General features: G+C 72.3%; 57 protein-coding genes and 1 riboswitch (2 of these 58 only partly in view). Of the genes, 38 read left to right on the top strand and 19 right to left on the bottom strand.

The genetic code is table 11. The features are described 5' to 3' along the window. From macS to ABH926_RS05970, 4 genes are all read left to right on the top strand, one after another. Positions 1-857, top strand: partial view of a MacS family sensor histidine kinase gene (gene macS, locus ABH926_RS05985; protein ID WP_370364325.1) — the 3' portion only. It extends 556 nt beyond the left edge of the window; 857 of the gene's 1,413 nt are visible here — the last part of the coding sequence; the start codon falls outside the window, past its left edge; it ends in the stop codon at positions 855-857. Positions 858-930: 73 nt separating this feature from the next. Beyond that, positions 931-1,581 (top strand): response regulator, encoded by a 651-nt coding sequence (locus ABH926_RS05980; protein WP_370364572.1) that lies wholly within the window; start codon positions 931-933, stop codon positions 1,579-1,581. Beyond that, positions 1,581-2,009 carry a GNAT family N-acetyltransferase gene (locus ABH926_RS05975; RefSeq protein ID WP_370364324.1) on the top strand — a complete coding sequence of 143 codons (429 nt, stop codon included), beginning with the start codon at positions 1,581-1,583 and terminating at the stop codon, positions 2,007-2,009. Before ABH926_RS05980 ends, ABH926_RS05975 begins: the two co-directional genes overlap by 1 nt. 98 nt (positions 2,010-2,107) lie before the next feature. Further along, positions 2,108-2,821 (top strand): maleylpyruvate isomerase family mycothiol-dependent enzyme, encoded by a 714-nt coding sequence (locus ABH926_RS05970; protein WP_370364323.1) that lies wholly within the window; start codon positions 2,108-2,110, stop codon positions 2,819-2,821. 27 nt (positions 2,822-2,848) lie between these two features. On the opposite strand, the gene ABH926_RS05965 is transcribed toward ABH926_RS05970, so the two are convergent. Next, a complete protein-coding gene (locus ABH926_RS05965) occupies positions 2,849-4,093 on the bottom strand; it encodes an alpha/beta hydrolase family protein (protein WP_370364322.1) in 1,245 nt (414 codons plus the stop codon). Between the two features lie 223 nt (positions 4,094-4,316). Here ABH926_RS05965 and ABH926_RS05960 point away from each other — a divergent pair, with 223 nt between their 5' ends. The 5 genes from ABH926_RS05960 to ABH926_RS05940 all read left to right on the top strand — a co-directional run bounded on the left by ABH926_RS05960 (position 4,317) and on the right by ABH926_RS05940 (position 9,020). Continuing rightward, positions 4,317-5,345, top strand: a complete 1,029-nt coding sequence (locus ABH926_RS05960) for a 6-phosphofructokinase (protein WP_370364321.1) — start codon at positions 4,317-4,319, stop codon at positions 5,343-5,345. A gap of 100 nt (positions 5,346-5,445) precedes the next feature. Beyond that, positions 5,446-6,426 (top strand): SMP-30/gluconolactonase/LRE family protein, encoded by a 981-nt coding sequence (locus ABH926_RS05955; protein ID WP_370364320.1) that lies wholly within the window; start codon positions 5,446-5,448, stop codon positions 6,424-6,426. A gap of 64 nt (positions 6,427-6,490) precedes the next feature. Then, the gene (locus ABH926_RS05950; protein WP_370364319.1) at positions 6,491-7,093 is read left to right on the top strand and encodes a hypothetical protein; all 603 of its coding nucleotides are present in this window, start codon (positions 6,491-6,493) and stop codon (positions 7,091-7,093) included. A 14-nt stretch (positions 7,094-7,107) separates the two neighbouring features. Further along, the gene (locus tag ABH926_RS05945) at positions 7,108-8,349 is read left to right on the top strand and encodes a sensor histidine kinase (protein ID WP_370364318.1); all 1,242 of its coding nucleotides are present in this window, start codon (positions 7,108-7,110) and stop codon (positions 8,347-8,349) included. Beyond that, positions 8,346-9,020 (top strand): response regulator, encoded by a 675-nt coding sequence (locus ABH926_RS05940; protein ID WP_370364317.1) that lies wholly within the window; start codon positions 8,346-8,348, stop codon positions 9,018-9,020. The genes ABH926_RS05945 and ABH926_RS05940 overlap by 4 nt, the downstream gene beginning before the upstream one ends. A 36-nt stretch (positions 9,021-9,056) precedes the next feature. On the opposite strand, the gene ABH926_RS05935 is transcribed toward ABH926_RS05940, so the two are convergent. Beyond that, positions 9,057-9,584 carry a GNAT family N-acetyltransferase gene (locus ABH926_RS05935; protein ID WP_370364316.1) on the bottom strand — a complete coding sequence of 176 codons (528 nt, stop codon included), beginning with the start codon at positions 9,582-9,584 and terminating at the stop codon, positions 9,057-9,059. 169 nt (positions 9,585-9,753) lie between these two features. Here ABH926_RS05935 and ABH926_RS05930 point away from each other — a divergent pair, with 169 nt between their 5' ends. The 6 genes from ABH926_RS05930 (at position 9,754) to ABH926_RS05905 (ending at position 14,940) form a co-directional block, all read left to right on the top strand. Then, the gene (locus tag ABH926_RS05930; RefSeq protein ID WP_370364315.1) at positions 9,754-11,118 is read left to right on the top strand and encodes a class II 3-deoxy-7-phosphoheptulonate synthase; all 1,365 of its coding nucleotides are present in this window, start codon (positions 9,754-9,756) and stop codon (positions 11,116-11,118) included. A 65-nt stretch (positions 11,119-11,183) separates the two neighbouring features. After that, positions 11,184-12,230 carry a low specificity L-threonine aldolase gene (locus tag ABH926_RS05925; RefSeq protein ID WP_370364314.1) on the top strand — a complete coding sequence of 349 codons (1,047 nt, stop codon included), beginning with the start codon at positions 11,184-11,186 and terminating at the stop codon, positions 12,228-12,230. Positions 12,231-12,295: 65 nt separating this feature from the next. Further along, entirely contained in the window at positions 12,296-13,096 is an 801-nt protein-coding gene (locus tag ABH926_RS05920; RefSeq protein WP_370364313.1) for a hypothetical protein, read from the top strand. A 140-nt stretch (positions 13,097-13,236) separates the two neighbouring features. After that, positions 13,237-13,479 carry a hypothetical protein gene (locus tag ABH926_RS05915; protein WP_370364312.1) on the top strand — a complete coding sequence of 81 codons (243 nt, stop codon included), beginning with the start codon at positions 13,237-13,239 and terminating at the stop codon, positions 13,477-13,479. A 60-nt stretch (positions 13,480-13,539) separates the two neighbouring features. Further along, positions 13,540-14,283, top strand: coding sequence for a cyclopropane-fatty-acyl-phospholipid synthase family protein (locus ABH926_RS05910; RefSeq protein WP_370364311.1), 744 nt, complete (start codon positions 13,540-13,542; stop codon positions 14,281-14,283). Positions 14,284-14,376: 93 nt separating this feature from the next. Continuing rightward, positions 14,377-14,940 (top strand): hypothetical protein, encoded by a 564-nt coding sequence (locus ABH926_RS05905; protein WP_370364310.1) that lies wholly within the window; start codon positions 14,377-14,379, stop codon positions 14,938-14,940. A gap of 13 nt (positions 14,941-14,953) precedes the next feature. Here ABH926_RS05905 and ABH926_RS05900 read toward each other — a convergent pair whose 3' ends face one another. The 4 genes from ABH926_RS05900 to ABH926_RS05885 form a co-directional block, all read right to left on the bottom strand. Continuing rightward, positions 14,954-15,622 (bottom strand): LuxR C-terminal-related transcriptional regulator, encoded by a 669-nt coding sequence (locus tag ABH926_RS05900; RefSeq protein ID WP_370364309.1) that lies wholly within the window; start codon positions 15,620-15,622, stop codon positions 14,954-14,956. Next, the gene (locus ABH926_RS05895) at positions 15,615-16,694 is read right to left on the bottom strand and encodes a sensor histidine kinase (protein WP_370364308.1); all 1,080 of its coding nucleotides are present in this window, start codon (positions 16,692-16,694) and stop codon (positions 15,615-15,617) included. The genes ABH926_RS05900 and ABH926_RS05895 overlap by 8 nt, the downstream gene beginning before the upstream one ends. Before the next feature lie 145 nt (positions 16,695-16,839). After that, positions 16,840-17,319: a bacterioferritin gene (gene bfr, locus ABH926_RS05890; protein ID WP_370364307.1), complete on the bottom strand. Its 480-nt coding sequence runs from the start codon at positions 17,317-17,319 to the stop codon at positions 16,840-16,842. A gap of 119 nt (positions 17,320-17,438) precedes the next feature. After that, positions 17,439-17,744, bottom strand: coding sequence for a bacterioferritin-associated ferredoxin (locus ABH926_RS05885; protein ID WP_370364306.1), 306 nt, complete (start codon positions 17,742-17,744; stop codon positions 17,439-17,441). 130 nt (positions 17,745-17,874) lie between these two features. Here ABH926_RS05885 and ABH926_RS05880 point away from each other — a divergent pair, with 130 nt between their 5' ends. Then, entirely contained in the window at positions 17,875-18,522 is a 648-nt protein-coding gene (locus ABH926_RS05880) for a sulfite oxidase-like oxidoreductase (RefSeq protein WP_370364305.1), read from the top strand. Between the two features lie 35 nt (positions 18,523-18,557). Here ABH926_RS05880 and ABH926_RS05875 read toward each other — a convergent pair whose 3' ends face one another. After that, positions 18,558-18,737: a hypothetical protein gene (locus tag ABH926_RS05875; RefSeq protein ID WP_370364304.1), complete on the bottom strand. Its 180-nt coding sequence runs from the start codon at positions 18,735-18,737 to the stop codon at positions 18,558-18,560. Between the two features lie 102 nt (positions 18,738-18,839). Continuing rightward, a riboswitch (cobalamin riboswitch) is annotated at positions 18,840-18,966 on the top strand. Positions 18,967-19,053: 87 nt separating this feature from the next. Here ABH926_RS05875 and ABH926_RS05870 point away from each other — a divergent pair. Genes ABH926_RS05870 through ABH926_RS05805 form a run of 14 tightly spaced genes read left to right on the top strand, consistent with a single transcriptional unit; the run spans position 19,054 to position 34,444 of the window. Next, the gene (locus ABH926_RS05870) at positions 19,054-21,141 is read left to right on the top strand and encodes a putative cobaltochelatase (RefSeq protein ID WP_370364303.1); all 2,088 of its coding nucleotides are present in this window, start codon (positions 19,054-19,056) and stop codon (positions 21,139-21,141) included. After that, positions 21,141-21,761 (top strand): cob(I)yrinic acid a,c-diamide adenosyltransferase, encoded by a 621-nt coding sequence (gene cobO, locus ABH926_RS05865; RefSeq protein ID WP_370364302.1) that lies wholly within the window; start codon positions 21,141-21,143, stop codon positions 21,759-21,761. Before ABH926_RS05870 ends, cobO begins: the two co-directional genes overlap by 1 nt. Then, complete coding sequence (locus tag ABH926_RS05860) at positions 21,758-23,128, top strand: cobyrinate a,c-diamide synthase (RefSeq protein ID WP_370364301.1); 1,371 nt, start codon at positions 21,758-21,760, stop codon at positions 23,126-23,128. The genes cobO and ABH926_RS05860 overlap by 4 nt, the downstream gene beginning before the upstream one ends. After that, positions 23,129-23,875 (top strand): precorrin-2 C(20)-methyltransferase, encoded by a 747-nt coding sequence (cobI, locus tag ABH926_RS05855; protein WP_370364300.1) that lies wholly within the window; start codon positions 23,129-23,131, stop codon positions 23,873-23,875. It abuts the gene before it with no gap. Next, positions 23,872-24,690, top strand: a complete 819-nt coding sequence (gene cobM / locus ABH926_RS05850) for a precorrin-4 C(11)-methyltransferase (protein WP_370364299.1) — start codon at positions 23,872-23,874, stop codon at positions 24,688-24,690. Before cobI ends, cobM begins: the two co-directional genes overlap by 4 nt. After that, the gene (locus ABH926_RS05845) at positions 24,683-25,894 is read left to right on the top strand and encodes a cobalt-precorrin-5B (C(1))-methyltransferase (protein WP_370364298.1); all 1,212 of its coding nucleotides are present in this window, start codon (positions 24,683-24,685) and stop codon (positions 25,892-25,894) included. The genes cobM and ABH926_RS05845 overlap by 8 nt, the downstream gene beginning before the upstream one ends. After that, positions 25,891-27,069 (top strand): precorrin-6y C5,15-methyltransferase (decarboxylating) subunit CbiE, encoded by a 1,179-nt coding sequence (cbiE, locus tag ABH926_RS05840; protein ID WP_370364297.1) that lies wholly within the window; start codon positions 25,891-25,893, stop codon positions 27,067-27,069. The genes ABH926_RS05845 and cbiE overlap by 4 nt, the downstream gene beginning before the upstream one ends. Further along, positions 27,066-28,793 (top strand): precorrin-3B C(17)-methyltransferase, encoded by a 1,728-nt coding sequence (gene cobJ, locus ABH926_RS05835; protein WP_370364296.1) that lies wholly within the window; start codon positions 27,066-27,068, stop codon positions 28,791-28,793. The genes cbiE and cobJ overlap by 4 nt, the downstream gene beginning before the upstream one ends. Beyond that, entirely contained in the window at positions 28,790-29,008 is a 219-nt protein-coding gene (locus tag ABH926_RS05830) for a 4Fe-4S binding protein (protein ID WP_370364295.1), read from the top strand. The genes cobJ and ABH926_RS05830 overlap by 4 nt, the downstream gene beginning before the upstream one ends. Next, a complete protein-coding gene (locus ABH926_RS05825; RefSeq protein ID WP_370364294.1) occupies positions 29,005-29,619 on the top strand; it encodes a precorrin-8X methylmutase in 615 nt (204 codons plus the stop codon). The genes ABH926_RS05830 and ABH926_RS05825 overlap by 4 nt, the downstream gene beginning before the upstream one ends. Further along, positions 29,616-30,488 carry a sirohydrochlorin chelatase gene (locus ABH926_RS05820; protein WP_370364293.1) on the top strand — a complete coding sequence of 291 codons (873 nt, stop codon included), beginning with the start codon at positions 29,616-29,618 and terminating at the stop codon, positions 30,486-30,488. Before ABH926_RS05825 ends, ABH926_RS05820 begins: the two co-directional genes overlap by 4 nt. Next, positions 30,481-31,587, top strand: a complete 1,107-nt coding sequence (gene cobC / locus ABH926_RS05815; RefSeq protein WP_370364292.1) for an Rv2231c family pyridoxal phosphate-dependent protein CobC — start codon at positions 30,481-30,483, stop codon at positions 31,585-31,587. The genes ABH926_RS05820 and cobC overlap by 8 nt, the downstream gene beginning before the upstream one ends. A gap of 23 nt (positions 31,588-31,610) precedes the next feature. Beyond that, positions 31,611-33,050 (top strand): TldD/PmbA family protein, encoded by a 1,440-nt coding sequence (locus ABH926_RS05810; RefSeq protein WP_370364291.1) that lies wholly within the window; start codon positions 31,611-31,613, stop codon positions 33,048-33,050. Further along, positions 33,047-34,444: a TldD/PmbA family protein gene (locus ABH926_RS05805; protein ID WP_370364290.1), complete on the top strand. Its 1,398-nt coding sequence runs from the start codon at positions 33,047-33,049 to the stop codon at positions 34,442-34,444. Before ABH926_RS05810 ends, ABH926_RS05805 begins: the two co-directional genes overlap by 4 nt. Before the next feature lie 116 nt (positions 34,445-34,560). Here ABH926_RS05805 and ABH926_RS05800 read toward each other — a convergent pair whose 3' ends face one another. Genes ABH926_RS05800 through ABH926_RS05790 form a run of 3 tightly spaced genes read right to left on the bottom strand, consistent with a single transcriptional unit; the run spans position 34,561 to position 38,516 of the window. Then, positions 34,561-35,340 carry a 1-aminocyclopropane-1-carboxylate deaminase/D-cysteine desulfhydrase gene (locus ABH926_RS05800; protein WP_370364289.1) on the bottom strand — a complete coding sequence of 260 codons (780 nt, stop codon included), beginning with the start codon at positions 35,338-35,340 and terminating at the stop codon, positions 34,561-34,563. After that, positions 35,337-37,565 carry an ATP-dependent RecD-like DNA helicase gene (locus tag ABH926_RS05795; RefSeq protein WP_370364288.1) on the bottom strand — a complete coding sequence of 743 codons (2,229 nt, stop codon included), beginning with the start codon at positions 37,563-37,565 and terminating at the stop codon, positions 35,337-35,339. Before ABH926_RS05795 ends, ABH926_RS05800 begins: the two co-directional genes overlap by 4 nt. Positions 37,566-37,583: 18 nt before the next feature. Further along, positions 37,584-38,516 (bottom strand): EamA family transporter, encoded by a 933-nt coding sequence (locus ABH926_RS05790; RefSeq protein WP_370364287.1) that lies wholly within the window; start codon positions 38,514-38,516, stop codon positions 37,584-37,586. Between the two features lie 124 nt (positions 38,517-38,640). Between ABH926_RS05790 and ABH926_RS05785 the strand changes: the two genes are divergently transcribed. Then, the gene (locus tag ABH926_RS05785; RefSeq protein ID WP_370364286.1) at positions 38,641-39,537 is read left to right on the top strand and encodes a LysR family transcriptional regulator; all 897 of its coding nucleotides are present in this window, start codon (positions 38,641-38,643) and stop codon (positions 39,535-39,537) included. Continuing rightward, positions 39,534-41,117 (top strand): cobyric acid synthase, encoded by a 1,584-nt coding sequence (locus ABH926_RS05780; RefSeq protein WP_370364285.1) that lies wholly within the window; start codon positions 39,534-39,536, stop codon positions 41,115-41,117. Before ABH926_RS05785 ends, ABH926_RS05780 begins: the two co-directional genes overlap by 4 nt. 7 nt (positions 41,118-41,124) lie before the next feature. Here the strand turns inward: ABH926_RS05780 and ABH926_RS05775 are convergent, their stop codons facing one another. Next, on the bottom strand, positions 41,125-42,084 hold the full coding sequence (locus ABH926_RS05775; protein WP_370364284.1) for an ArsR/SmtB family transcription factor: 960 nt from the start codon (positions 42,082-42,084) through the stop codon (positions 41,125-41,127). 122 nt (positions 42,085-42,206) lie between these two features. On the opposite strand from ABH926_RS05775, the gene ABH926_RS05770 reads away from it, so the two are divergent. Next, positions 42,207-42,734, top strand: coding sequence for a hypothetical protein (locus tag ABH926_RS05770; RefSeq protein WP_370364283.1), 528 nt, complete (start codon positions 42,207-42,209; stop codon positions 42,732-42,734). 16 nt (positions 42,735-42,750) lie between these two features. Here the strand turns inward: ABH926_RS05770 and ABH926_RS05765 are convergent, their stop codons facing one another. From ABH926_RS05765 to ABH926_RS05750, 4 genes are all read right to left on the bottom strand, one after another. Next, complete coding sequence (locus ABH926_RS05765; protein WP_370364282.1) at positions 42,751-43,770, bottom strand: acetamidase/formamidase family protein; 1,020 nt, start codon at positions 43,768-43,770, stop codon at positions 42,751-42,753. Positions 43,771-43,814: 44 nt separating this feature from the next. Then, a complete protein-coding gene (locus ABH926_RS05760) occupies positions 43,815-45,020 on the bottom strand; it encodes an MFS transporter (protein ID WP_370364571.1) in 1,206 nt (401 codons plus the stop codon). A 240-nt stretch (positions 45,021-45,260) separates the two neighbouring features. Next, positions 45,261-45,704, bottom strand: a complete 444-nt coding sequence (locus tag ABH926_RS05755) for a MarR family winged helix-turn-helix transcriptional regulator (protein WP_370364281.1) — start codon at positions 45,702-45,704, stop codon at positions 45,261-45,263. Positions 45,705-45,796: 92 nt separating this feature from the next. Further along, positions 45,797-46,138: a hypothetical protein gene (locus tag ABH926_RS05750; RefSeq protein ID WP_370364280.1), complete on the bottom strand. Its 342-nt coding sequence runs from the start codon at positions 46,136-46,138 to the stop codon at positions 45,797-45,799. A 208-nt stretch (positions 46,139-46,346) separates the two neighbouring features. On the opposite strand from ABH926_RS05750, the gene ABH926_RS05745 reads away from it, so the two are divergent. Then, the gene (locus tag ABH926_RS05745; protein ID WP_370364279.1) at positions 46,347-47,798 is read left to right on the top strand and encodes a hypothetical protein; all 1,452 of its coding nucleotides are present in this window, start codon (positions 46,347-46,349) and stop codon (positions 47,796-47,798) included. Here ABH926_RS05745 and ABH926_RS05740 read toward each other — a convergent pair. Together ABH926_RS05740 and ABH926_RS05735 are read right to left on the bottom strand one after the other, a co-directional pair. After that, entirely contained in the window at positions 47,795-48,535 is a 741-nt protein-coding gene (locus ABH926_RS05740; RefSeq protein ID WP_370364278.1) for a class I SAM-dependent methyltransferase, read from the bottom strand. The genes ABH926_RS05745 and ABH926_RS05740 overlap by 4 nt on opposite strands. A 153-nt stretch (positions 48,536-48,688) precedes the next feature. Next, on the bottom strand, positions 48,689-49,441 hold the full coding sequence (locus tag ABH926_RS05735) for a hypothetical protein (protein WP_370364277.1): 753 nt from the start codon (positions 49,439-49,441) through the stop codon (positions 48,689-48,691). Between the two features lie 97 nt (positions 49,442-49,538). Here ABH926_RS05735 and ABH926_RS05730 point away from each other — a divergent pair, with 97 nt between their 5' ends. Together ABH926_RS05730 and ABH926_RS05725 are read left to right on the top strand one after the other, a co-directional pair. Beyond that, on the top strand, positions 49,539-50,357 hold the full coding sequence (locus ABH926_RS05730; RefSeq protein ID WP_370364276.1) for a DNA alkylation repair protein: 819 nt from the start codon (positions 49,539-49,541) through the stop codon (positions 50,355-50,357). 84 nt (positions 50,358-50,441) lie between these two features. After that, positions 50,442-51,524 (top strand): winged helix DNA-binding domain-containing protein, encoded by a 1,083-nt coding sequence (locus ABH926_RS05725; RefSeq protein WP_370364275.1) that lies wholly within the window; start codon positions 50,442-50,444, stop codon positions 51,522-51,524. A 113-nt stretch (positions 51,525-51,637) separates the two neighbouring features. On the opposite strand, the gene ABH926_RS05720 is transcribed toward ABH926_RS05725, so the two are convergent. Further along, positions 51,638-52,597, bottom strand: a complete 960-nt coding sequence (locus ABH926_RS05720; RefSeq protein WP_370364570.1) for a phosphodiester glycosidase family protein — start codon at positions 52,595-52,597, stop codon at positions 51,638-51,640. Between the two features lie 129 nt (positions 52,598-52,726). Here ABH926_RS05720 and ABH926_RS05715 point away from each other — a divergent pair, with 129 nt between their 5' ends. Together ABH926_RS05715 and ABH926_RS05710 are read left to right on the top strand one after the other, a co-directional pair. After that, positions 52,727-53,308 carry a DUF4365 domain-containing protein gene (locus tag ABH926_RS05715; protein ID WP_370364274.1) on the top strand — a complete coding sequence of 194 codons (582 nt, stop codon included), beginning with the start codon at positions 52,727-52,729 and terminating at the stop codon, positions 53,306-53,308. Continuing rightward, complete coding sequence (locus ABH926_RS05710) at positions 53,305-54,117, top strand: hypothetical protein (RefSeq protein ID WP_370364273.1); 813 nt, start codon at positions 53,305-53,307, stop codon at positions 54,115-54,117. The genes ABH926_RS05715 and ABH926_RS05710 overlap by 4 nt, the downstream gene beginning before the upstream one ends. Positions 54,118-54,449: 332 nt before the next feature. Here ABH926_RS05710 and ABH926_RS05705 read toward each other — a convergent pair whose 3' ends face one another. Further along, on the bottom strand, positions 54,450-54,583 hold the 3' portion of the coding sequence (locus tag ABH926_RS05705) for an MFS transporter (protein ID WP_370364272.1). The gene runs 1,219 nt beyond the window's last position; 134 of the gene's 1,353 nt are visible here — the last part of the coding sequence; the start codon falls outside the window, past its right edge; the stop codon is at positions 54,450-54,452.

Genomic DNA, 54,583 nt, shown 5'->3' with positions numbered 1-54,583 from the left:
GCGGCGGCGTGGGGGCGGCGGTCCTGATGGGCGGCGCGGACCTGCTGGAGCGCGGCGCGCTGAGCGCGGACTCGATCCACAACATCGTGCTGATGGTGCTGACCGGCGCGGCCATCGGCTACGTCACCGAGCTCGGCCGCGCCGCCGAGCTCACCCTGGTGCGGGCCCAGCGTCTGGAGGCCGCCACCCGCGAGCGCCAGCGCCTGGCCCGCGACATCCACGACGGCGTGCTGCAGGTGCTGGCCCTGGTCCAGCGGCGCGGCGCGGAGATCGGCGGCGCGGGCCGGGACCTGGGCCGGATGGCCGGGGAGCAGGAGCTGGCGCTGCGCGCGCTGGTGAACAGCTGGCACGAGGTCGAGCAGGAGGCCGGGGCCGACGGCGCCGACCCCGTCGATCCCGTCGACCTGGACCTGTGCGCCCTGCTCGGGCGGCTGACCGGGCCGCGGGTGACGCTCGCCGGGCCCGGGGCGCCGGTGCCGCTGCCCAGCCCGGTGGCGCGCGAGGTGGCCGCGGCGGCCGCGGCCGCGCTGGACAACGTCCGCGCGCACGGCGGCCCCGGCGCCGACGGCCTCGGGGCCCGCGCCTGGATCCTGGTCGAGGACGAGGGCGACGGCGTCATCGTGACCGTCCGGGACGACGGCCCCGGGATCCCCGAGGGCCGCCTGGAGGAGGCGCGCCGGGCCGGCCGCCTTGGCGTCGCGCACTCCATCCAGGGCCGGCTGGCGGACGTCGGAGGCACCGTCGAGGTGGTCTCCATCCCCGGTCAGGGCACCGAGGTCGAGATGCGCGTGCCCCGCGCGCCGGTCCCGCGCGGCGCCGCCCCGTCGGTGTCGGCCCTGCGTAAGGCCCTGCGGTGAGCCGGGGAAGGATGGTGCGATGAGTGGGCAGCCCTCGGTAGGGTCGGGCAGCGTGAACACTCAGGTCAGGGTCATGGTCGCCGACGATCACCCGATGTGGCGCGACGCGGTGGCCCGCGACCTCGCCGAGGCCGGGTACGACGTGGTGGCCACGGCGGGGGACGGCGAGGAGGCGGTGCGGCGCGGGACGGCCGCGCGCCCGCAGGTCGTGGTGCTGGACATGCAGATGCCCCGGCTGTCCGGCGCCGAGGTCACGGCCCGCCTGGTCGCCGCCGACCCGGACGTCAAGGTGCTGGTCCTCTCGGCCTCCGGCGAGCAGCAGGACGTGCTCCAGGCCGTGAAGGCCGGCGCGATCGGCTACCTGGTGAAGTCCGCCAGCCGCGAGGAACTGCTGGCGGCCGTGGAGCGCATCGCGGTCGGCGACCCGGTGTTCACCCCCGGCCTGGCCGGGCTGGTGCTCGGCGAGTTCCGCAAGCTGGCGATCACGCCGCCGGGCTCCGGCGCCGGGGCCGGCGCGGACGCCCCGCGCCTCACCGACCGCGAGACCGAGGTCCTGCGGCTGGTGGCCAAGGGACTGTCCTACAAGCAGATCGCCGACCGTCTGGTGCTCTCGCACCGGACTGTGCAGAACCACGTTCAGAACACGCTCAACAAGCTCCAACTGCACAACCGTGTCGAGTTGGTGCGTTACGCCATCGCCCAAGGGCTCGACGAGGACGACTGATGACCGAAACCACCCTGACCACCGGCGGTCGCGACCAGGAGCTCTCCGAGGCTCTGAACGCCGGCCTGGACGAGTACAACTTCGCCGCGACCGGCACCACCAAGGCCGACCAGGACGTCTTCTCGGTGAAGGTGACCGACGACGCCGGCGCGATCGTCGGCGGCCTGACCGCCTGGACGTGGGCCGGGCTGTGCGGGATCAGCATGCTGTGGGTGCGCGGGGACTCCCGCAAGGACGGCTGGGGCTCGAAGATCCTGCGGGCCGCCGAGGACGAGGCCCGCCGGCGCGGCTGCGACCGGGTCGCGGTGTCCTCGTTCACGTTCCAGGCCCCGGAGTTCTACCAGCGGCACGGCTACGTCGAGACCGGCCGCACGCTCGGCATCCCCGGCGGCCACGAGGACGTCCACATGTTCAAGCGGCTCGACTGACCGCTGCCTCCTGCGGTCCCTCCCGCCTCCCTCCCGCCTCCCCCTCGCCTGGCGGTCATCGGACGCGGCGGGCGGGCCGCTCCGGTAGGTTCCGGCCCATGGGTGATTTCGACTTCTTCGGCGTCCTGCGCGCCGAGCTGGACACATTCGGTGAGCTGCTGGTCGGCCTGACCAAGGAGGACCTCGGCCGCCAGGTGCCCTCCTGCGCGCCGTGGACCCTCTACGAGCTGGTCGACCACCTCGGCAACGGCAACCTGTGGGTCACCACGGCGGTCCAGGAGGGCCACGGCCGCAACGACCAGGAGCGCACCGCGCCGCACGACCCGGCGTCCCTGCACACCTGGTACCTGAGCACGGTCGACCAGATCACCACCGCGCTGTGCGGCGACGCCGAGGACGAGGCCTGGACCTTCAGCGCCCTGATGCCGCGGACCGTCGGCTTCTGGCAGCGCCGGCGGGCGCACGAGACGCGGATGCACCGCTGGGACGCGCAGGACGTCCTCGGCACGGCCGAGCCGTTCGAGCCGGCCTTCGCCGCCGACGCGGTCACCGAGGTGTTCGAGCTGTTCGCGCCGCGCATGATCCAGCGCGGTCTGGCCGCCGAGCCCGTGACCGCGCTGCGGCTGACCGCGACGGACGTCGGCCGCTCCTGGGACCACGGGCCCGGCGAGCCGGCGTCCGAGGTCGCCGGAACGGCCTCGGACCTGGCGCTGATGCTGTGGGGCCGGATCGGGACGGACGCCGCGGGGCTGGCCTGGAGCGGCGACCGGGAGGCGGGGGAGCGGGTGGTCAAGGCGCCGCTGGTGCCCTGACCGGCCCCGGCCGCAGCGTCCCGACCGTCACGCCATGAACTTCACCGAGGGGAACTCCGGCGAAGGCCCGTCCAGCAGCCTGCTGGGCCGGTTCCGCAGGTGCAGGTCGAAGAACGCCCGCGGGTAGGCCTGCTGGATCCGGACCCCCTCGTTCGGGTCCATGGTGCCGACGAAGCCCTGGACCTGGGCCTGGCTCAGCCCGAGGATCCCGGCCGCGGGCAGGATCAGGCCCTCGCTGTCGGTGAAGGAGATGTGCTCGGCGCCTTCGAGCTCGCAATAGCGGCGCCAGCCCAACAGGTGCGTCCAGAACTCCTGGGCGTCGGGGTCGGACTCCCTGGTGAAGACCGCGCTCATCATCATGAAGGGCTTGTGCAGGTCGGTCGTGATGGTGGGCTCCATCGGGCCGTCGAAGGCCAGGCCGGCGCGGACCCGGTCGTCGGCGATGGTCTCCAGGGTGGCCGCGGTGCCGCCCTTGGACCAGCCGAAGACGCCGACCCGGTCCAGGTCCAGGCTGCCGGCCAGGCCCTCGGGCAGCGGCTGCCGGTCCACGTCGGGGTTGTGGCCGGCGGCTATGTCCTGGACGGTGTCCAGCAGGAACCGCAGGTCGGCCGCGAAGTCGCTCGGCGATTCGGGGACTCTCACGGTTTGCTCGGGGGACAGGACCGGGCCGCCGGGGAACTGCGTGAAGGAGTCGTAGGTGTGGTCCACGGTGGCCACCACGTAGCCGTGGCTGACGAGTTCCTGCACCACCGTCGTGGTGTCGGAGCGGTGGTCGTGGGCGCCGTGGGAGAAGAGGATGACGGGCCTGGGCCGCCCGCGCCGCGCCGGGGCGCCGAGGTGGCCGGCGGTGTCCGGGACCGGCAGGCTGGTCGGGTCGAATCCGACGTCCGCCAGCCAGGCCTGGAACGTGCCGGGCGTCATCCAGGGCGCGGTCGGGAAGCGCTCGGTGTCGCGCGCCGGGTACCAGATGCTGGCCATCAGCGGGTAGGGCCGGCTCGGGGTCAGCGGGTCGGGGCGGGATACGTCGACCAGGTGCAGGTTGACGGTGCCGACCCGGTGCGGGCCGGTGGGCGGCGGGATGATCAGGTGCGCGGGGGCCGCCGGGGTCTTCGTGGCGGCGCTGCCCGCGCCGGTGGTGGCGCCCGTGGCGTCCGTGGCGGCCGAGGCCCGGCCGGCCAGGCTCAACGGGATCGCGGTTCCGGCGGCCAGGGTGGCACCCAGCAGCGTGCGGCGGGACGGTCGGGCGCGGCCGGTGAACGGTGTGGTCGTCATGTTCGAACCCTGTCACGCTGCGGCAAGGCCGCACATCGGCCCGTGGGTGTAAGCCCCTGGGCGACAATCCCCGCCCGACATGGCCCGGGGGCGAAGATCACCAGATGTGACCGGCGTGTCTCGGCAGGTGATCAACGGCTTCTCGTTACCGTCTCGTAGCGGTTACGGTGGCGGTGATCGTACGGTGACCCAGATCACATCGTGAACATCAGGGAGTGTGGCCATGCGCATCGGAGTGCTGACCGGCGGCGGCGACTGCCCGGGCCTGAACGCGGTGATCCGCGCCGCGGTCCGCAAGGGCGTGCAGTATTACGGCTTCGAGTTCGTGGGATTCCGGGACGGCTGGAAGGGCCCCCTGGAGCGGATGACCAAGCCGTTGGACGTCGAGGCGGTGCGCGGCATCCTGCCCCGCGGCGGCACCATCCTCGGATCCTCGCGCACCAACCCGCTGAAGGTGGACGGCGGCGTCGAGCGGATCAAGGAGAACCTGGCAGCCGAGGGCGTGGACGCCCTGATCGCCATCGGCGGCGAGGACACCCTGGGCGTGGCGACCGTGCTCGGCGACGACCACGGCGTCCACGTGGTGGGCGTACCGAAGACCATTGACAATGACCTGAACGCCACCGACTACACCTTCGGCTTCGACACCGCGGTCCACGTCGCGACCGAGGCCATCGACCGTTTGCACACCACCGCCGAGTCGCACTCGCGGGCGCTGATCGTGGAGGTGATGGGCCGCCACGCCGGCTGGATCGCCCTGCACTCGGGGCTGGCCGGCGGCGCCAACGTGATCCTGATCCCGGAGGTCACCTTCGACATCGAGGAGGTCTGCGGCTGGATCGAGTCCCGCTTCGCCCGCGGCTACGCCCCGATCGTGGTGGTCGCCGAGGGCGCGACCCCCAAGGACGGCCAGATGGAGCTGGCCTCCGGCGAACTGGACGCCTTCGGCCACGTCCGCCTCGGCGGCATCGGCGAGCGCCTGGCCGCCGAGATCGAGCGCCGCACGAAGAAGGAGGCCCGCACCACCGTCCTGGGCCACACCCAGCGCGGCGGCACCCCCTCGCCCTTCGACCGCTGGCTCGCCACCCGCTTCGGCCTGCACGCCATCGACGCGGTCCACGACGGCGACTTCGGGAAGATGGTCGCGCTGCGCGGCACGGACATCATCCGGGTGCCGCTGAAGGACGCGACGGCGACGCTGAAGACGGTGCCGATGTCCCTGTACGACGAGGCGAAGGTGTTCTTCGGCTAAACCGCGTGGCATCTGGCGCTTTCGCCCCCTCCCCACTAGCGTCCTCATTCCGGACCGGCGGGAGGGGGCGTTTGTGACTCGGCGCGCGAAAATGGCCGCGGTGCGGTGGACCCCGCCGCCGAACCCGCACCAGGTCCGCCGGCGCGGCGACACCCCGACGCTGACGGGGTTGAGACGCATCCCGTTGCCGGGCGCCGGGCCGGAGCACATCGCGGTCGACGCCTCCGGCACGCTGTTCACCGGACTCGCCGACGGTCGCATCCTGCGTGTCACGCCCGACGGCCAGACCCAGGCCGTCGCCGACACCGGCGGACGTCCGCTCGGGCTGGAGCTGCTCGGCGAGGACGCGCTGGTCGTGTGCGACGCCTACCGCGGGCTGCTGGAGGTGCGGCGTTCCGACGGGACGGTGAAGGTGCTCGCCGCGGAGGTCGCGGGGGAGCCCCTGATCTTCTGCAGCAACGCGGCCGTCGCCGCCGACGGGAGCATCTACTTCACCCAGTCCTCGCGGCACTTCAACATCGACCAGTACCGGGGCGACCTGTTCGAGCATTCCACGACCGGCCGCCTGTTCCGTTACCGCGACGGCGTCGTGGACTTGGTCGCCGACGGCTTCGCGTTCGCCAACGGCATCGTGCTGATCGAGGACGGCGCGGCGGCCGTCGTCGCCGAGACCGGCGGCTACTGCTTGACCCGGGTCGAGCTCGAAGGCCCCGACGCCGGCCGCACCGCACCCTTCGGAGCCCCGCTGCCCGGCTTCCCCGACAACCTCACCCGCGACGCCGAAGGCCTGATCTGGGTCGCCATGGTCTCGCCCCGCGACCCGGCCCTGGACTGGCTCCTGCCCAGGCACCCGCGGCTGCGCTCGCTGGTGTGGGCCACGCCCGAGCGGCTGCAGCCGGGGGAGAAGGACCTGGCGTGGGCGATCGCGGTCGGTCCGGACGGCGCGAAGGCGCGGGAAGTGCGCGGGTGGGGGGTCGGATACAAGGCGGTCACCGCGGTGCGGCGGAGCGGGGAGACGCTGTACATGGGCAGTCTCACGGAGGCTGCCATCGCCGTCATCGAACTCGGCGATGCCGCGTGAAGAACATGTGATCGCCCCACCGGCGCCAGGGCTCCCACCCCGCGTCCGTCCTAACGTCACGGACGTGGACAGTGACCAACGGCTCCGCCGCATCCGCCTCTGGCTCGCGCTCTTCATCACCGGACTGGTCCTCAGCGGCGTCACCGCCTTCCCGCTGGAGACCGAGACCCGCTGGCTCAGCGGCTGGCTCCACCACTCGCCGGCGCCGGCCGGCCTCACCAGCTGGATCGACCGCACCCACCAGGCTTTGCGCGAGACCAACGCCAAGTACCCCTTCCTCGCCTACGGCACCGACTGGCTCGCCTTCGGGCACCTCACCATCGCCGTGGCCTTCTACGGGCCCTGGCGTGATCCGGTGCGCAACAAGTGGGTGATCCAGTTCGGGATGATCGCCTGCGCCGGGGTTTTCCCGTTGGCGCTGGTGTGCGGGCCGATCCGGGGCATCCCGTTCTGGTGGTCGGTGATCGACATGTCGTTCGGGGTGGTCGGGGTGCTGCCGCTGATCCCGGTGTGGCGGCACATCAAGGTCCTGGAGTCCGAGTCCGAGGCCGAGTCCGAGGCCGAGTCCGAGGCCGAGGCCGCGGTGGGACCTGCGCATACTCCTCCCGGAGTAGTCGGCGGCACGCCACAGCCTCCGCTGGACGGATACCCGCGGCCCGCGATGTGATCTAGCGTTCAACCATGACCGAACAGCCGCCGCCGCCCTCGCGCCCCTGGCTGATGTGGTTGTGGATGGAACGGTCGACGGTCGCGCTGCCTTTGATCGTCTTGGTGTTCGACCTGCTCGGGACCTGGGGCGCGTACGGCCACTGGCATGGGACGGGCAGCGGCGTCCACCAGTACGGCGTCCGTCCGCTGGACTGGTTCGCCTGGGTCCTGGTGATCGCCGGGCCGGTCGCGCTGCACCACCGGCGGCGCTTTCCGCGCACGGCGCTCGCCGTCTGTCTGGGCGCGACCCTGCTCTACCTCCTGATGGGCTACGCCTACGGCCCGATCTTCCTGAACGCGTTGCTGGCTGTGATCGTCATCGGCGGCACGGGGTACCGGCGCGAGGTGTGGACCGGGTCGGTCCTGTTCGCCATCGGGATGATCTTCGTGCCCACCCACGGCGCACCGGGCCAGCTGCGCAGCAGCCCCACCGAGATCCTGTTCACCGCCGGCTGGCTGTTGGCGCTGCTGATGCTGGCCGAGCTGTTCCGGGTCCTGCGCCAGCGCGCGCTGGAATCGCAAAGGGCCCGCGAGCAGGAGGCCAAGGCCCGTGAGCAGGAGTCGCGGCGGCAGGCGAGCGAGGAACGGCTGGAGATCGCCCGTGAGCTGCACGACGTCCTCGCGCACTCGATCTCGCTGATAGCGGTGCAGGCCAACGTGGCGCTGGAGGTCATGGACCGCCGCCCCGAGCAGGCCCGGATCGCGCTGTCGGCGATCAAGGACGCCAGCCGCTCGGCGCTGGGGGAGGTGCGCTCGGTGCTGACCGTGCTGCGCGGCGACCGGGCCGCGCCCCGGGACCCGGCCCCGGACCTGGGACGGCTGGCGCACCTGGTGGAGCTGGCCGAGGCCGCCGGGCTCAAGGTGGCGCTCAGCGTGGTCGGCGACCCCGAGCGGGTCCCGCTGGCGGTCAGCCAGGCCGGGTACCGGATCGTGCAGGAGTCGCTGACGAACGTGGTCCGGCATTCCGGCGCCGTGCACGTGACCATCCTGGTGGAGGCGGCCGACGGCCTGCACCTGCGCGTCGCCGACGACGGCCGGGGCTGCCCGCTCGGCGAGACCGCGACCGGCGGCAACGGCCTGCCCGGCATGCGCGAGCGGGCCGGCGCCTTCGGCGGCACGCTCACCGCCGGTCCCCAACCCGGCGGCGGCTTCCGGGTCGACGCGCACATCCCCTACGCCGACACCGGATCCCCCCTCGCAGAGGAGCGACGATGATCAGGGTCCTGCTCGCCGACGACCAGGCGCTGGTGCGCGCCGGCTTTCGCGCGCTGCTGGAGGTGCAGGACGGCATCGAGGTGGCCGGCGAGGCCACCGACGGCGCCCAGGCCCACCGCATGGCCGCCGAGCTGGCCCCGGACGTGATCCTGATGGACATCCGCATGCCCGGCACCGACGGCCTGGAGGCCACCCGCCTGATCACCGCCGACGAGAAGCTCTCCGGCGTCCGCATCCTCATCCTGACCACCTTCGAGCTGGACGAGTACGTCTTCGAGGCGATCCGCGCCGGCGCCAGCGGCTTCCTGCTGAAGGACACCGAGCCCGCGGACCTGCTCCGCGGCCTGCGCGCGGTGGCCGCCGGCGAGGCCCTGCTGGCCCCCAGCGTCACCCGCCGCCTGATCGAGGAGTTCGCGGTCCGCAGCAAGCGCACCGGCCCGAACCCGGCCGCCGAGCAGATCAAGGCCCTGACCGAGCGCGAGCGGGAGGTCCTGGCCCTGGTCGCGGCCGGGCTGAGCAACGAGGAGATCGCTGACCGGCTGGTGCTGAGCCCGCTCACCGCCAAGACGCACGTCAGCCGTAGCATGGTCAAGCTCGGCGCGCGCGACCGGGCGCAGCTGGTGGTGCTGGCGTACGAGTCGGGGCTGGCGCGGCCGGGGTGGCTGGACTGAGTTTCTGGACTGCCGGGTCTGGACTGCCGGAGCTGGCTAGTCCGCCGCAGAACCGCCCTGGCCGACGAAGCCCAGGCGCCGGTTCATCGCGATCGCGGAAGCGTTGCGCGGGTGGTGGAAGGCCACGAGCCGCCGGCGGCCGGCGGCCCGCACGAACCGGATGGCCGGCACCTTCAACGCCAGCGACAGGCCCTGGCCCCGGTACGGCGCCAGCACGCCGGTCATCTCGCTGAACGCGACCTCCGGCGACCGCAGTGAGGTGGCCGACATCCCGATCCACGCCTCATCGCGGATGGCCAGCACGATGCCGGCGGGATCGAACGTGGGCACCTCGATCCGTTGTGCCAGGTACTCCTCGTAGCTGAAGAACTCGCCGCGCTCCGGGATGTCCGCTGAGCAGGTCTTGTTCAGCTCGTATACCGCGCGGCGGTGATCGGCGGTGTCGCCGAGGTCGGCCAGGGTGGCGAAGTCGATACCGGCCTCGCGGGCCCGCCGCGGATACCGCTCGAAGGCCGCGTCGTCGAATGCCTCGACGTCCAGTTCGAGGCGAACCCAGTCCACCATGGCCGGAGCATAACCGACCGGCCCACACGAACCCCCACAGCCCCGACTACCCCGCGAGCATCCTCCATCACAGCCGGTCAGCACTCCGCGGTCCCGCGGCTCGGACCTCCCGGTCCCACGCTCTGGACGCGTCCGCGGAGCCCGGCGAAGCTTCGCGTACCCTGGCTCAATGAGCGAAGTTGTCAGGAATCCGGCCGGGACCGGATCCGTCGAAGACACGTGGTCCGCGCTCCCCGCGGGCCAGCAGCCGGAGTGGCCGGACGCCGCCGAGCTGTCCGCCGTCGTCTCCGAGCTCCGCTCGTATCCGCCGCTGGTCTTCGCCGGGGAGGCCGACCAGCTCAAGGACCGGATCGCCGCGGTGGCCCGGGGCGAGGCCTTCCTGCTCACCGGCGGCGACTGCGCCGAGACGTTCGCCGGCGTCACCGCCGACGCGATCCGCGCCAAGCTCAAGACCCTGCTCCAGATGGCGGTCGTCCTCACCTACGCGGCCTCGCTGCCGGTGGTGAAGGTCGGGCGCATCGCCGGGCAGTACTCCAAGCCCCGCTCCAGCTCGACGGAGACCCGCGACGGCGTCACCCTTCCGGCGTACCGCGGCGACTCGGTCAACGGCTTCGACTTCACGCCCGAGGCCCGCACCCCGGACCCCAAGCGCCTGCTGCGCATGTACCAGGCCAGCGCCTCCACGCTGAACCTGGTGCGCGCGTTCACCACCGGCGGCTACGCCGACATGCGCCAGGTGCACGCCTGGAACCAGGACTTCGTGGCCGGTTCGCCCTCCGGGGAGCGCTACGAGGTGCTGGCCGGCGAGATCGACCGCGCCCTGCAGTTCATGCGGGCCTGCGGCACCGAACCCGAGGAGCTGCGCACCGTCGAGTTCTACGCCGCGCACGAGGGCCTGGTGCTTCCGTACGAGTCGGCGCTGACCCGCATCGACTCGCGCACCGGCAAGCCCTACGCCACCAGCGGCCACTACGTCTGGATCGGCGAGCGCACCCGGGACCTGGACGGCGCGCACGTGGAGTACTTCAGCCGGATCAGCAACCCGATCGGGATCAAGCTGGGCCCGAAGACCAGCCCGGACGACGCGCTGGCCTACCTGGACCGGCTGGACCCCGACCGCGAGCCGGGCCGGCTGTCCTTCATCGTGCGCATGGGCGCGGGGCAGGTGCGCGAGAAGCTGCCGGCGCTGGTGGAGAAGGTCCGCGGCGAGGGCCACCAGGTGGCCTGGATCTGCGACCCGATGCACGGCAACACCTTCGAGGCGCCCTCGGGCCACAAGACCCGCCGCTTCGACGACGTGCTCGACGAGGTCAAGGGCTTCTTCGAGGTGCACCACGGCCTCGGCTCGCACCCCGGCGGCATCCACGTCGAGCTCACCGGCGAGGACGTCACCGAGTGCGTCGGCGGCGGCGAGGAGATCGCCTTCGACGTCCTGCACACCCGCTACGAGACGCTGTGCGACCCCCGGCTGAACCGCAGCCAGTCGCTGGACCTGGCGTTCCTCGTCGCCGAGATGCTGCGCGCCCGCCGCTAGCGGCAGCACGCCCTTCATCGCTCCCGACCCGGCGCCACCGGGCCGGGAGCGATACGTTTCGCCCCATGGCGACCATTGACATCGAGTTCCCGATCGACCTGCGCAGCGACACCGTCACCAAGCCCTCCGCGCCGATGCGCGAGGCGATGGCCGCGGCGCCGGTGGGCGACGACCAGTACGGCGAGGACCCCACCGTCCGGCGGCTGGAGGAGGCCGTCGCGGCCCTTTTCGGCTTCCCGGAGGCGATGTTCGTCCCGACCGGCGTCATGGCCAACCACATCGGGATCCGCCTGCAGGTCGGCCCCGGCGAGGAGCTGATCTGCGACGCCGACGCGCACATCGTGGCGCACGAGAACGGCGGCCTGGCCGCGCACGCCGGGATCCAGACCCGCACCCTGCCCTCGGCGCGCGGGCTGCTGGACCCCGACGCCCTCGCCGGGATGATCCGCGTCGGCGACCGCTACACCGTTGGTACCCGCGCGGTGGAGGTGGAGAACACGCACAATCGCGGCGGCGGCGCCGTCTACCCGATCGAGACGCTGCGGCGCATCAGGGCCCTGACGGACGCCTCCGGACTCGGCCTGCACCTGGACGGCGCGCGCATCTGGAACGCCCACGCCGCCACCGGCGTGCCGCTGCCGGAGTACGGCGCGATCGCGCACACCATGTCGGTCTGCATGTCCAAGGGCCTGGGCGCCCCGGCCGGCTCGCTGCTGCTGTTGCCGTCCGGCCGCTCGGAGGAGGCCCGCTCGCTGCGCCGCCGCCTCGGTGGCTCGATGCGCCAGGTCGGCATCCTGGCCGCCGGCGCGCACTACGCCCTGGACCACAACCTGGACCGGCTTTCGCAGGACCACGAGAACGCCCGCCGCATCGCGACGGCGCTGCGCGTGGCCGGCGCCTCGGTGCGCGACCCGGAGACCAACATCGTCCTCGTCGACGCCGCCGACGCCCCGGCCGTGGCAAAGGGATGTTTCGCCAAGGGCGTGCGGATCTCCGCCTTCGGGCCGAAACTGCTGCGGATCGTGACTCATCTGGACGTGTCCGCTCAGGACTGTGACACCGCCGCCGACGTGGTTTCCTCCGTCTTGATGCAATCCCCTGAGAGGGGCTAGGGTCGGGCCCGGCTAAGCCGGTTGTCGCACGAGCGAGCAAGGTGGGGAGAAGCCCGATGGGCTGGATGAGCAAGCTGTTCGGTTCCGAGGAGGAGATCGGACCGGAGGAGGCGCACCGTCGCGCCGAGGCCGACAAGCAGGCCGAGGGGGCTGAGCATCCCGCCGCGGCGAAGAAGACCGCCACCGCCGCCAAGAAGGCGGCCCCGGCCGCGAAGGCCGGCGACAAGGACGACGTCAAGCCGGCCGCGAAGAAGGCCGTCCCCGCCCCCCGCGCGGCCGCCAAGGAAGAACCCCACCCCACCGGCTCGCCCACGCACCCGACGGTGTCCAAGGCGACCGGCAAGACGCTCGAGCACGACCAGCTGCTCACCGTCCACGTCCTGACCCACGTCCCCGAGCACTCCCCCCGCGAGGACGACCCGCACTACCACCTCTTCGAGCAGGCCAAGTCGCGCCTGAAGCGCCAGGGCATGTGGAAGTGCATCATCGACGACGACCTGTGCGACGGCGAGCCGGAACTGCACCACACCCACGTGGAGTTCTCGCAGATCAACCAGGTCGACGAGAAGAAGATCATGCAGGCCCTCGGTCTGCACTTCGACACCGACGAGGACTTCCAGAAGTGGGCGGAGTCCCCGGGCAACCTGGAAGTCCTGTGCGCCAACCACCACCGCGCGCACTACGGCATCCACGTCATCCCCGGCCCCCTGTGGGAAGCGCTGCGCTTCCACAAGACGGGGACGGGCCCGGCGGCCGAGTTCCTGTCGGCCGACGACGTGAAGGCCCGCGAGGACGCGTCGGGCGATGACGGCGACGACAAGAAGCCGGCGGCGAAGACGGCTGCGAAGAAGGCCGCGGCCAAGTAGGCGGCTGATCAGGGCTCTGATACAGCGGCGCCGCCTGACCGGATTCGGTCGGGCGGCGTTGTGTTTTCGGTGGCACGATGGTTGGGGCCGAATCGACGGCAGTTGCAGTTGCAGTTGCAGTAGCAGGGGACGGGGGGAGCATGGGGGGGCTGGTTTTCCTCATCGGGTGGGGCGTCCTGGTCTTGGGGCTGGGCACCGTGCTCGCGTTCAACGTCGGGGGCGCCGTCGACACGATGATGGAGCTCGTCGGCCAGACCAAGCTCGTGGCGAGCATGCCCGACGGGTTGGGTCCGTTCATGACGGCCGTCTTCCCCCGGCTGGTCGGCGGGTTCTTCATGGTGGCCGGTACCGTGGCCATCGGCTTGGGCATCGCGTTTCTGTAGCGCTCACCGGCAGAAAACCCGTCGCCCCCGCTGCGCGCCGTCTGCTACCACTTGGCGCTCATGACCACACCTCCCAAGCTCGGCACCAGCGCCCGCCTGGATTTCCACGGCCCCCTGTCCGCCGGCCGCGCCGGCCGTCTGGCCGCCGAGTTGGCCGCCCGCGCCCCGGCCACCGTCGTCGACTACGGGTCCGGCTGGGGCGAGTTCCTGTTGCGGGTGCTGGCCGCGGTGCCGGGGGCCCGGGGGACTGGCATCGACGTCCACGGGCCCGACATCGTCCGCGGGCGCGCGCTGGCCGCCGAGCGCGCTCTGTCCGGCCGGGCCGTGTTCGTCGAGGGCTCGGCCGCCGACCACGCCGAGCCGGCCGACCTCGTCCTCAGCCTGGGCGCGTATCAGGCCTTCGGCTCGATTCCCGAGGCCCTGAAAGCGCTGCGGGCCCGCGTGTGCTCCGGCGGCCGGCTGCTGTTCGGCTGCGAGGTCTGGGAGCGGACGCCCACCGATTCGCAGCTTGCTGCGATGTGGCCGGGGATGACCGTCGAGGAGTGCCTGTATCTGCCCGACGTCGTCGACGCGGCCGTCGCCGCCGGGTTCCGGCCGCTGCGGGTGGAGACCGCGACCCGCGGTGAGTGGGAGGAGTTCGAGTCCCGGTACGCTGCCGACGCCGAGGAGTGGCTGCTCGCCAACCCCGGCCATCCCGAGGCCGCCGATCTGCGGGCGAAACTCGACGAGCACCTCTCGATCTGGCTGCGCGGCACCCGCGACGTGTTCGGCTTCGGCTACCTGACGCTCGGTGTCCCGGCCTGAACCCTCATCAGGGTCCGATCAGGGCGACATCGGGGCAAGACCGGGGTCCGTCCCCGATCCGCGGACGACCCGGTCGCGGCGACAGTGGCAGGCATGACGAACAAGCGCTTCACCATCACCGGCGCCACCGCGGCCCTGGGCCTCGGCCTCGTGACCATCCTGGGCTGCTCTGCCGCCGCCGCGTCCGCCAAGCCCGCCGCGGCGCCGACCGCGGCCCACCTGACCGCGTACACGACCGACGACGGACCCACCGAGCAGGTCATCGTCACCGGCGCGGTCGGCGACTACGGCCAGGCCGTCAGCGTCAACCCCGACGGCTCGGTCAACCCCGAGCACAACAGCCAGTTGGAACTGCGCCTCCAGCACGGCACGTTCCGCCTGGACATCGCCGCGATCGACAAGGCCTTCGTCGCCGCGATGGCCCACCGGTTCCCGTCCGACCCGGCCACCTGCTCCGGCAGCATCGCCGTCACCCAGCACGTCCCGGTCGTGACCGGCTCGGGCACCGGCTCCTACCGGGGTGCCTCGGGCGGCTTCACCCTCACCATCACCCTCGACGAGGCCGACAAGCCCACCGCCGGCCAGCCCTGCGACGGCAGCCAGGCCTTCCTGAGCCAGACGATCGTCTCCACCGGCCCGGGGGACCTCCGGTTCTAGACCGCGCCGATGGTCACGCCAACCGCCGGTCGCTCGCCCACCGGGTGAGCTCCCGGCGGTTCGACAGTTGCAGTTTGCGCAGCACCGAGGACACGTGCGTCTCGACGGTCTTGACGGAGATGACTAACTCGCGCGCGACCTCCTTGTACGCGTAGCCCCGCGCGATGTAGCGCAGCACCTCCCGCTCGCGCGGCGTCAGCCGGTCCAGTTCCTCGTCGCGTGCGGCCGTCCCGCCGCCGGAGAACGCGTCGAGCACGAACCCGGCCAGCCGCGGCGAGAAGAAGGCGTCGCCCTCGGCCACCCGCCGCACCGCGTCGGCGAGCTCGGCCCCGCTGATGGACTTGGTGACGTATCCCCGCGCCCCGGCCCGGATGACCGCGATGACGTCCTCGGCCGCGTCCGACACGGACAGCGCGAGGAACCGGGTCTCCGGCAGCGCCGCCGCCGTCCGCGCGAGCACTTCGACCCCACCGCCGCCCGGCAGGTGCACGTCGAGCAGCACGACCCGCGGCCGGGTCGCCGCGACGACCTCCACGGCCCGCTCCGTGTCGCCCGCCTCGCCGACGATCTCGATCGCCGTCCCCGCGGCCTCGGCGGCCCGGCACAGCTCGGATCGCACGCCGGCCCGGAACATCTGGTGGTCGTCGACGAGGACCACGGTGATCGGCAGGGGATCAGTCATCTTCCATCTCCGAACGCAGCTCCGAACGGGACTCCGGGCGCGTCTCCGGTCGCATCTCAGGCCGCGCCTCGGCCCGCGCCTCCGACCGCATCTCCAGCCGTACCTCGGTCCCGGCACCGAGCGCCGTCCGCACCTCGCCATGCCCCCCGTGCCGGGCCATCCGCCCGACGATCGACTCCCTGATCCCCATCCGGTCCGCGCCGACCGCGCCGAGGTCGAACCCGGGCCCGCGGTCGCGGACGAACACCTCGATCCGCCGGCCCCCGGCCGCCTCGGCCTCGACCTCCGCGAACACCGAGATCGGTGCGCCGCCGGCGTATTTGGCCGCGTTGACCAGCGCCTCGCGGGCGGCCGCGACGCAGGCGGCCAGTCCGTCCCCGAGCTCGGTGTCGCCGACCGCGACCACGTCGATCCGCGCCCCGTGCCGGTCCTCCACCTCGGCCGCCGCCGACCGCAGCGCCGCGGCGAACGTCTCCGGCGCCTCCGCGTCCAGGGCCCGGCCCCTGCGGTCGTACAGCCAGGCCCGCAGCTCCCGTTCCTGGGCCCGCGCGAGCCCGGCGACCTCGCCGGGATCAGCACGCTGGATCAGGGTCAGCGTGTGCAGGACCGAGTCGTGCATGTGCGCCGCGACCTCGGCGAACTGCTGCGCGCGGACGCGTTCGGCACGCTCGGCGTCCAGATCCCGCAGTACCCGCAGCAGATACGGCAGGGCGATCAGCACCCCGCCGCAGAAGAGGATGAGCGCCGCGATGACCGCGCTGGTCTCCGCCGTCAGGGACGCTCCGTTGCTCAGCAGCCGCACCAGCGCGCCACCGATGACCAGGGCGCCGACCGCGGTACGGGCGTCGACCGGGCGGCGGTGCCGGTCCGAGGCGTCGAGCCAGGCCCCCCGCCGCTCGGCGGCCAGGTCGCGCAGCAGCAGCCCCATGCCGAGCAGCACCGCCGCCAGCGGTACCAGGGCCCGGATCTGGTCGGCGGGGCTGGGGCCGTCGAGCGCCGTCACCACCACGACGCCGACGGCCACCAGCAGCGGACCGACGGCGGCCGGGCGCGGGGAGGACGGTCGGACCATGCCAGCCATGGTCACACGCCGCTCGGTGACGGCGCATCAGGGTGCTGCCCGGGATGTTCCCGGGGGCGGTCTCAGGGATGCCCTCAGGGGCGTCCCGAACGGGGCAACGGTCCGGGCCGAACGGTCCGGGCCCGAAGACCGGGACTCAGGAGTCCGGCTGCTCCACCAGCTGCGCGATGTACAGCGGCTCCCCGAGCTGGCCGATCAGGTCCAGCTGGGTCTCCAGGTAGTCGATGTGGTGTTCCTCGTCGGCCAGGATCTCCTCGAAGAGGTTCGCCGACGTGACGTCCCCGCGCTCGCGCATCAGCTTGATCCCGTTGCGCAGCCGCTCGACCGCCGCGACCTCGACCTTCATGTCGGCCTGGAACATCTCGGTGACGCTGTGGCCGATCTCCAGCGGGAACAGTTTCTGGAAGTTGGGCAGCCCGTCCAGGAAGATGATGCGCTCGGCGAGCTTGTCCGCGTGCTTCATCTCGTCGATGGACTCGCTGCGGGTGTACTCGGCGAGCTTCTTCCAGCCGCGGTCTTCCTGCAGTTTGTAGTGCAGCCAGTACTGGTTGATCGCCGTCAGTTCGGCCGTGAGCTGCTCGTTGAGGAACGCGATGATGTCCTTGTCACCCTGCATGGCGTCCGATATTGCCAGAGCGGCCGACCCCGGGGGTAACGGTGTGTGCGCGGATTGCTCCGAACGGGGAGCCCCGGGGCACGCCGGATCAGGCCGGGGCGGCTCGGGAGCGTCCGGGATCAGCCCAGGGCGGGCACCGCGGCCGGGCAGTGCGGCGCGTGCTGGAAGACCGGGGTCGCCGGGCGTGCGGCGGGGACCGGGGCCGGAGCCGCCTCCGGCAGCCGCTCGGCCTCGGGCATGACGTCCGCCGGCGCCGAGTCGGCGACCCGCGCGGCGGCGAGCAGGCAGCTCAGCCGCTTCACGCACGTCCCGCACGCCGAACCCGCCCCGGTGGCCTTGCGGACCTGCTTGACGGACTTGGCACCGAGCGCGACGGCGGCGTCCACCTCGGCGGTGGTGACCGCGTGGCATATGCAGGCGTACAAGCGGGGCTCCGGCTGTCAGCGGGGTCGCCAGGGGCGATCAATGGGACTTAGGGGAGCCTAAGCTACCTATCGCCCGCGTGCCAAGTCCCCGCGGTACGTGCCGTGCACCACATCTGGGACGATGGTCTCCATGGGGCAGCCGGGATCAGGGGTGGACACAGACGCCGGGACGGCGCCGGCGGACGGCCGGCTCCCCCCGGGCCAGCGCATGCAGCGTGGCGAGTGGCCGGTGCTGCACTACGGCCCGGTGCCCCGCTTCAAGCCCGCGAGCTGGGACTTCCGGGTCACCGGGGCCACCGCCGACGGCGAGGAGGCGATCTGGTTCCACGAGGAGTTCGGCGCCCTGCCGACCGTCGAGGTGGTCGCCGACTTCCACTGCGTCACCAAGTTCACGATGCTGGACGCGTCCTGGCGCGGTGTCTCCGGCCGCACCATCCTGGACCTGGCGCCGCCGGCCCCGGATGCGACGCACGTCACCGTCTGGGCCGAGTACGGCTACAGCTCGAACCTGCGCCTGGAGGACCTGCTCCGGGAGGACGTCGTGTTCGCCACCCACCACGACGGCGCGCCGCTCACCCCCGAGCACGGCTTCCCGCTGCGGCTGATCCTGCCGCACCGGTACGCCTGGAAAGGGCCCAAGTGGGTCCGGGGCATCGAGTACCTCACCGAGGACCGCCGCGGGTTCTGGGAGGAGCGCGGGTACCACAACATCGGCGACCCGTGGCGGGAACAGCGGTACTCCTACCAGGAGGACCCCGGCGACGGGCCTCCGCTGTAGTCCCGTCCCGGCTGTAGTCCCGTCCGGCCGGCTCCTCAGCCCGTCCGGATCCGGCGCAGCACCGCCCGCCACAGCGTCCCGGGCCGGCCGAGCGCCGGCAGCCGCTGCCCGGGGGCGGGCGTGTCGCGTTGCTCACCCCGCGCCAGGGCGAACGCCCCGCCGTCCAGCTCGTATTCACCCAGGACACGGGGTCTGCGCTGTCGATCGCTCACCATCCCATTGAGGGATACATCCGGACATCGCGCCACCCGGCGCCGTCCGGACGCGGTTTGACGGCCGGTGATCGCTGCGGGATGCTGCACGCGGGACGGTCGGCAGGAATCCGGTGCGAATCCGGAGCGGTCCCGCCACTGTGATCAGGGAGTGCCTCCCGCTTGAGATGCCACTGGAACATCAGTGTTCTGGGAAGGCCGGGCAGGCGCGCGGATCTGAGAGTCAGGAGACTACGACCGCCCCAGGCACGCCGCCCCCGCGGCGTGTTCTCGTGAGGAGACCTGTCGGGCGTGGATACCCGTGAGGAGCTGATCCGGCGTGCCGCCGTACCCGTTCACCGCCGTCGTCGGGCTCGACGACCTGCGGCTGGCCCTGCTGCTGAACGCCGTGTCCCCGGCCGTCGGCGGCGTGCTCGTGCGCGGGGAGAAGGGCACTGCCAAGTCGACGATCGTGCGCGCCCTGGCCGCCGTGCTCCCGCAGATCGCCGTGGTCCCGAGCTGTCGGTTCTCGTGTGACCCCGCGACCCCCGACCCGGCCTGCCCGGACGGCCCGCACCTCCCCGGCGCCACGGCGGCCCGGTCCCGCCCGGCGCGCCTGATCGAGCTCCCGGTCGGCGCCACCGAGGACCGCCTCGTGGGCTCCCTGGACCTGGAGAAGGTCCTGGCCTCCGGCGTCGCCGCCTACGAACCCGGCCTGCTGGCCGCCGCGCACCGCGGCCTGCTGTACGTGGACGAGGTCAACCTCCTGCACGACCACCTCGTGGACCTGCTCCTGGACGCCGCCGCGATGGGCGTCGCGCACGTCGAGCGCGAAGGCGTCTCGGTCCGGCACGCGGCGCGCTTCCTGCTCGTCGGCACCATGAACCCCGAAGAGGGCGAACTGCGCCCGCAGCTGCTGGACCGGTTCGGCCTGACCGTCGAAGTCCGCGCCAGCCGCGACCCGGCCGAGCGCGCCGAGGTGGTCCGCCGCCGCCTGGCCTACGAGGCCGACCCCGAGGGCTTCGCAGCGGCCTGGGAGCAGGCGGACAAGGAGACGGCCGCACGCATCGAGGCGGCGCGCGCCCTGCTGCCCTCCGTGGTGCTCCCGGAGGCCGAACTGCTGCGAGTCACTCGGATCTGTGCGGCGTTCGAGGTCGACGGGATGCGCGCGGACCTGGTGACGGCACGGGCCGCGACCGCGCTCGCGGCCTGGGCCGGGCGCGACGTGGTGATCGCCGAGGACGTGCGGCAGGCCGCGATGCTGGCGCTGCCGCACCGCCGGCGGCGGCATCCGTTCGACGCGCCGGGCCTGGACGAGGAGCGGCTGGACGAGGCCATGGACGACGGGGATGAGGATCCTGATCCCGGTCCCGGTTCCGGTGGGCCCGACGGCGGCGGTGGGCCCGACGGCGGCGGCGGTCCTGACGGCGGCGGCGGTCCTGACGGCGGCGGCGGTTCCAACGGTGGCGATACTTCCGGCGGCCCGTCCAACGGTGCCGAGCCTGAGCCCTCGGTCGGTGCCTCGACCGGCGAATCACCCGCTGAGCAGAAGCAAGTGTCCGGATCGTCGCGCGAGCAGCCCGCCGCCACTGCCACTGAGCCCTTCAAAGCCCGCCTGCTCCAGGTCGAAGGCGTCGGCACCGGCGCCGAAGGCCGCCGCTCCCGAGCCCGCGCCGCCGGCGGCCGCTCGGTCGGCGCCCGCCCCGGCGCGCGCGGCCTCCATCTGATCGCGACCGTCCACGCCGCCGCGCCCCAGCAGGTCGCCCGGGGCCGTCGCGACGGCGCTCTGCGTCTGCGCTCCGAGGACCTCCGCGAGCCGATCCGCGAGGGCCGGGAAGGCAATCTCGTCCTGTTCGCGGTCGATGCCTCCGGGTCCATGGCCGCCCGCCAGCGCATGGCCGCCGTCAAGGGCGCGATCCTCTCGCTGCTCCTGGACGCCTACCAGCGCCGTGACAAGGTCGGCCTGGTGACCTTCCGCGGCCGCACCGCCGAGGTCGCGCTGCCGCCCACCTGGTCCGTCGACGCCGGCGCCGCCCGGCTGGCCTCGCTGCCCACCGGCGGCCGCACCCCGCTGGCCGCCGGTCTGCTCCAGGCCGCGGACGTCCTGCGCGTCGAGCGCATGCGCGACCCGGACCGGCGGCCCCTGGTCCTGGTCGTCACCGACGGCCGCGCCACCCAGGCCTCGCACTCGAAGGACCCCCTCGCCGACACCCGCCGCGCCGCGGCCCACCTCCGCCAGGCTGTCGCGGCCCTGGGCGGCACGGCCGTCGTCGTGGACTGCGAGGCCGGCCCGGTCCGCCTGGGGCTGGCCGGGCGCCTGGCCGCCGATCTGGGCGCCGACCACCTGCCCCTCACCGATCTCGCCGCCGACGCGCTCACCGCGGCGGTGCACGGCAACCGACCCCGCTCCGACCGGAGGGCCGCCTGATGCCGCAGGGCCAACCCACGCACGTCCCCGACGACGGCCTCACCACGCGCCAGCGCCGCAACCGGCCGCTGACGATCGTGCACACCGGCCCCGGCAAGGGGAAGTCCACCGCCGCCTTCGGCCTGGCCCTGCGGGGCTGGAACCAGGGCTGGCCGATCGGCGTGTTCCAGTTCGTCAAGTCCGCCAAGTGGCGCATCGGCGAGGAGACCGCGCTCAAGGCGCTCGGCGAGCTGCACGAGCGCACCGGCGTCGGCGGGCCCGTCGACTGGCACAAGATGGGCGAGGGCTGGTCCTGGATCCAGCGGGACCTGCACAGCGACCCCGAGCTCCAGGCCGACAACGCTCGCGCCGGCTGGGAGCGGATCAAGGCCGACCTGGCCGCCGAGACCTACCGGCTGTACGTGCTGGACGAGTTCACCTACCCGATGAAGTGGGGCTGGGTGGACGTCCAGGACGTCGTGAAGACCCTGGCCGACCGCCCGGGGAGCCAGCACGTCGTCATCACCGGCCGCGACGCCGCGCCCGAACTGCTGGAGGCCGCCGACCTGGTCACCGAGATGACCAAGGTCAAGCACCCGATGGACGCCGGCCAGAAGGGCCAGAAGGGTATCGAGTGGTGAGCTCGGTCCCGCTGACCGTGCCGCGCGTCGTCATCGCGGCCCCGGCCTCCGGCCACGGCAAGACCACCGTGGCCACCGGCATCGTCAAAGCCCTGACCGACCGCGGCTTCACCGTCGCGCCGTTCAAGGTCGGCCCGGACTACATCGACCCCGGCTATCACTCCCTGGCCGCCGGCCGCGTCGGCCGCAACCTCGACCCCTACATGGTCGGCACCGAACGGATCGCGCCGCTGTTCGCGCACGGCGCAGCCGGGGCCGACATCGCGGTCGTCGAGGGCGTCATGGGCCTGTACGACGGCGCGACCGGCGAGGGCGAGCTCGCCTCCACCGCGCAGGTCGCCAAGCTGCTCGGCGCCCCGGTGCTGTTCGTCGTCGACGCCGCCGCGCAGGGCCGCTCGATCGCCGCGCTGGTGCACGGGTTCCGCTCCTTCGACCCAGCGGTGCGCATCGCGGGCGTGGTCCTGAACCGCGTCGGCTCCGAGAACCATCGCAGGATCCTGACCGAGGCCCTGGACGAGCTCGGCGTGCCGGTGCTCGGCGCGCTGCGGCGCGAGGCCGCCGTGGCGGCCCCCTCGCGCCACCTCGGCCTGGTCCCGGTGGCCGAGCGGCGGGCCGAGGCGGTGGCCGCCGTGGCCGCGCTCGGCGCCCTGGTGGACGCCGGCGTGCAGCTCGACGAGATCTACCGCCTGGCCCGCAGCGCCCCGCCGCTGGACGTCGCCGCCTGGGACCCCGCGGCCGAGGCCGGCCGCCGCTCCTGCGCCCGGCCGCGCATCGCCGTCGCGTCGGGGCCCGCGTTCACCTTCTCCTACGCCGAGAACGCCGAACTGCTCGCCGCCGCCGGCGCCGAGGTCTGCCCGTTCGACCCGCTGCACGACGAGAAGCTGCCCGAGAACATCGGCGGCCTGGTGCTCGGCGGCGGCTTCCCCGAGGTCTACGCCCCCGAACTGGCCGCCAACGAGGCGCTGCGCGATCAGGTGGCGCAGTTCGCGCGCCTGGGCGGAGCGATCGCCGCGGAGTGCGCCGGACTGCTGTACCTCGGCAAGAGCCTGGACGGCCTGCCGATGTGCGGCGTGGTGGACGCCGAGGCCGTCATGACCGACCGGCTCACCCTGGGCTACCGGCACGCCGTGGCGGCCTGCGAGTCGGTCCTGGCCGCCGCCGGGACCCGGGTGTCAGGGCACGAATTCCACCGGACCGCCGTCAGCCCCTCGGCCGGCTCACCGCCGGCCTGGCACTGGCGCCGCGACGGGGGAGCGGTCACCGAGGGCTTCGCCGGCACCCGCATCCACGCCTCCTACCTCCACCTGCACTGGGCCGGCGCGCCGTCGATCGCCCGCCGGCTGGTCGAGAGCTGCGGGGTGGTCTGAATGCCTTTGCTCACCGGTGTCGGTGTCGGTCCGGGCGATCCGGATCTGGTGACCGTGAAGGCCGTGCGCGTGCTGCAGGCCGCCGACGTCGTCTTCGTCCCCGTCCTCGCCGACGGCCCCGAAGGGCCGGGACGCGCCGAGGCCACCGTCCGCGCGCACATCGACGGCGACACGATCCGGGCCGTGCCCTTCGCTCTGTCGGATCGCGGCGGACGCACCGCCGAACGCCTCAGCGCGTGGGACGAGGCGGCGCGCGCGGTCGTCGCCGCGTTCGACGACGGCGCCGAACGCGTCGCCTTCGCCACGATCGGCGACCCCAACATCTACTCGACGTTCAGCTACCTCGCCCAGACCGTTCGAGCCCTGACACCGTCGGTCGAGGTGCGGACCGTGCCCGGCATCACGGCGATGCAGGACCTGGCCTCGCGGTCCGGGACGGTGCTGGCCGAGGGCCGCGAGGTCCTGGCGCTGTTCCCGATGACCGCCGGTCTTGAGGCGTACGAGCGGGCGCTCGAGGCCTTCGACACGGTCGTGGCCTACAAAGGCGGCCGGTTCCTGCCGGAGATGCTGCGGGCCGTCGAGAAGGCCGGCCGCGGCGGCGAGACCGTGTTCGGGGCCGCACTGGGCCTGCCGGAGGAAGTCGTGGGCCCGGTCGCGGACCTGGACCCGGACACGATCGGCGCCGCGCCGTATCTGTCCACTGTCATCACCACCGCGCAGCGGCGCGGACGAGGGGGAGCACTGTGAGCGCCAGCGCGGCGAAGGTCACGTTCATCGGGGCCGGTCCGGGCGCGGCCGACCTGATCACGCTGCGCGGGGCCCGCGCGATCGCCGCCGCCGACATCCTGATCTGGGCCTCCAGCCTGGTGCAGGAGGCGGTCCTGGAGCACGCGCGCCCCGACGCCGAGATCGTCGACTCCGCGGCCCTGCCGATGGAGGGCGTGATCGCGATCTACGAACGCGCTGTGGCGCAGGGCCTGCACGTCGCCCGCATCCACTCCGGCGACCCGTCGCTGTGGGGCGCGGTCCAGGAGCAGCTGGAACGCTGCCGGGAACTGGGACTGGAGACGGAGATCGTGCCCGGCGTCTCGGCCTTCTCGGCGGTCGCCGCGATAGCGCAGCGGGAGCTGACGGTCCCCGAGGTCGCGCAGTCGGTGATCCTGACCCGCCTCGGCGGCGGCAAGACCCCCATGCCCGAGAAGGAGTCGATCCGCGCCTTCGCCGCCCACGGCACGACCATGGCCGTGTTCCTGTCGGCGGCGCGCTCCGGCCAGCTGGCCGCCGAGTTGCTGGAGGGCGGCTACGCGGCCGACACCCCGGTGATCGTCGCCTACCGCGCCACGTGGGAGGACGAGGAGGTGGTGCAGTGCACCATCGCAGACCTCGAAGAGACGGTGAAGGCCCGCAAGCTCTGGAAGCACACGCTGTTCCTGGTCGGGCCGGCGCTCGGGGCCCAGGGGACGCGCTCGCACCTGTACCACCCGGGGCACTTCCACGGGTTCCGGCGGGCTGAGAAGGGCGCGCGGCGGGAGTTGCTGGCCCGGCGTGAATCAGATGTCTGACGCGGCCCCGGACGAGGGTTCGCCGGACCTCCCGGCCCTGCGCGAGCCCGACCTCCCGCGCACCATGAAGGTCCGCCCCAAGGCCCTGCGTCCGGGCTGGACCACCGGCGCCTGCGCCGCGGCCGCCGCCAAGGCCGCGACCACGGCCCTGCTCACGGGCGAGCCGCAGACCTGGACTGAGATCGCGCTGCCCTCCGGCCGCCGCGTCACCTTCGCCACCGACCGCTGCGATGTCTCCCGTCCCGGCCGGGCCGAGGCCGTCGTGGTCAAGGACGCCGGTGATGATCCCGACGTCACCCACGGCGCCCACCTCACCGCGACCGTCTCCTGGCTCCCGGCCGGCGGCATCCAGCTCGACGGGGGTGTCGGTGTCGGCGTCGTCACCAAGCCGGGCCTGGGCCTGGAGGTCGGCGGGCCGGCCATCAACCCGGTGCCGCGCAGCATGATCGAGGCCTCGGTCGCCGAAGCCCTCGATGCCGAAGCCATGCGCGCCGGAGCCCTCAGCGCCGAACCGCGTGGTCTGCGCGTGGTCATCTCCGTGCCCGAGGGCGAGGTGATGGCGCGCAAGACCACCAACGCGCGCCTGGGCATCCTCGGCGGCATCTCCATCCTCGGCACCACCGGCATCGTGCGCCCCTTCTCCACCGCCGCGTGGCGGGCCAGCGTCGAGCAGGCGGTGTCCGTGCTGGCCGCGCAGGCCGCCGAGACGTCGCAGGACCCTGTCCTGGTCCTGTGCACCGGCGGGCGCACCGAGAAGGGCGCGATGCTGCTGTTCCCGGACCTGCCGGAGGTCAGCTTCGTCGAGGTCGGCGACTTCACCGGCGCGGCGTTGCGGCGCTGCGTGGAGCACGGGGTGCGGCGCGTGGTGTTCGTCGGCATGGCCGGCAAGCTCACCAAGCTCGGCGCCGGCGTCCTGATGACCCACTACACGCGCTCCAAGGTCGACTGCTCCCTGCTCGGCGAGATCACCCGGGCCGTCGGCGGCCCCGCCGACCTGGCGGAGACCGTCGGCGCCGCCAACACCGCCCGCCACGCCTACGAGCTCTGGGACGCCGCCGGCCTGTTGCCCGTCGCGGGCCTGGAGCTGTGCCGGCGCGTCGCGGCGGTCCTGGAGCGCTTCGCGGCCGCCGAGTGCGGGGGCGCGATCAGCGCCGAGGTCGCCATGGTCGACTTCAGCGGTCTGGAAGTGGTGGCGCGGACGTGATCACCGTCATCGGCTTCGACGGGTCGCCGCTCTCAGAGCAGGCCCGATCCGCGCTTGCCTGCGCCACTTTGGTGGTCGGCGGCCAGCGGCATCTGGACGCGGTGCCGGTTCCCGATTCGGCAGCGCGCCTCGTGCTCGGCGGGCTGGACGCCTTGTCCGCGGCGCTGCCGTCCCATGAGAACGTCTGCGTGATCGCCAGCGGCGACCCGGGCTTCTTCGGGATCGTGCGCCGGCTCCGCGAGACTGACTTGGATATCAGGGTTCTGCCCGCGCCGTCCTCGGTCGCCACCGCGTTCGCCGCGGTCGGACTGTCCTGGGACGACGCGATCGTGGTCAGCGCGCACGGCCGGGAGCTGCGGCCGGTGGCGAACGTGTGCCGGGCCTTCCCGAAGGTGGCGGTGCTGACCGGTCCCGGTGCCGGGGCCAGGGAGCTCGGTGCCCTGCTGCCGGACCGCACCTTCGTGGTCGCGCAGCGGCTCGGCCATCCGGACCAGAGGATCGCCACGCTCAGCTCGCACGCGGCGGCCCACTCGGAGTTCGCCGACCCGCACGTCCTGCTGTGCCTGGACGAATCGCGCCTGACCTGCGAACGCGGCTGGATCGCCGGCTTCGAAGGCGTACCGGGCCCATGGGCGCTGGGGGAGTCGGAGTTCGCACACCGCGACTCGATGATCACCAAGTCGGAGGTCCGCGCACTCGCCCTGGCGAAACTGGGGCCGCGGCCGGGGCTCCTGGTGTGGGACGTCGGCGCGGGTTCGGGCTCGGTCGGCATCGAGTGCGCGCGGTTCGGTGCGGCGGTGGTCGCGGTGGAGCGCGACGCGCAGTCCTGCGACCGCATCCGGGCCAACGCCGCCGCCCACGGTGTCGCGGTCGAGGTGGTGGCGGCCTCTGCCTCGGCTTCGGCTCTTGACCGGTTGCCGCGGCCCGATGCGGTGTTCGTCGGGGGCGGCGGGCTGGACGTCATCGCCGCCTGCGCCGAGACCCCGGCCGCGATGGTGGTCGTGGCGCTGGCGGCCATCGAACGCGTGCCGGAGACGATCAGCCTCCTGACGAAGTCCGGCCGCGCGGTGGACGGCGTCCTGCTCCAGTCCTCGCGCCTGTCCGCACTCGGCGGCGACGCCCACCGCTTCGCCGCCGCCAATCCCGTGTTCCTGCTGTGGGGAGAACGACCTTGAGCCAGAAGACGATCGGGGTGGTCGCCACGACCGCCGCCGGACGCCGCGCCGCCGACGTGCTGGCCGCGGCCTGGCCTTCCGAGGCGCGGGTCTACGGCGGCGCATCCGAACTGCGCACTGCTTTCGCCGAATGCGACGCGGTGGTGGCGTTCCTGGCGGTCGGCGCGGCGGTCCGTTCACTGGCACCGGTGCTCGGCCACAAGAGCACCGACGCGGCGGTGGTCTGCGTCGACGAGTCGCTGCGCCACGCGGTCGCCGTCCTCGGCGGCCACCACGGCGCGAACGAGCTGGCCGAGCGCGTGTCGGCGCTGCTCGGGAGCACGCCGGTGATCACGACAGCCTCCGACGCGGCCGGCGCGCAGGCGCTCGACTCGTACGGCGCCGACCTGGGCTTCACGGTCGCCAACCCCGAGCTGCTGGCCCCGGTCGGCGCGGCACTGCTGTCGGGGGCGGCGGTCGCGGTGGTGGGCGCGGATAACTGGCCCCTTCCGGCGCTGAGCGTGGTGGAAGGCGAGGCCGGGGCCGAGGCGGCGATAGCGATCAGCGACCTTGCCGAGGCTGAGGGATTGGTCTACCGGCCGAAGTCACTGGTGGTGGGAGTCGGCGCCTCGCGCGGGGTGACCGCCGATGAAGTCCTGGACGCGGTGGATCGCGCGCTGGCAGCCGGCGGATTGAGCGCCGCATCGGTGGCGCGCCTGGCGTCGGTGGACGCCAAGGCCGACGAGCCGGGCATCCTCGAGGCGGCCCGGCGGCGCGGCTGGCAGGTGGTCTTCCACCCGGCCGAGCAGCTGGCGAAGATCGAGGTGCCGAACCCGAGCGAGGTGGTGCTCGCCGAAGTCGGCACACCCTCGGTCGCCGAGGCCGCCGCGCGCTACGACGGCGCGAACCGGCCGCTCGCCGAGCTGATCGTGCCGAAGACGAAGAGCGTGCCCACCACCGATGTGGCCCCCATGGCCACCGCCGCCATCGCCCGCCTCACCCCCCGAGGCCGCCTCGCCCTCATCGGCCTCGGTCCCGGCGCGCGCGACCTCCTGCCGCCCCGCGCCGTCGCCGAGCTGCGCCGGGCCTCGGTCGTCATCGGGCTGGACCAGTACCTCGACCAGATCCGCGACCTCCTCCGTCCGGGCACCGAGATCCGCGCGACCGGTCTCGGCAGCGAGGAGGCCCGTGCCCGCGATGCCGTCGAGACCGCGCGGCGGGGCCGGGCCGTGGCGCTCGTCGGCTCGGGCGACTCCGGGCTCTACGCCATGGCCAGTCCCGCGCTCGATCTTTTCGCAGAGCTCGATGACGTCGACGTCGTCGGCGTCCCGGGCATCACCGCCTCGCTCGCCGCCGCCAACATCCTCGGGGCGCCGCTCGGGCACGACCACGCCGTCATCTCGCTGTCCGACCTGCACACGCCCTGGCCGGCCATCGAGCGCCGGGTCACCGCGGCCGCGCAGGGGGACTTCGTCACCGTCTTCTACAACCCGCGCAGCAAGGGCCGCGACTGGCAGCTCGGCCATGCGCTGGACATCCTGCGGCAGCACCGGCCGCCGACGACGCCGGTCGGCTGCGTGCGGGACGCGTCGCGGCCCGGTGAGCGCGGGTGGATCAGCACCCTGAGTAACTTCGATCCGGCCGACGTGGACATGTACACCATCGTCCTGGTCGGCAGCTCGCACACCCGCGTCGCGGCCGGGCGCATGGTCACGCCGCGCGGCTACACCTGGAGCGGCGCATGAGCACCCTGATCGCCGAGGTACGCGCCTGCCAAGGCTGCGGCGCGTGTCTGCTCACGTGTCCGGAGCACGCCATCCGCCCCAGCGCCGCGACCGTGACCGTGGCCGCGTCCCTCATCGTCCGGCCCGACCGCTGCACCGGCTGCGGCGAGTGCGTCGAGGTGTGCCCGGTCGACGCCATCGTCCTCATCGAGTCGGATTCGGAGCACAGCCGATGACCGCCCGCACCGTCCATCCCATCGAGGCGGAGTCCTACCGCATCCTGCGCTCGCACCTCGACACCTCCACGCTCCCGCCCTACACGCGGGCCGTCGTCGAGCGCGTCATCCACGCCAGCGCCGACTTCGATTACGCCGCCGACCTCGCCGCCGACGAGGCCGCGCTGGCGCACGCCGCCGCCGCGCTCGCCGACGGCGCGCCGATCGTCGCGGACGTCGAGATGGTCGCCGCGGGCATCACGCGCCGCGACGCGCTGTGCGCCATCAAGGACCCCGCGGCGCCGGCGCTGGCCGCCGACCTCGGCATCACGCGCTCCGCCGCCGCGTTGCGCATCGCCGCCGGGCAGGCCGGGCCCGGCGCCGTCTACGTCATCGGCTGTGCGCCGACCGCGTTGTTCGAGCTCATCGCGATCGCCGAGCAGGCCCGGCCGGCGCTGGTCATCGGGCTGCCGGTGGGCTTCGTCGGGGCCGCCGAGTCGAAGGCCGCGCTGCGGGAGTCCGGGCTGCCCGCGGTGTCGAACGTCTCGGGCAAGGGCGGCTCGGCCGTCGCCGCCGCCGCGCTCAATGCCCTGATTTACCCGGATCTGCTGGAAGAAGGCACCGCATCATGACCGCCCTGCTCATCGTCGGCCACGGCACCCGCGACGCCGACGGCGCCCAGGACTTCCGCGCCTTCGTGCAGCGGGTGGCGCGCCGCGCGCCGCAGGCCGTCGAGGCGGTGGACGGCGGCTTCATCGAGCTGTCCGCGCCGCCGGTGGGCGAGGCGGTGACCCGCCTGGTCGAGGCCGGCCACCGGCGGGTGGCCGCGGTGCCGCTGGTGCTGGTCGCCGCCGGCCACGCCAAGGGCGACATCCCCGGCTCGCTGAACCGCGAGCGCCTGCGCCACCCGGGCCTGTCCTTCGCCTACGGACGTCCCCTGGGCGTGCACCCGACCATCCTGTCGCTGCTCGAAGCGCGCCTGGACACCGTCCTGCCGCGCGAGGAGCGCGCCGAGGCCGCCGTCCTGCTCGTCGGCCGCGGCTCGACCGACCCCGACGCCAACGCAGAGGTCTACCGCGCCGCACGCCTGCTGTGGGAAGGCCGGGGCATCGGGACGGTCGAGCCGGCCTTCGTGTCCCTCGCGCATCCGTCGGTCGAGGAAGGCCTGGAGCGCTGCCGGCGCCTGGGTGCCAAGCGCATCGTGGTCCTGCCCTACTTCCTGTTCCGGGGCGTCCTGCCGGACCGCATCGCCGAGCAGGCCGCCGGCTACGACGTCGCCCCGGTCATCGGCGACTGCGACGAGCTGGCCGACCTGGTCCTGGAACGCCACGCCGAGGCCGTCGCCGGCGACATCCGCATGAACTGCGACACCTGCGTGTACCGGATCGCGATGCCGGGGTTCGAAGACCGGGTCGGCGCCGCGCAGGCCCCGCACCACCACCCCGACGAGGACGGCCACAGCCACGGCCATCACCACGGCCACGCGCACTCGCATGGCTGAGAAGGCTGAGGGGGCTGAGGGGGCTGAGGGGGCTGAGGGGGCTGAGGAGGCTGAGGGGGCTGAGGGGGCTGAGGAGGATCTGCGCCACCACGGTGACGCGGAGCTGCGGGACGTGGAGGTGGCCGTCCGCCACGACTTCGCCGTCAACGTCCGCGTGACCGAACCCCCGCGCTGGCTGCGCGATCGCCTGGCCGAGGGCCTGGGAGCGCTGGCCGCCTACCCCGACGCCCGCGCCGCCACCGAGGCCGTCGCCGAGCGCCACGGCCGGACTCCGGACGAGGTGCTGCTCACCTCGGGCGCGGCGGAGGCCTTCGTGCTGCTTGCCAGGGTGCTGCGACCCCGGCGCGCGCTGGTGGTGCACCCGCAGTTCACCGAGCCCGAAGCCGCCTTGCGCGCCGCGGGCCACGCCGTCGAGCGGCACATCCTGACCGGCGACTTCACCCTCGACCCGGCGGCGGTCCCGACCGGGCCGGATCTGGTGATGCTCGGCAACCCGACGAACCCGACGTCGGTCCTGCATCCGGCAGCGGCCGTCGAGCGCCTGGCGCGGCCCGGCCGCACGGTCGTCGTCGACGAGGCCTTCATCGACGGCATCCCCGGCGAGACCGAGTCCCTGGCCGGCCACCCGGATGTCGTCGTCATCAGGAGTCTGACGAAGACCTGGGGTCTGGCGGGGCTGCGGGTCGGCTACGTCCTCGCGCCGGCGCCGCTCATCAGGGCTCTGAGAGATGCGCAGCCGCTGTGGTCGGTCTCCTCGCTGGCCCTGATCGCGGCGCAGGCGGTCTGCGATCCGGACGCGGTCGCCGAGGCCGAGGCCCTGGCCAAGCAGGCCGACCAGGACCGCGACCACCTGCTGGCCCGGCTGGCCGAGATCCCCGGCCTCGCCGTCCCGGCGGCCTCCCGGGCCCCGTTCGTGCTGGTCAGAGCCCCGAACGCGGTCCGGCTCCGGGCCCGGCTGCGGGCCGAGGGCATCGCCGTGCGCCGCGGCGACACCTTCCCGGGCCTGGGCCCCGAATGGCTGCGGGTGGCGGTGCGCGACCGCGCGGCCACCGACCTGCTCATCGACCGCTGGAAGCAGCTCACCGCGACGTCCCGGTAAGGCGCGGGATAGGGTCGTGACCCATGAGCACCAGCTACCTGGACGCGGCCGACCAGGCCGTGGAGCACGCGCTCGCGCTGGGGGCCCGCTACGCCGACGCCCGCGTCATGCACCGGCGCACCGAGTCCATGTCCGCCCGCAACGGCGCCGTGGAGGCGCTGGACCAGGGCGAGACGGTCGGGATCGGGGTGCGGGCGCTCGTGGGGTCCAGCTGGGGGTTCTTCGCGACGCCGCATCTGGACGCCTCCTCGGTCCGGGCCGCCGGCCGGCAGGCGGTGGAGATCGCCAAGGCCTCCTCTCGGGTGCCGGGGCCGGCCTCGATGATCCCGGCCGAGCCGGAGGTCGGCAGCTGGGCCAGCCGGTGCGAGGTGGACCCGCTGGCGGTGCCGGTGTCGGACAAGGGCGACCTGCTGACCGCGGCGACCGCCGAGATGCGCGAGCAGGGTGCTGACATCGCGACCGGCGTCTACCAGATCTGGGACACCCGCAAGTGGTTCGTCTCCTCCGAGGGGCACCGGATCGACCAGCACATCCGCGAGTGCGGCGGCGGGATCTCGGCCACCGCGGTCGGCGAGCGCGAGACCCAGGTCCGCTCCTACCCCTCGCGGCGCGGCCAGTACGGGACCCGGGGCTGGGAGCTGGTCACCGAGCTCGACCTGGCCTCGCACGCCGCACGGGTCGCCGACGAGGCCCAGGCGCTGCTGCGCGCCCCGCAGTGCCCGTCCGGGCAGACCACGCTCATCCTGGGCGGCGAGCAGCTGGCGCTGCAGATCCACGAGTCCGTCGGGCACGCCATCGAACTGGACCGGATCCTGGGCTGGGAGGCGGCCTACGCCGGGACCTCCTGGCTGGACCTGGCCGAACTCGGCACGCTGCGTTATGGCAGCGAGCTGATGAACATCGTCATCGACGCCACCCACCCCGGCGCGCTGGGCTCGTTCGGCTACGACGACGAGGGCACCAGGGCCGGCCGGCGCGACGCGGTCCGCAACGGCATCTGGACCGGGGTGCTGGCGGGCCGGGAGAGCGCGGCCGTCGCAGGGCTCGACTACGCCGGCAGCGTCCGGTCGACGGACTGGTCGCGGCTGCCGATCGTGCGGATGACCAACGTGGGCCTGGAGCCGGGCCCGCACACGCTGGAGGAGATCATCGCCGCGACCGACGACGGGGTGTTCATGGACCTGAACCGGTCCTGGTCGATCGACGACAAGCGACTGAACTTCCAGTTCGGCTGCGAGCTCGGCTACGAGGTGAAGAATGGCAAGCTCGGCCGGATGGTGAAGAACCCCACCTACACCGGCATCGGCCCGACGTTCTGGCAGAGCATGGACATGCTCTCGAACGAGATCGTGGCCTGGGGCACGCCGAACTGCGGCAAGGGCCAGCCCGGCCAGGTCGGGCACACCGGGCACCCGGCGGCGCCGGCCCGGTTCCGGAACGTGCGAGTGGGGGTGCGCGGATGAGCCCGGAGACCACGGTGCGCACCGAGACCGCCGAGCGGGTGCTCGAGGCCGCGCGCACGGCCGCCGGCAGCTCGGCGGACGTGGACGTGACGGTCGAGCACGAACACTTGGCGCTCACCCGCTTCGCCAACTCCTACATCCACCAGAACGTCGCCAGCGACACCGACACCGTGACCCTGCGGATCCACGCCGACGGCCGCACCGCGGTGAACGCCACCACGGTCACCGACGACGCGGGCCTGGCGGCGCTGGTCGAGCGGACCGTGGCCGCGGTGCGCCGGTCGCCGGCCGACCCCGGCTGGGCCGGCCTGTCCGGCCGCGCGGCGCTCCCGGCGGCCGCGGCGGACCCGGACCTGGCGACCGGCTGCGCGGGCCCGGAGGCGCGGGCCGAGCAGGTAAAGGCGTTCGTCGACGCGGTCGGCAAGCTGACGGCGGCCGGGTTCTACCGCAACCGGCTGGTCGTGACGGCGTACGCGAACTCCGAGGGGCAGGCCGTCCACGGCACCGTGGCCGAGGCCACGATCGACGGCATCGCCAAGACCGCGACCTCCGACGGCGCCGCGCGCCAGGCCTCGCGTCTGATGAGCGACCTGGACGGTGCCGCGCTCGGGGCTCGCGCGGCGGCCAAGGCGCTCGCGTCGCAGGACCCTGTTGAACTCGAGCCGGGTGAGTACGAGGTCGTCCTGGAGCCCACGGCGGTCAGCGACCTGCTGTGGGTCATGTCCGACTACGGCTTCAACGGCAAGGCGCTGACCGAGGGCACCTCGTTCGTGAAACTGGGTGAGCAGCAGTTCGACCCCGCAGTGAGCCTGATCGACGACCCCCTGTCCGGCCCGGCCGCCGGCCCGCTGTTCGACCCGGAGGGCACCCCGCGCGACCGCCTCGACCTGGTCCGCGACGGGGTGACCCGGGCCGTCGCGCACGACCGCCGCTCGGCCCGCGAGGCCGGCGCCGTCAGCACCGGCCACGCCGACGCCAACAGCGCGGCGCACGGCGCGATCCCGTTCAACGTGCGCCTGGAACCGACGGTCGGCCTGGCCCCGACCGAGGTCGAAGGGCCGGCGGCGGACTCCTCGGTCCAGGCGCTGGTGGCCCGGGTCCGGCGTGGGCTGTTGGTGACAGACCACTGGTACACACGCTGCCTGGACCCGCGCCGCCTGGTGATGACCGGGCTGACCCGCAACGGTGTCTGGCTGATCGAGAACGGCGAGATCACCCGGCCGGTGAAGAACCTGCGCTTCACCCAGTCCTACCCCGAGGCGCTGGCCCCAGGGCGGGTGCTGGGGATCGGGACCCACGCGCCGGCGTTCGCTTCGAGGTACGGGCCGGTCTCGGCGATGGCGCCGGCTCTGCGGCTGGCCGGGTGGAACTTCACGGGTGGTGCGAGCGGCTGAGGTGCGGGTGCGGTTTGTTCGTGGGTCACCTCTATTTTTCGTTTAGTGTGACAGGTGGATCCTGTTTCCCATTGAGGGGGGTTTGTTTCGGGTCCCCTGCCGCGGACACCTGCCCCTCAACCAGTCGTGATGACCGCGACGATCCGAGCACCGGGGGCGAACCTCCCGGCCTCGATCATCTCCGTGATGCCGTACAGCATCTTGGCGACATAGATCCGGTCCACCTCGAACCCGTGCTCGGCCCCGAACCGCTCGGCGAAGGCGTCCAACTCCGGCGGCACCTTCGCGTAGCCTCCGAAGTGGTAGCCGTCCTCGATGTGCCAGTTGTCGAAGACCTTTCCGTAGGTCTGCCGCTGGAGTTCGGCGACCTCCTTCGTCAGGAAGCCGCCCTTCAGCGCCGCGAAGCCGATGGCTCGCTGTCCCGGGTCGAGTCCGGCGGCGATCCCCGCGAGTGTTCCGCCGGTCCCGACCGGGCAGCAGATCACATCAAAGGGTTCTGTGACCTCGCCAGGCAGCTCCGCGCAGCCTCGTACCGCCGCCGGGTTCGAGCCGCCTTCCGGGATCAGGAAGAACTCCCCGAAGCAGCTCTCCAGGAACCGCCGCGTCTTGGCCGACTTCTTCGTCCGGTACGTCTCCCGGTCCATGTACATCAAGTGCATGCCCTGCGACACCGCGAAGGCCAGCGAGTCGTTCAGCGGCAGGTGCTCCTCGCCGCGGATCACGCCGATCGTCGCGAATCCCTCGGTGCGGCCGGCCGCCGCGACGGCGCGGATGTGGTTCGAATAGGCGCCGCCGAAGGTCAGCAGGGTCGAGGCGCCGGCCTTGCGGGCCTTCTCCAGGTTGTACTTCAGCTTGCGCGGTTTGTTGCTGTCGAACCGCAGGATGAGGTCGGTCATCGCAGGCGGTAGTCCAGTCCGGTGTAGCGCTTGCCCGCCGACATCGTGCGGATCGCCTGGGCCAGGGCCCGCTTCGAGCCGACCAGGACCACCAGCTTCTTCGCGCGCGTCACCGCGGTGTAGAGCAGGTTCCGTTGCAGCATCATCCAGGCGCTCATCGTCACCGGGACCACGACCACCGGGTACTCCGAGCCCTGGGAGCGGTGCACGGTCATGGCGTACGCGTGCTGCAGTTCGTCCAGTTCGGCGAACTCGTATGCCACGTCCTCGTCCTCGTCGGTGCGAACCACCAGCGTCTGCTCCTCCAGCAGCATCGATGTGATGACGCCGCCGGTGCCGTTGAAGACGCCGTTCTTGCCCTTGTCGTAGTTGTTGCGGATCTGCGTCACCTTGTCGCCGACCCGGAACGTGCGGCCGCCGAAGCGCTTCTCGGGCCGTGAGGGCTGCGAGGGGGTCAGCGTCTCCTGCAGGAGTCCGTTGAGGGTGCCGGCGCCGGCCGGGCCGCGGTGCATCGGGGTCAGGACCTGGATGTCGCGGCGGGGGTCGAAGCCGAAGCGTTTCGGGATGCGGGTCGTGGCCAGTTCCACCGCTACCCGCGCCGCGTCCTCGGTCTCGTCCTCGACGAACAGGAAGAAGTCGTTGAAGCCGGCCAGTTCCAGCGGTTTGCCGGAGTTGATCCGGTGGGCGTTCACGACCACGCCGGACTGCTGGGCCTGGCGGAACACCTGCGTCAGGCGGACGCGCGGGACGCGGGGGGCGGCCAGCAGGTCGCGCAGGACCTCGCCGGCGCCGACCGAGGGCAACTGGTCCACGTCGCCGACCAGCAGCAGGTGCGCGCCCGGGGCGACCGCCTTGGCCAGCTTGTTGGCCAGCAGCACGTCCAGCATCGAGGCCTCGTCCACCACCACCAGGTCGGCCTCCAGCGGCCGGTCCCGGTCGTAGGCCGCGTCCCCGCCGGGCTTCAGTTCCAGCAGCCGGTGCACGGTCATCGCCTCGGCGCCGGTCAGCTCGGCGAGCCGCTTGGCGGCCTTGCCGGTCGGGGCGGCCAGGACCACGCGGGCCCGCTTGGCCTGGGCCAGCTCCACGATCGAGCGCACGGTGAACGACTTGCCGCAGCCCGGGCCGCCGGTCAGGACACTGACTTTCGACGTCAGCGCCTGCCGCACCGCCTCGGTCTGGGCCGGCGCGAGATCGGCGCCGGTGCGCTCCTTCAGCCAGCCCAGCGCCTTGTCCCAGTCCACGGAGGCGAACGAGCCCAGCCGGTCGTCCGGGGCCTCCAGCAGCCGCCGCAGCTGCGCGGCCAGCGAGGCCTCGGCGCGGTGGAACGGCACGAGGTAGACGGCGCGGATCGGCTCGTCCGGGTCGTACCCGTCGGGATCGGGGATGTCCTCGGCGACCACGCCCTCGGCCTCGATCAGCTCGTCCAGGCAGCGCGCGGCCAGCTCGGTCTCGACGGTGAGGATCTTGACCGACTCGGCCAGCAGCCGCTCGCGCGGCAGATAGCAGTTGCCGGCGTCAGAGCTCTGCGACAGCGCGTATTGGATGCCGGCCTTCACCCGCTCCGGCGAGTCGTGCGGGATGCCCACGGCCACCGCGATCGAGTCGGCGGTCTTGAACCCGATGCCCCACACGTCCGAGGCGAGTTTGTAAGGCTCCTGTTTCACGACGTCGATCGCCGCGTCGCCGTACTCCTTGTAGATCCGCACCGAGATCGACGTGGTCACCCCGACCGACTGCAGGAAGACCATGACCTCCTTGATGGCCTTCTGCTCGATCCAGGCCGCCGCGATCAGCTTGGTCCGCTTCGGCCCCAGCGTCGGCACCTCGATCAGGCGCTCCGGGGCCTCCTCGATCACCGTCAGCGTGTCCACGCCGAAGTGGCCGACGATCTTCTCGGCGGTCTTGGGCCCGATGCCCTTGATCAGGCCGGAGCCCAGGTACTTCTGGATGCCCGCGACCGTGGCCGGCAGCACCGTTGTGTAGTTCTCGACGGTGAACTGCCGGCCGTACTGCGGATGCGAGCCCCACCGGCCGCGCATCCGCAGCGATTCCCCGGGCTGCGCCCCCAGCAGCGCCCCGACCACCGTCAGCAGATCCCCGGCGCCGTGCCCGGTGTCGACGCGGGCGACGGTGTAGCCGGTCTCCTCGTTGGCGAAGGTGATCCGCTCCAGGACGCCTTCGACGACCGCGAGGGTGCCGTGCGGCTCGATGGTCGGTGCGGCCAAGGGTCCTTCTCCCGGGTGTCAGGCGGCCTGTGTGGACTCCTCGACTCTAGCGGCGGGCGCGGACGGTTCCGGGACGATTCGCACAGCCTTGCGCTTGGCGCCCGGCCACACGATCGCCACCAGCCCGGCCAGCACCACCACGGACCCGGCGACCTCCAGCGCGGTCATCCGCTCGCCGTTCGCGATCAGCGCCGCGAGGATCCCGATCGGCGGGACGCCCAGGGTGTAGGGCGCCACGGCCGAGGCCGGGTACTTGGTGATCAGCACCACCCAGGCGCCCATGCCGACGAAGGTCGACAGCAGCACGATGTAGAGCAGGCCGAGGACGGGACCGGCGTGCAGGTGCGCGAAGGCGTGCCCGATCCGGTGCGGCCCCTCGGTCAGCAGCGAGACCGCCAGCAGCGGGGGCGCGGCGTACAGGCTCGCCCACACCATCAGCGCGAACCCGTTGACGGCCCCGGCCTTGCGGTTGCAGATCGAGCCCAGCGCCCACGACGCGCCGGCGCCGATCACCAGCAGCAGCGAGCCCAGCGGCACGTTCCCGCCGCGTCCGGCGCCGATGACGGCCAGCCCGGCGACCGCCGCCGCGATCCCCAGCCCCTGCCGCGGCCCGGTGTGCTCCCGCAGCAGCAGCGCGGCGGCCAGCACCGTGAAGGGTGCCTGGCTCTGCAACACCAGCGAGGCCAGGCCGTCGGGCATCCCGTGCGCCATGCCGGTGAACAGCAGCACGTACTGGCCGAAGAACATGAAGGCGCTGATACCGCCGATCCAGTACCAGCGCACCTCCTTGGGACGCGGGACGAAGAACACGGCCAGGCCGGTGAGCGCGAAGCGCACCGCGGCCAGCAGGATCGGCGGGAAGCCCTGCAGGGCGTGGCCGATGGCGATGAAGTTGACGCCCCAGATCAGGACGACCGCGAGCGCCAGGGCGATGTGGCGGGGATTACGCATGACGAAAGTGTCCGGCCGCGCTATCGTTCAGCACCAGCGAATGATTTTGCTCGGAATCGTTAAGGTGGCCTGAACGATGGAGATGCGGCGATGATCGGGGTGCGGCGATGACCGAGGAGCGGCGATGATCGATGTGCGGCAGCTGCGCACGCTGCGCGCCCTGGCCGACCACGGCACCGTCTCGGCGGCGGCCGAGGCCTTGTACCTGACGCCCTCGGCGGTCTCCCAGCAGCTGGCGATCCTCTCCAAGAGTACCGGCTGCGAGCTGCTGGAGCGGCGCGGCCGCAACGTGGTGCTGACCGAGGCGGCCCGGGTCCTGGTGGGCCACGCCGACGCGGTCTTCGCCCGGCTGGAGCGCGCGCAGTCCGAGCTGCGGGCCATCTCCCCGACGCCGATGACGGTCCGGATCGCGGGCTTCCCGACCGCGGTGATGGCGGTCATCGCCCCGGCGATGAAGGCGCTGCGGGAGGCGCACCCGGACTGGGGTTTCCAGATCGCCGACACCGAGAGCGAGGAGTCGGTCGCGCACCTCATCGACGGCACCGTCGACGTCGCGGTGGTGATGGCCGCCCCGAACCGGCCGCTGCTGGGCGACCCGCGCATCAGGATCCTGCCGCTGCTGGAGGAGGTCTACCACGCGGCCGTGCCGGCGAACCACCGGCTGGCCGGCGCCGAGCGGATCGCCCTGGCCGATCTGGTCGAGGAGCCGTTCGTACTGGCCGCCGAGGGCCTGTCCTGCCACGACCAGGTGACCGCGATCTGCGCCGACGCCGGGTTCCAGCCGCGCGGCCGCTACCGCGCCACCGACTTCAGCGCCGCGCTGGCGCTGATCGCCAACGGTTTCGGCGTGACGCTGCTGCCGACGCTCGGCGTCCCGCCGCAGATGCCGGACGGCGTCGTCCTGGTGCCGCTGAAGGAGGACTGGCCGCGGCGGGTCAGCCTGATCGCGGTGCGCACCGGCGCGGAGTACCCGGAGGTGCTCACCGCGCTCACCGAGGCCGCGGCTAAGCTGGTCCGATGATCATCCCCCGCGGCGGGACGGGCTCGCTGCTCGTCGCCGGCACCACCTCGGACGCCGGCAAGAGCTTGCTCACCGCGGGGATCTGCCGCTGGCTGGCCCGCCAGGGCGTGCGTGTCGCGCCGTTCAAGGCCCAGAACATGTCGAACAACTCGATGGTGGTCGGCAGCGGCGCGCCGGGCGGTTCTGGGGGGTCGGCCGGGTCGGCCGGGTCGGCCGGGTCCGCCGGCGCCGAGATCGGGCGCGCGCAGGTGATGCAGGCCCAGGCCGCCGGGGTCGAGCCGGAAGTGGCGATGAACCCGGTGCTGCTCAAGCCCGGCAGCGACCGGACGAGCCAGGTGGTGTTGCTGGGCAAGGTGTTCGCGGAGGCCTCGGCGACGTCCTACCAGGACCTGAAGCCGAAGCTGCGCGAGGCGGTGCTGGCCTCGTATCAGGACCTGAAGTCGCGCTTCGACGTGGTGGTCTGCGAGGGCGCCGGATCGCCGACCGAGATCAACCTGCGCGAGGGCGACCTGGTCAACATGGGCCTGGCCCGGCCGCTGGGGATGCCGGTGGTGGTGGTCGGCGACATCGACCGCGGCGGGGTGTTCGCGGCCTTCCACGGGACCGTGGCGCTGCTGGAGGCCGAGGACCAGAAGCTCATATCAGGGTTCGTCATCAACAAGTTCCGCGGCGACCCCTCGCTGCTGACGCCCGGGCTGCGGCAGATCGAGGGGTTCACCGGACGCCCGGTGCTCGGCGTGGTGCCGTGGCTGCCCGGGATCCGGCTGGACGCCGAGGACGCGCTGCCGATCGAGGCGTACAGGGCGGCGGCGGGGGACAGCGAGGGCCCGCGGCTGCGGGTCGCCGTGGTGCGCTTCCCGCGGGTCTCCAACTTCACCGACATGGACGCGCTGGCGATCGAGCCGGGCGTGGACGTCGAGTTCACCGCCTCGGCCTCCGCCGTCGAGTCGGCGGACCTGGTGGTGCTGCCGGGCACGAAGTCGACGGTCGCGGACCTGGCCTGGCTGCGCGAGCGCGGCCTGGAGCCGGCGCTGGCCGAGCGGGCGGCCCGGGGGCGCCCGATCCTCGGGATCTGCGGCGGCTACCAGATGCTCGGGACGGTGATCGAGGACGAGGTCGAGTCGCGCCGGGGGACCGTCGCAGGGCTCGGACTCCTTCCGGTGCGCACCGTGTTCGACCCGGTCAAGACCCTGACCCGGCCCACCGGCTTCGGACTCGGCGAACCGGTCACGGGCTACGAGATCCACAACGGCCAGGTCCGGGTGTCGGGCGGCGAGACGCTGTTCACCGACGCGTCGGGCGCGGCTTTGGAGGGCTGCCGGGACGGCGCGGTGTGGGGGACGATCTGGCACGGAGCACTGGAGAGCGATGGATTCCGGCGCGCGTACCTGGCGCAGGTCGCGGCGGCGTGCGGAGTGCGGTTCGAGGCGGATCCCACGGTGTCGTTCGCGGCGGAGCGGGAGAAGCAGCTCGACCGGCTCGGCGACGCGGTGGAGGAGCACTTGGACACCGATCGGCTGTGGCGGCTGATCGAGGGCGGCCCGACGACCGGGCTGCCGTTGCTGCCGCCGGGGGCCTGACGGGGATCTATCGCGCTCCCGTCCGCAGCAGCTCCGCCCCCAGCGCCGTGCACCCGTGCCACGCCGCCTTCCCCTCCCGCCGCGTCGCCACCAGCCCCGCCTCGCGCAGCGCCGTCGCGTGCTGCGACGCCGAAGCCGCGCTGATCCCCAGATCCTGCGCCAGGTTCCCCGTCGTCCGCGGCTCGGCCAGCGCTTCCAACACTTGCGCGCGCGTGCGTCCCAGCAGGGTGCCCAGCGGGTCGGCGTCGTGCGGTTCGGGCAGGAGCGGCAGCGGTGTGAGCGCCGGGTAGACCAGCAGCCTCGAGTGGTCCGAGTACGTGCCGACCAGCGGCGAGCCGCTCCACATCGCCGACGGGTAGAGGGTCAGGCCGCGTCCGTCGAGGTGCAGGTCGAACTCCTTCTCCGGGGCCAGGTGCCAGACCAGCCCGTCCAGGCGCGAGTCCGGCAGCAGCGCCGCCAGTCCCGGACCGAGCCCGAGCCGTCCCCAGCCGCTGGTACGCCAGGACACCTCCGCGTGGAAGCCCGCACGCAGACGCCGCCAGGGCTCCGTCAGGATGCTGCCGTAGGCGGCGTGCAGCCCTGCGAGCAGCTCGCCCCATGCGCCGCGCTCCAGGTCCGCGATCCGCTGCGTCCACGGCGTCTTCGGCTGCCCGAGTCCCACGACCCGGACCAGTTCCCGCCGCACCTGGCCGCGCGGGGAGGCCGCCACGCGGTCCAGGCCCTCCTCGACGTCCGCCACCATCGGGTCCAGGAACTGCGGTCCGGCCCCGGAGGCCGGGACCAGGTCCAGCAGCGACCGGGCGCGTGCCGGGAGCGAGCGTGCCGCCTCCCGCCGCCAGCGGGTGAAGACCGGGTCGGCGGCCGGGCGGTGCAGGGCCGCGAGGGCCAGGCCCAGTTCCAGCAACGGCGCCGGCTCCTCGGCGAAGCGAATGCGCAGCAGGTCGTCGGGCGTGAAGTGGATCCGCATCTCGTCCTCACGTTTCAGCGTGGGCTGAAGCGATCGCCCTGGAGGGCGGGCGCTTCCAGAGTGAAGACGTGTCCCGCGCCCTCCCAGGACGCGGATCCGAACGACACGAAGGGATAACCATCATGCGCAACCGCATCCTCGGCGTCGCCCTCGCGGCCGGAGTGCTCATCGCGGCCGGTCCGGCAATCGCCTCAGCCGACACGGCAGGCGGTACCGGCGGCACCGGCGGCTGGACTCCGGTGACCTACACGGCGCGGGACTACGCCGCGGGCAACGTCTGCTCCTTCGAGCTCAAGGAGGACTTCCCGACCCAGGGCGTCGAAGAGCGGATCGTCGCGGCCTACCCCGACGGCAGCCCGCTGCGGACCGACTTCCGCGGCCCGCTGATCGCCCGCTTCACCAACGTGGCCACCGGCGCGCAGGTCGAGGGGGACCTGTCCGGCGCCGGCACGCTCTACAACCTCCCGGACAAGTCGAGCCTGTGGACCATCCCGGACAACTTCGGCCTCACCGTCCACGCCGGCGACCCGTACCACGCGCAGGGCGAGTACGTGCTCAGCGGCGGCTCGGTCGTCTCGGTCTCGCCGACCGATCAGATCGCGGTGCTGTATCAGGCCAAGGCCACCGACGTCTGCGCGGAACTGTCGTGATCGCCACCGATCCCTTTCAGCCGGCCAGGTAGGCGGCCGCCCGCTGCCGCAGCGTCTCGTGCACGCCGTAGGCGGAGGTGCCGGAGGGCAGGAAAGCCTTGCGCATCTTCGCCACCGACGTGTAGTTCGTGTCGCAGACGTTGGCCAGCGGCGACTCCACCCCCTGCGTCACCAGCTGGTACGCGTCCAGCTCGCTCAGGCCGTAGTCGCGTGCGACCCACTGCACCAGGTCCAGTTGCGCGATGCGGAACGCGTCCTCCAGGGGACGGGCCGATCCCGCGGTCATGATGTGGGTGTCGGACTCCAGCCGGGGCCAGGGGGTGGGGACGCCCTTGACGAGCTCGATGGTGATCACCGAGTTCATCGCCGTCTCCACCGCCACCCCGCAGGTCTCGCCCTCGCCCTGGCGCGCGTGGCCGTCGCCGAGGCTGAACAGCGCGCCCTCGACGTTCACGCCGAGGTAGCACGTGACCCCGGCGCGCATCTCGGGGGTGTCCATGTTGCCGCCGTGCGCGTCGGGGACCAGGGCCGAGCGGACCTCCAGGTTGGCCGGGGCCACGCCGACCGTGCCGTGCATCGGGTCCATCGGGAGCTCGACCTCGATGTCGCTGTCGTGCGCGCGGAACAGGCAGGTGCGGCGCTCGCGGTCCAGCTGCCAGATCCAGACCCGCTCCGGCAGCGGCGGTTGGAGCGTGGCGGTGGTGTGGGTGGAGGTCAGGGCGCCGAACAGGGGCACGGTGGTGGAGGCGGCCCAGTCCCGGGCCGGCTCGATGGACACGAAGTGGATCGCGAGCGTGTCGCCAGGCTCGGCGCCCTCGACGTAGAACGGGCCGGTCTGCGGGTTGAGGAAGGGGAACTCGCAGACCTCGGTGACGAGGTCCTTCTCGGAGCGGACCCGGCCGGCGAAGCAGTCCTCGGTGAACAGCTCAAGGGTGTCGCCGGGCTTCACGCGGGCCAACGGCGGCGCGCCGCCGAAGGTCCAGACGTAGTCGCCGTCGGAGGGGGTGAATGTACGGACCGGGAGCGAGTTCGCCATGACTAGCACTCTGTCACGCGGACCCGCTCCCGGCGAGGAGGTCCTCAGGACGCGGAGCCGAGTTCCTCGGCCAGCGCCTCCTCCTCCGGATCCTCGATGCCCCCGACGCTCTCGGCCTCGGCGAGCAGCTTGTGCGCGGAAGCCAGGATCACGATGCCCATGGCCACCGCGCCGGCCGCGACGTAGAACGCGACGTGGACGTTGTAGCGCTCGGCGATCCGCCCGGCGAAGTACGGAGCCAGACCACCGCCGATGAAGCGCACGAAGCCGTAGGACGCCGAGGCGATCGGCCGGTCGACCGGCGCGACGGTCATCACCGCCTGGGTGGTGATGGTGTTGTTCACGCCGATGAAGATGCCGGCGACGATCACCGCGCAGATCAGCACCGTCTTGTGCTCCACGAACAGCCCGACCACGAGGATGTTGACGGCGAACAGCGCGAGGTTCGCGTACAGGGTCCTGGCGATCCCGAACCGGGCCTGCAACCGCGGGGCGGCGAACACCGCGAAGACCGCGACCAGCACACCCCAGGCGGTGAACACGTAGCCGAGCTGGTGCGTGCCCAGCTTCATCGGGAACGGCGCGTAGCCCAGCAAGGTGAAGAAGCCCCAGTTGTAGCACAGGGCGGTCAGCGCCAGCGTGAGCAGCCCGCGGTGGCGCAGGGCCTTGATCGGCTCGGTGATGGACACCTTGCGCGCCGGCGGCGGGGTCGGCGCCACCAGGACGAGTGTGGCGACCAGGGCCATGAGCATCAGGACCGCGACGCCGAAGAACGGGCCGCGCCAGCTGATCCCGCCGAGTTCGCCGCCGACCAGCGGGCCCAGCGCGATGCCCACGCCCAGCGCCGACTCGTACAGGATGATCGCCCCGGCGAAGCCGCCGCTGGCCGAGCCCACGATGACGGCCAGCGAGGTGGCGATGAACAACGCGTTCCCGATGCCCCATCCGGCGCGCAGCCCGACGATCTGGCCGACGGTGCCGGAGGTCCCGGCCAGCGCGGCGAAGACCACGATGATGGCCAGGCCCGCGACCAGCGTGCGCTTGGCGCCGATGCGGCTGGAGACGAAGCCGGTGATCAGCATCGCCACCGCGGTGACCACCAGGTAGCTGGTGAACAGCATGGTGACCTGGCTCGGCGAGGTCTTCAGCTGGGCGGCCAGGGCGGGCAGGATCGGGTCGACCAGGCCGATGCCCATGAAGGAGATGACGCAGGCGAAGGCGACGGCCCAGACGGCTTTCGGCTGGTGCAGGAGGCTCGGCGGCTTGGGGTGGCCGGGGTGGCGGCTGCCGTGGGCCCCGTGGTCGCCGGTGCCGGTGCTGGCGTCGGCAACCACGGGCCGGTGGCCGGCGAGGCCGGCACGGGTCGCGGTGGGCGCCGGGGAGGCGTCGGAGCGCAGGGTGGATGACAAGGTTCTTCCTTCCACGCGATCGGACTACGGTCCCGCTCGCGCGTAGGGAAGTCCTGCAGGCCTCAGAAGAGTGTGCGGACCTCAGTAGCGTGCGGCGAGGGTGTGGACCAGCTTCTGCGCCACCGGTAGGGCTTCCTCGGCGGCGCGTTGCAGCGTCGCCCGCTCCTCGGGGGTGAGCGTCTGGAGCACCTTGTCCAGGTGCCCGAGGCGCGTGGCCCACCTGTCGCGCAGCGTCTGGTCCCCGGCGGGGGTGAGCTCCACGAGCACCACGCGGCCGTCGGTGGGATCGGCGACCCGGTCCACCAGGCCGGCGTCCTCCAGGCGGCGCAGCAGCTGCGTCATCGACGGCTGGGTCACGCCCTGGGCGGCGGCCAGCGCGGTGATGCGCTGCGGCCCGCGCCGTTGGAGGGAGCCGAGAGTGGCGGCGGCGGTGAGGCTGAGCCCGTCGGGGGCCGGCACGTGCCGCATCATCAGCACCGTGACGGTCTCGAACAGTTCGCCCACCGCGGCCGGGGTCTGGTCCACGCCCATGATTGTATCGCCCACCTATATAGTTTGCCTATGTAATCTGGCTCACAGCCGGCGGCGCCGGTCCGTGCCCGCCGCGCCGCGCCGGCTCACTCCCAGGGCGCGCCCTTGGCCAGCAGCGTGCGGCCGAACTCGGCCATCTTCGCCGCGTACTCCTCGGTCCACCCGGTCAGCAGCGCCAGGTCCGCCACCGGCATCCGGTCGAAGCGCCGGGGATCGGTGAGCCGGGCCGCCGCCACCGCCTGGTAGTGCTCGGCGCGGCTGGCCGAGGCGCGGAAGGCGTCGGCGAGCTCGGTGCTGCGCGAGAGCAGCTGCAGCGGGTCCTCTATGGTGTCCAGCCCGAAGAACGACTCGGTGTCGATCGGCACCGCCGCCGGGGGCTCGCCGCTCAGGTGAAGCGGCCGCTTCTTGGGTTCTGGCTTGGAGGGCATGTCTTGATCGTAGGCCGTGGCGCCAGAGGGTGGCGGAGGTGAGCCGGCCGGCGCCCGCAGCGATGCGGGCGACTTCATCGCCATCTGGAACCGCGACCGCCAGGCAGGAGCCCGCAAGAAGCAGGGACGAGCCCCGAACGGTCGGCGAGCCGTGTGTCGAGGTGGCGTGGTGGGAAGGGCCTACGGGGTATCCGAGCCGGGGAGCGGCATGACGCTGACATGGAATGTGCTGGACGAGACCCATCTGCCCGAAGGCCCGGTGGCCCGGTGCCATGAGCTCCTCGCGGAGCCGGGCGTCGCGGCGGCAACCCATGACGAACTGGTCACACGGCAGCGGGAGTCGGGGCTCACGTACGGGGATCGTCCGCTGGCGGGTGCGCTGCGCCCGCGGCTGGTCACCGAGGCCGAGCACGCCTGTGTGGCCGAGGCGGCCACTCTTGTCGCACGGGCCGCACGCCGGCTGGCCGCACAGCTGCTGAACCCTGACAGCGGGCTGCCCGCGGCCGTCAGCGACAGCATCATGCTCGACCCTACGCAGAAGGCCCTTGTCCGGCTGCCTTTCCCAGGCGGGGAAGCAAGCCTGCTCGGACGGCTGGACGGGTTCGGGGCCGGACGGGGGCTGCGGTTCGTGGAGTACAACGCCGACAGCGCCGCCTGCATGATGACCCAGCAGCAGCTCGCGGCCGTCTACTCCACCACTGCCGCCATGAGGGGGCTGGCCAAGCACATGGAGCTGCGGCCCGCTCCCACGCTGGATGCCGTCGTGACGCTTCTGCTCGACGCCTGGCACGCCGCCGGCCAGCCCGGCGGTTCGGTGAGTGTGGCCGTGGTCGACTGGCCGGAAGGCGCCTGGCTCGGCGAATTCGACCTGCTGTGCGCGGCTTTCGAGGAACGGGGTGTCCCCGCGTTCGTCTGCACGCCCGAAGCGTTGTCCTTCGCTAACGGGCGGCTCTCCGGCCGCACGGCCCAGGGGGAACTGCGCCTCATCACCCTGGCCTACCGGCGTGCTCTCGTTACCGACCTGCACCGCAGGCTGGGGCCCGACGTGCTGCAGCACCCCCTGATCCGGGCGGCGGCCACGGGAGCCTGCGCGGTGGTCAACCCACTCGCCGCCGAGCTCGCCCAGCGCAAGTCCCTCTTCGGACTGATGAGCGACGAACGCGTCCTTGACTGGCTTCCCCCGGACGAAGCCGAGGCCGCACGGCGCCATGTGCCATGGACCCGCCCGCTGCGCGCGGGGCGCACGACCTATCAGGGCGAGGAGGTTGACCTCCTGCACTTCGCCCGCCTCCAACGGGAGCGACTGGTCCTCAAGCCCGACAACGAGTACGCCGGGCACGGAGTGGTGTGCGGCTGGCAGACCCCACCCGACTCCTGGGACACCGCTCTCGCGCAAGCGCTCACCACGGCGCACGTTCTGCAGGAGCGAGTCCTGCCGCTGGAGGAGGCGACCCCCTACCTCATCGAAGGCCGCTTGGTATTCCGGCGCCGGATTATGGGCACTGACCCCATGCTGCTGGGAGACCGCGTCGCCGGCTTCCTGTCCCGCATCTCGACGGATCCGGTCATCAACGTCTCAGCAGGAGGCGAACTCCTGCCGGTACTCACCTGCGGACCATCCGGAGCCGATCCAAAGGGTCCGCAGGAGAGCGGCCATTAGTGAGTGGGGGAAGCGAGAATGAAGAACAGCCGGTGATCGAATTCCAGGAATTGCTCACCGTAACGCGCGTCAATTTCAGCGAGTCCGTCGCTTAACGCCTCATCATCGAATTCTGAGAGGACGGAAATGTAACGGTCTGCGACCATGGCCAACCAGGTCTTCTTGGCCAGGCTCCTCCTGAAGCCCTCCGCTGTGACCTGCACGTTCATTCCGAGCCCGGCCAGGAAGGCAGCCATGTCAGCCGGATCAGGGAACTCCTTGTAGCGCTGCAACGCTTTATCGAATAGCGGGATTTTCGGACTTGTCGGAGGAGTCACGACCAGAAGCTTCCCTCTGGCCGAGAGGCTGTTCGTCAGGGTGCGGAGGGATGCCCGCCAGTCTTGCGTGTGATGGATGACATCTTTCGCGAGTATCGCATCGTAACGTCCGCCGAACGGAAGAGTCACGGAGCCTTGGTTGAGTTCCTCGAGCGATGCGCGGACTGGCACGAATTCCGGCTCTGAGGGGAGGCGGGCCAACATTCTCGCAGAGGGATCGACGCACACGACGGTGTGGCCGTCCGCAGCCAAGACCCCCGCATACAGGCCTGTCCCGCATCCGATGTCCGCGGCCCTGTCGCCGGCTCGCAGGGGGAGCAGGCGTGCGCTGATGGTCCGGTTCATCCACGAGACGAGGTCGGGATCGGACGCCCAGTTGGTGTTGAAATTCTCGGCGATCCGATCGTAGTGATCAGCCACTTGATCAGGGCGAAGGGGCACGTTGTCCTACCTCGGCGGGTCTGGCATGTCCACTGGTCCTCAGGTGGGTCTCCGTGCGGACTCGGCAAACCCGCTGAGGCGAGGATAACGCCGGCTGGTTCTCCTCGCAGGTGCTCCTGAACGCCCAGCTCACTAGTGCTTCTGGAACTCCGCCGCGCGCTTGGCCGCGGCCTGCGACGCCGACAGCGTCAGCGCGTCGTTGGAGTGGCCGTCGACGCGGGTCTGCGCGATCAGCACCACCAGGTCGTCCTGCTGCATCAGCACGACGTTCATCTCCATCGAGGCGATGCCGAACTTCGCCGACGTGTGCCAGGCGTGCGAGGCGGTGCCGACCTGAGGCAGGTTCAACGGGGTCGCGGTCAGGGTGACGGACAGGCCCTCCTCGGTGACCTTCACCGAGCCGCAGGAGTTCAGCGCGCTCGCGGCCTTCTGGACCAGGCTCGCGGCGGTCTCGCCCTGCGGCTGGATGACGGCCTCGTCCACGTAGTCGTCCAGGGCGCCCTTGGTCCACTCGGCCTGGGCCTGGTCGCCGATGTTCGCCTGCTGAAGCACCTCCAGGCCGGCGCAGCCCTTGATCAGCGAGGGAAGGTTGCGCTGGGTCAGGCCCTCGGAACGGAAGCCCGCCGGGAGGTCCGACAGCTGGATCAGCGCCGGGGCCAGGCGGGCGCTGGAGGTGGACGGCGCGCCGGAGGGCGCCGGGGTGCCGGCGGTGGTCGCGGGCGTCGCGGGGCTCGTGGGTGTCGCCGGAGCCGTGTTGGAGGCCGCGGTGGTGGCGGCGGCCTCAGCCTTGGCCGCGGAGGACCCGTTCGAGGTGCCGCAGCCGGCCAGCACCGCGAGCGCCGCGGTGGCCGCCGTGGCCGCTCCGAGCAGCGTCCTGATCCGCATGGTCGTCCCTCCTGACGGTGAACACTGATCGTCCATCCTGCCCGAACGGCGCAGTGGATGCCTCCGGATGGTGGTTCCCGATCGTTAGGCTCACCGCGTGACAGATGCGACGACCACCCCGATCCCCACCCTCGTGTCCGGGTTCGACCGTGACCTGGACGGCCAGGGCACCGCGGCCCGCGCGACCTACGACCAGCAGTACCACAAGAGCGAGTTCGCGCACATGGGCGTCCCGGTCCCGGACCTCCGCAAGCTGGTGAAGGGCATGTACAAGGAGATCGGCGGCCGGCGCGCGACCCACGACGACGTGACCGGCCTGGCGGCGGCGCTGTGGGACACCGACATCTACGAGCGCCGGCTCGCGGCGGTCTTCGTGCTGGCGCAGGGCGTCCGGCTGCTGACCCCGGCGGACCTGCAGGACGTGACGCTCATGCTCCGCGACGCACCGATGTGGTCGCTGGTGGACCCGCTGTCCGGCGACGTCGCGGGCAAGGTCGTCCTGCGCGACCGGGAAGGGACCTCCCGCACCCTGGACCTGTGGGCCGGCGACGGCGACTTCTGGCTGCGCCGCGCCTCCCTGCTCGCCCTGATCCCGGCCATCCGCGAGGGCAAGCCGGACCTGGTCCGCTTCACCCGCTACGCCGACCCGATGGTCGAGGAGCGCGAGTTCTTCATCCGCAAGGCGATCGGCTGGGTGCTGCGCGAGATCGCGCACAAGGACCCGACCTGGGTCGCGGCCTGGGTCACCACGCGCCTGGACCGGCTGTCGGGGGTGACGTTCCGCGAGGCGGTGCGCCGCCTGCCCGAGGACGCCTCGGTGCGGCTGACGGCGGAGTACAAGGCGGCCGGGGGAGGGCGGGCGAGCAAGGCGGCCGGCGGGGCGGGGGCGCGCGCGGCGGCTTTGAGCGGGGCTTGAGCGGGGCTTGAGGTGCGTGGGCTTCCCGGTGCCGCTTCACGCCGCCTGCCCGCAGTCGTGGGTGCGGCAGCGTAGGTTCGGGCCATGCGGAGCTTGAGCGCGGACGAGGTGCGGTGGCTGCGGGTGCGCGCGCAGGGCTTGGCCGGATCGGCCGGAGAGACCGGATCGACCGGATCGGCCGGATCGGCCGCCCGCACGGTGCCCGACGCCGTCCGCACCGCCGCCGCGGTCCAGGCGCAGGCCGCGGGTCCGGCCCGGCTCCAGATCTGGTCGCGCTCCCGCGGGCTGCGCGCTGCCGATGTCGACGCGGCCGTCGCCGAGGCCGCGGTCGTCCGCACCTGGCTCATGCGCGGCACGATCCATCTGGTCGCCGTCGACGACCTCCGGGCGTTCCTGGCGGTGCTCGGGCCGGTGAACCTGCGCGCGGATCGGCGCAGGCGCGAGCAGCTCGGGCTCACCGAGGCGCTGTGCGCCCGGGCGATGGACGCGCTTGCGGAGATCCTCGCCGGCGGCAGGGCGCTGACGCGCGCCGAGATCGTCGCCGAGCTGGCCGGCCACGATGTCGTCATCGACCTCAAGAGCCAGCAGCCGCCGCATCTGCTCGCCTTCGCCGCGAACAGCGGACTGATCTGCCGCGGACCCGATGGCGCCCGGGACGAGCCCACCTACGTGCTGCTCGATGGCTGGCTGGGCTCCGCCACCGCCGCGCCACCGGACCGCGAGAGCGGCCTGACCCGGCTGGCGGCCCGCTACTTCGCCGCTTACGGCCCGGCGACCGTCACCGATTTCGCCGCGTGGTCGGGCCTGTCCGGCGCTGATTCCAACGCGGCCGTGGACCTCGTCCGGGACTCCCTGGCTGAAGTCGCCTATGACGGCCGTCGCCTGCTCATGCCGCACGGTATCGAGCCCGCGCCGCCGCAGTGTCCGCACCGCCTGCTGGCCCGCTTCGATCCCTACCTGCTGGGCCACCGCTCGCGCGAGCTGATTCTGGACCCGGCCTTCGCCAAGCGCGTCAACGCCGGCGGCGGCATGATCGCGCAGACCATGCTGGACGCCGGCCGGGTCGTCGGGACGTGGAAAGCGGGTCGGCTGGAGCCGTTCCAGGACCTGCCGGCCGCCGGCGCGGAAGCCTGGCAGGCGGAACTGGCCGCCGCCGCAGCGTTCTGACCACTCCGACATCCCTCAAGAGGAGTAATCCTGCACTTCACCGGGCATCTGCCACCTGGCGGACTTTGTCATGCAGGACTCAGCGCGACGCAGAACCAGCCGCGAGGCAGGACTCAGCGCGCGTAGACGACAACGAAATCCCGTTCGTTCCCGGACGTGAAGCGTTCGGCCGGCCCCAGCCACGGAGCCGGTTTGGTCCAGCGTCCCTGCCCGTACGTCCCGAAGATCGGACGCGTGAAGTTGATGTCCAACTCCATGGCGCGCACCGCGCCGGCCCGCTGGAGGTACTGCGCGAGTTGCAGCGGGGACGCCGCGTGCACCGCCGCGTAGACCACCTTCCCGTCCGCCGTCACCCCGATCCCCGAACGGTTGCCGTGCTCGTCCGCCGAGTTGTTGGTGAAGCCCCAGGTCCGTTCGTCCGCCGCCGTCCCGTCGGCGAGGTTCGCCGCGAGCCTTCCGTCGCTGATCAGCAGAGCCAGGTTCTGCCGGACGCCGAGGATGTCGGCACCCGGCAGACCGCCGGGCCACGCCTGGACGTCCATGGTCCCGTTCTCGTAGAAGACCTCGGAGGCGGTCCCGGTCCGCAGAGGTCCGTACATGGTCTTCCCCCCGAGGTAGAAACCGCCCCAGGAAGCGTTGTTGCCCATGAGGAACCCACCGTTCCACCCGGCGACCAGCCCGCTCGGGTCCGCGGCGTCGCCGCCGGGCCACCCCGAGCCGCCGGGGACCTGCGAGCCGGCGTGCAGCACGAAGCGCACCACCGCCGGGTCGAACCGCGCGGCGAACGCGGAGTCGTCCCCGGTCAGTTCGACTCCTGAGGAACTCGGACGCCACGGCAGCGTGGACGCGGAGGCCGTCGACGACGACGGCGCGGCCGGGGACGAAGGGCTCGAAGACGAAGCACTCGAAGTCGAAGCACTCGAAGACGTCGGACTCGAGGAAGTCCCGGCCGCGGCGCCGAACCCTTTGCCCGTCGGCGACGTTCCGGTCGCAGGGCCCGAACCGTTCGATGAGGAACACCCGGCGACCGCCATCGCGACCGCGACGACGACACTTAGGCTTTTCCCGAACATGCTGATCACGGGGATCACCTTAGATGTTCACCCGCAGTCAACGCTAAGTGACCTATCGATGACGGTTAGTCCAGGTTACTCTTGTATCAGGACCCGACAACCCCGATGAGAGTGCGTATAAGGGAAACCATGACGGGGACGATCGATCAAGGGTTCCAGGCCAACGAGAACAAGACCGGGGGTGCCGGACGCCCCCTGACCCTCGGCGATTCCGGACACCAGGGCGACTTCGGTGAGACCTTCATCAGAGCCCTGGCCGCCGCGGCCAATCTCGACGCCCTGCGCTCCGACCGCGACCGGGTCGGAGTGGACTGGACGCTGCGCTACCCGGCGGCGAACGGCCGCCGCGGGTTCCCCCTCATAGACGCTCAGGTGAAGTCCTGGTCCGACCCGCGCGGAAACGACGTCGCCTGGCGCTACCCGCTGGAGGTGAAGAACTTCAACTGGCTCGCCGGACGCGACTACCTGGTGCCCCGGTTCCTGTTCCTGGTGGTGGTCCCGCGCTCCTCCGCGTCGTGGACCGACATCACCGCGGACCGTCTAATCCTGCGGCACGCCGCGTATTGGGCGTGTTTCCACGACGCGCTCCCGTTGCCCGGAAGAAACAGGTCAAGTACGTATACAGTGCGCGTCCCCCGTGCCAATCTGCTAGATATCAGGGCCCTCCACGGGCTGTTCGGCGACGAGTTCCGGGAGATGCTCGCGCAATGACCGCCCAGACTTCCGCAACCGGCCGGGCCGCAAGGCTCCGGCCGGATGACGTACTCCGCTATTTGGCAGCGACGGGCTGGCGCCGGGGCCGCGACTACGGGCGCGGCCAGATCTGGGAGCTCGACCCGCCGCCGGGGGTCGCGAACCCGCACCCGTACGAGGTGCTGGTGCCGCTGGACCAGCGGCTGCGCGACTACCCGCTGCGCATGACCGACCTGTTGGAGACCGTCGCGAACGCCGAGCAGCGCAACGCGGACTCGGTGCTCGGCGACCTGGACCTGCGGTGGGCGGACGTGATGTACGTGCGCCTCACCGAGTTCTCCCTGGCGGACCTGGCGCCGGCGATGACCGGCCTGCGAGATCTGGCGCTGGCGGCGGCGCGGGCGGTGGACGCCAAGCACGCCTGGGACTTCGTGCGCGGGGCCGAGGTGGGGTCCTCGCGGACCGGCGTGCCGGTGCTCACGGTGCGCACCGTCCTCACCCCGGACATCGGGGAGCCGGTGGAGCGCAAGGTGACACGGACGATGTACGAAGGCGTGCTGGGCGCCTTCCGGGCCGCCATAGGGGATCACGAGTCCCAGGCGTACTTCCCCATAGTGAACGGCTATAGGGCGACCCGGCCGACGCTCGCCAAAGAGGTCTGCGCGGCGCTGGCGCGCATGGGGGGACGAAAACGGTCCGGCTATGAGCTGCGCTTCACCTGGTCGCCGGACGTGCCGTTCAAGGGCGACCAGGCGGTCTTCGAGTTCACTCCGCACGTGCTTGGGGAGGTAGCGCGAGCGGCCAAGGAGCTGCGCGACTTATCGTGATCTGTATGTCCTCCATCCGCGGTGCCTACGAAGAGTTCGGGGCGGAGGAGTACTACAAGCGGTTCGGCGCTGAGTACCGCAACCCTCATGAGGACGCGGTACGCGCCGTCATCCGCGAGAGCGTGGAGCGGAACTCTTTAGAGCTTCATCACGTGCTGGACCTGGCATGCGGCAGCGGTGAGGCGACGCGCGCGGTACTGGCACTGGGCGCTAAGGACATCGACGGGGTGGATCCCTATACGGCCGCCGCGTACAGCGCCGCTATGGGGATCCCCGCAGAAGAGTTGAGCTTCGAGGATGTGGCCGCCGGCGCTTTAGCCGGCCGCCACTACTCACTGACTGTGTGCAGCTTCGCGCTCCACCTGGCCGACGCCTCCCGGCTGCCGCTGCTGGCGTGGCAGCTGGCGCAGGTTTCCGACGCGCTTCTGATCGTCACCCCGCACAAGCGGCCCGACCTGCGGGCCGA

It is taken from the genome of Catenulispora sp. GP43, assembly GCF_041260665.1.
Lineage (GTDB): Bacteria > Actinomycetota > Actinomycetes > Streptomycetales > Catenulisporaceae > Catenulispora.
Note: the sequence above shows the minus strand (reverse complement) of the source record. Positions and strands in the feature narration are given on the sequence as shown.

Excerpts from the sequence above, each read along its gene's own strand:
- ABH926_RS05980 (WP_370364572.1), top strand. The coding sequence starts at position 931 with ATGGTCGCCGACGATCACCCGATGTGGCGCGACGCGGTGGCCCGCGAC.
- ABH926_RS05975 (WP_370364324.1), top strand. The coding sequence starts at position 1,581 with ATGACCGAAACCACCCTGACCACCGGCGGTCGCGACCAGGAGCTCTCC.
- ABH926_RS05970 (WP_370364323.1), top strand. The coding sequence starts at position 2,108 with ATGGGTGATTTCGACTTCTTCGGCGTCCTGCGCGCCGAGCTGGACACA.
- ABH926_RS05965 (WP_370364322.1), bottom strand. The coding sequence starts at position 4,093 with ATGACGACCACACCGTTCACCGGCCGCGCCCGACCGTCCCGCCGCACG.
- ABH926_RS05960 (WP_370364321.1), top strand. The coding sequence starts at position 4,317 with ATGCGCATCGGAGTGCTGACCGGCGGCGGCGACTGCCCGGGCCTGAAC.
- ABH926_RS05945 (WP_370364318.1), top strand. The coding sequence starts at position 7,108 with ATGACCGAACAGCCGCCGCCGCCCTCGCGCCCCTGGCTGATGTGGTTG.
- ABH926_RS05940 (WP_370364317.1), top strand. The coding sequence starts at position 8,346 with ATGATCAGGGTCCTGCTCGCCGACGACCAGGCGCTGGTGCGCGCCGGC.
- ABH926_RS05935 (WP_370364316.1), bottom strand. The coding sequence starts at position 9,584 with ATGGTGGACTGGGTTCGCCTCGAACTGGACGTCGAGGCATTCGACGAC.
- ABH926_RS05930 (WP_370364315.1), top strand. The coding sequence starts at position 9,754 with ATGAGCGAAGTTGTCAGGAATCCGGCCGGGACCGGATCCGTCGAAGAC.
- ABH926_RS05925 (WP_370364314.1), top strand. The coding sequence starts at position 11,184 with ATGGCGACCATTGACATCGAGTTCCCGATCGACCTGCGCAGCGACACC.
- ABH926_RS05920 (WP_370364313.1), top strand. The coding sequence starts at position 12,296 with ATGAGCAAGCTGTTCGGTTCCGAGGAGGAGATCGGACCGGAGGAGGCG.
- ABH926_RS05915 (WP_370364312.1), top strand. The coding sequence starts at position 13,237 with ATGGGGGGGCTGGTTTTCCTCATCGGGTGGGGCGTCCTGGTCTTGGGG.
- ABH926_RS05910 (WP_370364311.1), top strand. The coding sequence starts at position 13,540 with ATGACCACACCTCCCAAGCTCGGCACCAGCGCCCGCCTGGATTTCCAC.
- ABH926_RS05905 (WP_370364310.1), top strand. The coding sequence starts at position 14,377 with ATGACGAACAAGCGCTTCACCATCACCGGCGCCACCGCGGCCCTGGGC.
- ABH926_RS05900 (WP_370364309.1), bottom strand. The coding sequence starts at position 15,622 with ATGACTGATCCCCTGCCGATCACCGTGGTCCTCGTCGACGACCACCAG.
- ABH926_RS05895 (WP_370364308.1), bottom strand. The coding sequence starts at position 16,694 with ATGGTCCGACCGTCCTCCCCGCGCCCGGCCGCCGTCGGTCCGCTGCTG.
- bfr (WP_370364307.1), bottom strand. The coding sequence starts at position 17,319 with ATGCAGGGTGACAAGGACATCATCGCGTTCCTCAACGAGCAGCTCACG.
- ABH926_RS05880 (WP_370364305.1), top strand. The coding sequence starts at position 17,875 with ATGGGGCAGCCGGGATCAGGGGTGGACACAGACGCCGGGACGGCGCCG.
- ABH926_RS05875 (WP_370364304.1), bottom strand. The coding sequence starts at position 18,737 with ATGGTGAGCGATCGACAGCGCAGACCCCGTGTCCTGGGTGAATACGAG.
- cobO (WP_370364302.1), top strand. The coding sequence starts at position 21,141 with ATGCCGCAGGGCCAACCCACGCACGTCCCCGACGACGGCCTCACCACG.
- cobI (WP_370364300.1), top strand. The coding sequence starts at position 23,129 with ATGCCTTTGCTCACCGGTGTCGGTGTCGGTCCGGGCGATCCGGATCTG.
- ABH926_RS05845 (WP_370364298.1), top strand. The coding sequence starts at position 24,683 with ATGTCTGACGCGGCCCCGGACGAGGGTTCGCCGGACCTCCCGGCCCTG.
- ABH926_RS05830 (WP_370364295.1), top strand. The coding sequence starts at position 28,790 with ATGAGCACCCTGATCGCCGAGGTACGCGCCTGCCAAGGCTGCGGCGCG.
- ABH926_RS05825 (WP_370364294.1), top strand. The coding sequence starts at position 29,005 with ATGACCGCCCGCACCGTCCATCCCATCGAGGCGGAGTCCTACCGCATC.
- ABH926_RS05820 (WP_370364293.1), top strand. The coding sequence starts at position 29,616 with ATGACCGCCCTGCTCATCGTCGGCCACGGCACCCGCGACGCCGACGGC.
- cobC (WP_370364292.1), top strand. The coding sequence starts at position 30,481 with ATGGCTGAGAAGGCTGAGGGGGCTGAGGGGGCTGAGGGGGCTGAGGGG.
- ABH926_RS05810 (WP_370364291.1), top strand. The coding sequence starts at position 31,611 with ATGAGCACCAGCTACCTGGACGCGGCCGACCAGGCCGTGGAGCACGCG.
- ABH926_RS05805 (WP_370364290.1), top strand. The coding sequence starts at position 33,047 with ATGAGCCCGGAGACCACGGTGCGCACCGAGACCGCCGAGCGGGTGCTC.
- ABH926_RS05800 (WP_370364289.1), bottom strand. The coding sequence starts at position 35,340 with ATGACCGACCTCATCCTGCGGTTCGACAGCAACAAACCGCGCAAGCTG.
- ABH926_RS05790 (WP_370364287.1), bottom strand. The coding sequence starts at position 38,516 with ATGCGTAATCCCCGCCACATCGCCCTGGCGCTCGCGGTCGTCCTGATC.
- ABH926_RS05785 (WP_370364286.1), top strand. The coding sequence starts at position 38,641 with ATGATCGATGTGCGGCAGCTGCGCACGCTGCGCGCCCTGGCCGACCAC.
- ABH926_RS05780 (WP_370364285.1), top strand. The coding sequence starts at position 39,534 with ATGATCATCCCCCGCGGCGGGACGGGCTCGCTGCTCGTCGCCGGCACC.
- ABH926_RS05775 (WP_370364284.1), bottom strand. The coding sequence starts at position 42,084 with ATGCGGATCCACTTCACGCCCGACGACCTGCTGCGCATTCGCTTCGCC.
- ABH926_RS05770 (WP_370364283.1), top strand. The coding sequence starts at position 42,207 with ATGCGCAACCGCATCCTCGGCGTCGCCCTCGCGGCCGGAGTGCTCATC.
- ABH926_RS05765 (WP_370364282.1), bottom strand. The coding sequence starts at position 43,770 with ATGGCGAACTCGCTCCCGGTCCGTACATTCACCCCCTCCGACGGCGAC.
- ABH926_RS05750 (WP_370364280.1), bottom strand. The coding sequence starts at position 46,138 with ATGCCCTCCAAGCCAGAACCCAAGAAGCGGCCGCTTCACCTGAGCGGC.
- ABH926_RS05745 (WP_370364279.1), top strand. The coding sequence starts at position 46,347 with ATGACGCTGACATGGAATGTGCTGGACGAGACCCATCTGCCCGAAGGC.
- ABH926_RS05735 (WP_370364277.1), bottom strand. The coding sequence starts at position 49,441 with ATGCGGATCAGGACGCTGCTCGGAGCGGCCACGGCGGCCACCGCGGCG.
- ABH926_RS05725 (WP_370364275.1), top strand. The coding sequence starts at position 50,442 with ATGCGGAGCTTGAGCGCGGACGAGGTGCGGTGGCTGCGGGTGCGCGCG.
- ABH926_RS05720 (WP_370364570.1), bottom strand. The coding sequence starts at position 52,597 with ATGTTCGGGAAAAGCCTAAGTGTCGTCGTCGCGGTCGCGATGGCGGTC.
- ABH926_RS05715 (WP_370364274.1), top strand. The coding sequence starts at position 52,727 with ATGACGGGGACGATCGATCAAGGGTTCCAGGCCAACGAGAACAAGACC.
- ABH926_RS05710 (WP_370364273.1), top strand. The coding sequence starts at position 53,305 with ATGACCGCCCAGACTTCCGCAACCGGCCGGGCCGCAAGGCTCCGGCCG.